This window comes from Nocardia sp. NPDC002869, assembly GCF_046764065.1.
GTDB classification, from domain to species: domain Bacteria; phylum Actinomycetota; class Actinomycetes; order Mycobacteriales; family Mycobacteriaceae; genus Nocardia; species Nocardia rhamnosiphila.
Genome location: NZ_JBKOOL010000033.1, coordinates 1 through 41,416, shown reverse-complemented (window position 1 = coordinate 41,416; position 41,416 = coordinate 1). Strand labels below are relative to the sequence as shown.

General features: G+C 68.3%; 41 protein-coding genes and 3 pseudogenes. 24 read left to right on the top strand and 20 right to left on the bottom strand.

All coding sequences use genetic code 11. The annotated features are described in order from the left end of the window. Positions 1 to 519 precede the first annotated feature (519 nt). The 3 genes from ACLML9_RS09280 to ACLML9_RS09270 all read left to right on the top strand — a co-directional run bounded on the left by ACLML9_RS09280 (position 520) and on the right by ACLML9_RS09270 (position 2,659). Positions 520 to 1,203: a hypothetical protein gene (locus ACLML9_RS09280; RefSeq protein WP_411945119.1), complete on the top strand. Its 684-nt coding sequence runs from the start codon at positions 520 to 522 to the stop codon at positions 1,201 to 1,203. 175 nt (positions 1,204 to 1,378) lie between these two features. After that, positions 1,379 to 2,437 (top strand): hypothetical protein, encoded by a 1,059-nt coding sequence (locus ACLML9_RS09275; RefSeq protein ID WP_411945118.1) that lies wholly within the window; start codon positions 1,379 to 1,381, stop codon positions 2,435 to 2,437. A 63-nt stretch (positions 2,438 to 2,500) separates the two neighbouring features. Next, positions 2,501 to 2,659, top strand: a complete 159-nt coding sequence (locus ACLML9_RS09270; RefSeq protein ID WP_411945117.1) for a hypothetical protein — start codon at positions 2,501 to 2,503, stop codon at positions 2,657 to 2,659. 5 nt (positions 2,660 to 2,664) lie between these two features. Here ACLML9_RS09270 and ACLML9_RS09265 read toward each other — a convergent pair whose 3' ends face one another. Next, positions 2,665 to 4,101, bottom strand: a complete 1,437-nt coding sequence (locus ACLML9_RS09265; RefSeq protein ID WP_411945116.1) for a recombinase family protein — start codon at positions 4,099 to 4,101, stop codon at positions 2,665 to 2,667. A 223-nt stretch (positions 4,102 to 4,324) separates the two neighbouring features. Then, complete coding sequence (locus tag ACLML9_RS09260) at positions 4,325 to 5,206, bottom strand: FAD-dependent monooxygenase (protein WP_411945115.1); 882 nt, start codon at positions 5,204 to 5,206, stop codon at positions 4,325 to 4,327. Positions 5,207 to 5,308: 102 nt separating this feature from the next. Here ACLML9_RS09260 and ACLML9_RS09255 point away from each other — a divergent pair, with 102 nt between their 5' ends. Then, complete coding sequence (locus ACLML9_RS09255) at positions 5,309 to 6,313, top strand: serine/threonine protein phosphatase (protein WP_411945114.1); 1,005 nt, start codon at positions 5,309 to 5,311, stop codon at positions 6,311 to 6,313. 181 nt (positions 6,314 to 6,494) lie between these two features. Here the strand turns inward: ACLML9_RS09255 and ACLML9_RS09250 are convergent, their stop codons facing one another. Next, a complete protein-coding gene (locus ACLML9_RS09250) occupies positions 6,495 to 6,812 on the bottom strand; it encodes a hypothetical protein (RefSeq protein ID WP_063060643.1) in 318 nt (105 codons plus the stop codon). A gap of 276 nt (positions 6,813 to 7,088) precedes the next feature. After that, a complete protein-coding gene (locus ACLML9_RS09245; protein WP_411945113.1) occupies positions 7,089 to 8,075 on the bottom strand; it encodes an aldo/keto reductase in 987 nt (328 codons plus the stop codon). A 102-nt stretch (positions 8,076 to 8,177) separates the two neighbouring features. On the opposite strand from ACLML9_RS09245, the gene ACLML9_RS09240 reads away from it, so the two are divergent. Beyond that, positions 8,178 to 8,657, top strand: a complete 480-nt coding sequence (locus ACLML9_RS09240; RefSeq protein WP_411945112.1) for a GNAT family N-acetyltransferase — start codon at positions 8,178 to 8,180, stop codon at positions 8,655 to 8,657. A 154-nt stretch (positions 8,658 to 8,811) separates the two neighbouring features. On the opposite strand, the gene ACLML9_RS09235 is transcribed toward ACLML9_RS09240, so the two are convergent. Next, on the bottom strand, positions 8,812 to 9,411 hold the full coding sequence (locus ACLML9_RS09235) for a hemerythrin domain-containing protein (RefSeq protein ID WP_411945111.1): 600 nt from the start codon (positions 9,409 to 9,411) through the stop codon (positions 8,812 to 8,814). A gap of 441 nt (positions 9,412 to 9,852) precedes the next feature. On the opposite strand from ACLML9_RS09235, the gene ACLML9_RS09230 reads away from it, so the two are divergent. Then, positions 9,853 to 10,128 (top strand): hypothetical protein, encoded by a 276-nt coding sequence (locus tag ACLML9_RS09230; RefSeq protein ID WP_411945110.1) that lies wholly within the window; start codon positions 9,853 to 9,855, stop codon positions 10,126 to 10,128. A gap of 11 nt (positions 10,129 to 10,139) precedes the next feature. On the opposite strand, the gene ACLML9_RS09225 is transcribed toward ACLML9_RS09230, so the two are convergent. Next, positions 10,140 to 11,414 carry an MFS transporter gene (locus tag ACLML9_RS09225; protein WP_411945109.1) on the bottom strand — a complete coding sequence of 425 codons (1,275 nt, stop codon included), beginning with the start codon at positions 11,412 to 11,414 and terminating at the stop codon, positions 10,140 to 10,142. Between the two features lie 116 nt (positions 11,415 to 11,530). On the opposite strand from ACLML9_RS09225, the gene ACLML9_RS09220 reads away from it, so the two are divergent. Then, on the top strand, positions 11,531 to 12,316 hold the full coding sequence (locus tag ACLML9_RS09220) for an SAM-dependent methyltransferase (RefSeq protein ID WP_411945108.1): 786 nt from the start codon (positions 11,531 to 11,533) through the stop codon (positions 12,314 to 12,316). A gap of 67 nt (positions 12,317 to 12,383) precedes the next feature. On the opposite strand, the gene ACLML9_RS09215 is transcribed toward ACLML9_RS09220, so the two are convergent. Continuing rightward, positions 12,384 to 13,523 (bottom strand): Fic family protein, encoded by a 1,140-nt coding sequence (locus tag ACLML9_RS09215; RefSeq protein ID WP_411945107.1) that lies wholly within the window; start codon positions 13,521 to 13,523, stop codon positions 12,384 to 12,386. 185 nt (positions 13,524 to 13,708) lie between these two features. Here ACLML9_RS09215 and ACLML9_RS09210 point away from each other — a divergent pair. Continuing rightward, positions 13,709 to 13,777 (top strand): annotated as a pseudogene (locus ACLML9_RS09210) (hypothetical protein); the annotation flags it as partial. Between the two features lie 295 nt (positions 13,778 to 14,072). Here ACLML9_RS09210 and ACLML9_RS09205 read toward each other — a convergent pair. After that, positions 14,073 to 15,467 (bottom strand): flavin monoamine oxidase family protein, encoded by a 1,395-nt coding sequence (locus ACLML9_RS09205; RefSeq protein ID WP_411945106.1) that lies wholly within the window; start codon positions 15,465 to 15,467, stop codon positions 14,073 to 14,075. A 331-nt stretch (positions 15,468 to 15,798) separates the two neighbouring features. Between ACLML9_RS09205 and ACLML9_RS09200 the strand changes: the two are divergent. Next, positions 15,799 to 15,978, top strand: a pseudogene (locus tag ACLML9_RS09200) (MFS transporter); the annotation flags it as partial. Between the two features lie 38 nt (positions 15,979 to 16,016). On the opposite strand, the gene ACLML9_RS09195 reads toward ACLML9_RS09200, so the two are convergent. Next, on the bottom strand, positions 16,017 to 16,487 hold the full coding sequence (locus tag ACLML9_RS09195; RefSeq protein WP_411945105.1) for an SRPBCC family protein: 471 nt from the start codon (positions 16,485 to 16,487) through the stop codon (positions 16,017 to 16,019). Positions 16,488 to 16,882: 395 nt separating this feature from the next. Between ACLML9_RS09195 and ACLML9_RS09190 the strand changes: the two genes are divergently transcribed. Next, positions 16,883 to 17,926 carry an NAD(P)H-dependent flavin oxidoreductase gene (locus ACLML9_RS09190; protein WP_411945104.1) on the top strand — a complete coding sequence of 348 codons (1,044 nt, stop codon included), beginning with the start codon at positions 16,883 to 16,885 and terminating at the stop codon, positions 17,924 to 17,926. A 682-nt stretch (positions 17,927 to 18,608) separates the two neighbouring features. Here the strand turns inward: ACLML9_RS09190 and ACLML9_RS09185 are convergent. Next, on the bottom strand, positions 18,609 to 19,100 hold the full coding sequence (locus ACLML9_RS09185; RefSeq protein WP_411945103.1) for a hypothetical protein: 492 nt from the start codon (positions 19,098 to 19,100) through the stop codon (positions 18,609 to 18,611). A 225-nt stretch (positions 19,101 to 19,325) separates the two neighbouring features. Here ACLML9_RS09185 and ACLML9_RS09180 point away from each other — a divergent pair, with 225 nt between their 5' ends. The 4 genes from ACLML9_RS09180 (at position 19,326) to ACLML9_RS09165 (ending at position 23,884) form a co-directional block, all read left to right on the top strand. Continuing rightward, positions 19,326 to 19,964 (top strand): maleylpyruvate isomerase family mycothiol-dependent enzyme, encoded by a 639-nt coding sequence (locus ACLML9_RS09180; protein ID WP_411945102.1) that lies wholly within the window; start codon positions 19,326 to 19,328, stop codon positions 19,962 to 19,964. A 103-nt stretch (positions 19,965 to 20,067) separates the two neighbouring features. Beyond that, a complete protein-coding gene (locus ACLML9_RS09175; RefSeq protein ID WP_411945101.1) occupies positions 20,068 to 21,459 on the top strand; it encodes a sigma 54-interacting transcriptional regulator in 1,392 nt (463 codons plus the stop codon). Positions 21,460 to 21,487: 28 nt separating this feature from the next. Beyond that, a complete protein-coding gene (locus ACLML9_RS09170; protein WP_411945100.1) occupies positions 21,488 to 23,437 on the top strand; it encodes a vWA domain-containing protein in 1,950 nt (649 codons plus the stop codon). A gap of 33 nt (positions 23,438 to 23,470) precedes the next feature. Next, positions 23,471 to 23,884 (top strand): TIGR03668 family PPOX class F420-dependent oxidoreductase, encoded by a 414-nt coding sequence (locus ACLML9_RS09165; protein ID WP_411945099.1) that lies wholly within the window; start codon positions 23,471 to 23,473, stop codon positions 23,882 to 23,884. A 14-nt stretch (positions 23,885 to 23,898) separates the two neighbouring features. On the opposite strand, the gene ACLML9_RS09160 is transcribed toward ACLML9_RS09165, so the two are convergent. Together ACLML9_RS09160 and ACLML9_RS09155 are read right to left on the bottom strand one after the other, a co-directional pair. Continuing rightward, the gene (locus tag ACLML9_RS09160; protein WP_356957241.1) at positions 23,899 to 24,492 is read right to left on the bottom strand and encodes a TerD family protein; all 594 of its coding nucleotides are present in this window, start codon (positions 24,490 to 24,492) and stop codon (positions 23,899 to 23,901) included. Positions 24,493 to 24,544: 52 nt separating this feature from the next. Beyond that, positions 24,545 to 25,066 (bottom strand): MarR family winged helix-turn-helix transcriptional regulator, encoded by a 522-nt coding sequence (locus ACLML9_RS09155; protein WP_411945098.1) that lies wholly within the window; start codon positions 25,064 to 25,066, stop codon positions 24,545 to 24,547. Positions 25,067 to 25,140: 74 nt separating this feature from the next. On the opposite strand from ACLML9_RS09155, the gene ACLML9_RS09150 reads away from it, so the two are divergent. From ACLML9_RS09150 to ACLML9_RS09130, 5 genes are all read left to right on the top strand, one after another. Then, positions 25,141 to 25,269 carry a hypothetical protein gene (locus tag ACLML9_RS09150; RefSeq protein WP_411945097.1) on the top strand — a complete coding sequence of 43 codons (129 nt, stop codon included), beginning with the start codon at positions 25,141 to 25,143 and terminating at the stop codon, positions 25,267 to 25,269. 109 nt (positions 25,270 to 25,378) lie between these two features. Next, positions 25,379 to 25,543: a hypothetical protein gene (locus ACLML9_RS09145; RefSeq protein ID WP_411945096.1), complete on the top strand. Its 165-nt coding sequence runs from the start codon at positions 25,379 to 25,381 to the stop codon at positions 25,541 to 25,543. Positions 25,544 to 25,646: 103 nt separating this feature from the next. Beyond that, the gene (locus tag ACLML9_RS09140; protein ID WP_411945095.1) at positions 25,647 to 26,267 is read left to right on the top strand and encodes a CHAP domain-containing protein; all 621 of its coding nucleotides are present in this window, start codon (positions 25,647 to 25,649) and stop codon (positions 26,265 to 26,267) included. A 60-nt stretch (positions 26,268 to 26,327) separates the two neighbouring features. After that, positions 26,328 to 27,491, top strand: a complete 1,164-nt coding sequence (locus ACLML9_RS09135) for a hypothetical protein (protein ID WP_411945094.1) — start codon at positions 26,328 to 26,330, stop codon at positions 27,489 to 27,491. Positions 27,492 to 27,652: 161 nt separating this feature from the next. Further along, the gene (locus ACLML9_RS09130) at positions 27,653 to 28,369 is read left to right on the top strand and encodes a DUF1906 domain-containing protein (RefSeq protein WP_411945093.1); all 717 of its coding nucleotides are present in this window, start codon (positions 27,653 to 27,655) and stop codon (positions 28,367 to 28,369) included. Positions 28,370 to 28,391: 22 nt separating this feature from the next. On the opposite strand, the gene ACLML9_RS09125 is transcribed toward ACLML9_RS09130, so the two are convergent. The 4 genes from ACLML9_RS09125 to typA form a co-directional block, all read right to left on the bottom strand. Next, positions 28,392 to 28,823 (bottom strand): hypothetical protein, encoded by a 432-nt coding sequence (locus ACLML9_RS09125; RefSeq protein ID WP_411945092.1) that lies wholly within the window; start codon positions 28,821 to 28,823, stop codon positions 28,392 to 28,394. Positions 28,824 to 28,935: 112 nt separating this feature from the next. Then, on the bottom strand, positions 28,936 to 29,832 hold the full coding sequence (gene mshB, locus ACLML9_RS09120) for an N-acetyl-1-D-myo-inositol-2-amino-2-deoxy-alpha-D-glucopyranoside deacetylase (RefSeq protein WP_411945091.1): 897 nt from the start codon (positions 29,830 to 29,832) through the stop codon (positions 28,936 to 28,938). Further along, positions 29,829 to 31,604, bottom strand: a complete 1,776-nt coding sequence (locus ACLML9_RS09115) for an ABC transporter family substrate-binding protein (RefSeq protein WP_411945090.1) — start codon at positions 31,602 to 31,604, stop codon at positions 29,829 to 29,831. The genes mshB and ACLML9_RS09115 overlap by 4 nt, the downstream gene beginning before the upstream one ends. A 41-nt stretch (positions 31,605 to 31,645) precedes the next feature. Further along, complete coding sequence (typA, locus tag ACLML9_RS09110; RefSeq protein WP_411945089.1) at positions 31,646 to 33,544, bottom strand: translational GTPase TypA; 1,899 nt, start codon at positions 33,542 to 33,544, stop codon at positions 31,646 to 31,648. 147 nt (positions 33,545 to 33,691) lie between these two features. Here typA and ACLML9_RS09105 point away from each other — a divergent pair, with 147 nt between their 5' ends. Beyond that, complete coding sequence (locus ACLML9_RS09105) at positions 33,692 to 33,868, top strand: hypothetical protein (RefSeq protein WP_411945088.1); 177 nt, start codon at positions 33,692 to 33,694, stop codon at positions 33,866 to 33,868. Between the two features lie 105 nt (positions 33,869 to 33,973). After that, positions 33,974 to 34,261: a 4a-hydroxytetrahydrobiopterin dehydratase gene (locus ACLML9_RS09100; RefSeq protein WP_411945087.1), complete on the top strand. Its 288-nt coding sequence runs from the start codon at positions 33,974 to 33,976 to the stop codon at positions 34,259 to 34,261. Here ACLML9_RS09100 and ACLML9_RS09095 read toward each other — a convergent pair. Beyond that, positions 34,209 to 35,372, bottom strand: coding sequence for a mannosyltransferase (locus tag ACLML9_RS09095; protein ID WP_411945120.1), 1,164 nt, complete (start codon positions 35,370 to 35,372; stop codon positions 34,209 to 34,211). The two genes, ACLML9_RS09100 and ACLML9_RS09095, sit on opposite strands and share 53 nt — an antisense overlap. 514 nt (positions 35,373 to 35,886) lie before the next feature. On the opposite strand from ACLML9_RS09095, the gene ACLML9_RS09090 reads away from it, so the two are divergent. Further along, positions 35,887 to 36,645, top strand: a complete 759-nt coding sequence (locus ACLML9_RS09090) for a hypothetical protein (protein ID WP_411945086.1) — start codon at positions 35,887 to 35,889, stop codon at positions 36,643 to 36,645. Positions 36,646 to 36,870: 225 nt separating this feature from the next. Next, positions 36,871 to 37,221 carry a hypothetical protein gene (locus tag ACLML9_RS09085; protein WP_411945085.1) on the top strand — a complete coding sequence of 117 codons (351 nt, stop codon included), beginning with the start codon at positions 36,871 to 36,873 and terminating at the stop codon, positions 37,219 to 37,221. Positions 37,222 to 37,257: 36 nt separating this feature from the next. On the opposite strand, the gene ACLML9_RS09080 is transcribed toward ACLML9_RS09085, so the two are convergent. Both ACLML9_RS09080 and tnpA read right to left on the bottom strand, forming a co-directional pair. Next, positions 37,258 to 38,895, bottom strand: coding sequence for a PH domain-containing protein (locus ACLML9_RS09080; protein ID WP_411945084.1), 1,638 nt, complete (start codon positions 38,893 to 38,895; stop codon positions 37,258 to 37,260). Between the two features lie 51 nt (positions 38,896 to 38,946). Continuing rightward, a pseudogene (tnpA, locus tag ACLML9_RS09075) lies at positions 38,947 to 39,345 on the bottom strand (IS200/IS605 family transposase). 10 nt (positions 39,346 to 39,355) lie between these two features. On the opposite strand from tnpA, the gene ACLML9_RS09070 reads away from it, so the two are divergent. Further along, positions 39,356 to 40,549 carry an RNA-guided endonuclease InsQ/TnpB family protein gene (locus ACLML9_RS09070; RefSeq protein WP_411945083.1) on the top strand — a complete coding sequence of 398 codons (1,194 nt, stop codon included), beginning with the start codon at positions 39,356 to 39,358 and terminating at the stop codon, positions 40,547 to 40,549. Here the strand turns inward: ACLML9_RS09070 and ACLML9_RS09065 are convergent. Continuing rightward, complete coding sequence (locus ACLML9_RS09065) at positions 40,546 to 41,058, bottom strand: PH domain-containing protein (protein ID WP_411945082.1); 513 nt, start codon at positions 41,056 to 41,058, stop codon at positions 40,546 to 40,548. The genes ACLML9_RS09070 and ACLML9_RS09065 overlap by 4 nt on opposite strands. Between the last annotated feature and the right edge of the window lie 358 nt (positions 41,059 to 41,416).

The window sequence follows — 41,416 nt, the reverse complement described above, 5'->3', positions numbered from 1 at the left end:
CGGGACTTGCCAAGTCCCGCCCAAGTCCCGCCACCTCGGACTCTTTAACCAGCTGAGCTGGTGTTTTCTGTGTCGCCCCTCCTCGCTCGGCTTCCCAACTCTCTATGGCTTCGCTGTTCATAGAGAGTTGGGAAGCCGAGCGAGGAGGAACAACACAGAAAAGAAGAGAGAGAAAGAGTCCAAGGAGAGAGGAGAGACCACAAAGAGAGGAGGGGAGGACCACAAAGAGAGGGGCGGGCTTGGCAGGATGGTTGCGTTTCGGAGCGCCCGTTACGTTGACGACGTACTTGGCGAAGGGGCTCGGTCGGGAGGGCGGCTACGGTTCGGACGCGCTGGGGACCGGGGTTGAGATCCGAAGGCGGTGCGGTCGGCTGGTTCTTGAGGATGACCACAAGGAGGGGGCGGTCGGCCGGCGGCGTGTTCGCAGCGTTGGCGATTGATAACTAGCCATCAAATCCCAACGCCGACCTGCGATGCTCGGATAAAATTGAGTCCTAGTAATCAATTGAAGGGGTGTGGATGAGTCTCGTATCGGGATCGATGGTCGCGGCGATCGAAGAGGCATGGGCAGGGTTGAGGGCGCGGCATCCCGACGTACCGGACGTGGTGATCACGATCGCGGCGGGATCGGTCGGCCGGCGGGGCGTGCGGCTCGGACAGTTCGGTGCCGACCGCTGGGTGCATGGTGATGCCCGGCTCCCCGAACTGTTCATCGGGGGAGAGGGTTTCGTGCAGGGGGCGCGCGAGGTCATGGCGACCTTGCTGCACGAGGCCGCACACGGGATCGCGCGAACCCGCGGGATCAAGGACACCAGCCGCGCCGGCGCCTACCACAACGGCAAATACCGTGACATCGCTGCCGAACTCGGACTCGACGTCGAGCGCCACAAGGGCAGCGGTTGGTCGATCACCACCCTCACCGACGCCACGGCGCAGAGCTACCAGCAGGAAATCGGCAAGCTCGGCGGCCTGCTGGTCGCGCACCGCCGCATCGAACGCGAGTACCTCGACGAGGAGACCGCTGCTCAGAGCGATACCGCAGAGGGTGACCCCGACTCCAAGCCAGGGCGCCCGCACAACGGACATTCACTCACCTGCTCATGCGAACCGGTGCGCCGGATCCGCGCCTCCCAAAAGTCGCTCGACGCCGGCCCGATCCTGTGCGGCGTATGCCAGCAGCCATTCGCAGCCGTTGATCCCTAGATAACAATCTGCGTGGATCAATATCGGCGAGTCGATCAGGGACTCGAGTTACATTCGGACTCAGCATGATTCGCCGACCATAGGGGGTGCGCACGTCGTGCTGGGAGCGTACGGGCAACCGTGTCCAGGCAACAAGATGACGGGTGCTCGGGGCCCGTACAACACTCTGATCGATGTGCGATCTCCGGGCGCCTACAACGAGTGGCGGGGCCGGAAAGGGCTGTCTTGTCTGCTGTGCCGCAACCCCGTCGAGGTCTACCACATTCAGAGCACACGCAACACCTACGTCCGCCACGGCAAGGACTCGCCCCCGGGGATGATCCGTGCGGGCGGGAAGGTGTCCGAATCTTTCGAGCACGCCCGACTCAAGCAATGGACCCGTGATCGACTCGCCGACCACGGCCTCGCGGACGCGGTGGTGGAGCCCCACATCGGGGACCAGTACCCGGACGTGTACGGAACCAAGGACGGAACCACCTACGCCGTCGAAATCCAGTGGAGCAACTTGGACCACGAAACTGCGCGCCGGCGAACCGATGGGCTCCGTGCTGCCGGATGTGACCACGTTCTGTGGGTGACCCGGCACCGGCACTGGATCGAGAAAATCCCCGCGGTCAGTCTCGGAGAGTTCAGACAGTCCGCAGCCTCCGCCGGCTACCGCATCCGTTCCGGCTTCCTCACCGCACAATCCCCGCCACCTCCGAGGCGGCCCACGATGAGCAGCCAGCACTACCCACTCGACGGCTTCCTCCGGCAGTGGACCAGCCAAGACGCCCTCGCCTGGGCATACATAACACCCACAATCGCAGGATGGGCCACCGTGACCGACTGGGAAACCTTCACCAAAGGCCAGGCCGCCGAGATCGCGAAGAAGAAACGTCAACTCGCCAGCGCACTCGCCGAGCGCGACGACCTCAAGCACCAGGTCGACGAGTCACAGACCGCCATCGCCAGCAACATCGAGACGATCACCCAGCAGGCGAACGCGATCGACCGCGCGGTCGAGGAACAGAAAAACCTCAAACAGCAGATCGACGACCTGAGCACTGACCTCAACGCCGCACAAGAAGGACACGCAGCGGAATATCAGCGCCGGCGTGACGCAGAGCAGAAACTTCCCCAACTCATCGCAGAGGTACGCCGACTACAGGTGGGCATCACGTGGAGGAAGTACGCGATCATCGTCCTACTCGTAGTATGCGGCGTACTTGCGCTGGCCTTGCTACTTGCCTGACAGGTTGATTCCTAGCTATCAACCGCCAAGCGGCCGGTGAACCCAATCAGGAAGGCTCAACACATGCAACGCAACCAGTTCGGCGCACTGTGTATCGAGTGCAACCACGGCGTCGGCAAGAACAGCGGATTTATCTACGACCCCGGCGGGCGGAACCTCGTCGTCTGCGACCAGTGCATCTACCTGAACTACGGACTCAGCAAAGGCTTCCTCACCCTCTGAGCGTCCTACCTCGGCGTGATTCGGACAGACTTCGGGTCAAAGGCTTTTCTTCCTCGCGGTGCCGCGTATAGGCGAACCTCGCAGAGGATATCGATCACTGCACGGCGGGCCGCAAGGTCCGCTTCGTTGAACGCTGCGACCGGAGACGCTGCCAGCAGAATTTCCGATGCGGCTGAGCCGGCGCTGAGGCTGACGCGCTCAGCCTCAAGCTCAGCGATTCGCTGTTCGGCCTCCGCCTTGATTTCCGCGAACAGGCCACCGTCGATCAACTCGGCCTTGTAGTCCGCACGTGCACGTTTGATGCGATCACGCTCGGTTTGTTCTGACCGGATCAGGGTTTCGATTCGGTCGTCATCTTGCTCGCCCAGCAGGTCGGCCAGGTCAGGACTGGCAAGCCGGCGCTCGACGAATTGCAGGACAAGGTCATCAATGCGATCACGTACTCGCATGACGTGTCCAGCACATCGGTATCGGGTGTTGTGTGCCCGCACCTTATTGCCGCATATACCACAACGGTAGAGACCGGAGCCCAGGTGCTTCCGGTCGGTTCCCACGCGATGGGCTTTTCGCTGGGGATCGTCCAACCTGCGCTGTACGTCGAGCCAGGTGCCATCGGACACGATGGGCTCCCAAAGGCCCTTGACTGGTGCACCCGCCTCGTCTCGGACGATCTTCCCGTCGAGCATGCTCCACCCGGCGTAGCGAGGATTCCGGAGGATGGTAGTGACCGTCGTCGGATTCCACGGCCGGCCGCTACGTGTTGGCAGATGCGGCACCGAATCGGGGAGATCCTGGACCATGGTCTTGTCTCCCACCGGCCGGAGGGTTGCTTTTGCACCCGACAGCGCTGCGGATATCGCCCTCAGTGAGGAACCGTTCGCGAACGCCTGGTAGATCGCCCGGACCGCTTCGGCTTCGTGGGGAATCACCTCACCGTCGAGTGTGTATCCGGTTGCACGTATGCCACGGGGCGGTCGTCCCTTTGCTGCTCGCTGCTGATGGGCTCGGCTTTGCCGCGCACCTTTTCGTTCCATCTCGGCTCGTGCGACGGCAGCCTTGATCCGTGCGTACATCCGGCCGCCATCGGTTTGGAGATCGGCCTCACCGTTGGCGGTCACCAGCCGGAGCCCCTGTGTTTCGGAGGCGTCGATCCAGTCCTCCAGTTGTCGCGGCTGGCGGGTCAAGCGGTCCAAGTCCCAAGTGATCAGAGCGTCGAAACGGCCGGCCTTGAAGTCGCTGACCATCCGGTCGTAGTCGGGCCGTTCCTTGGCCTTGTTGTATGCCGAGACGCTGTTGTCGGTGTAGGTTTCGACCACGGTCCATCCTCGGGACCTGGCGATTTTCTCGCAGTCCTCGGCCTGTCGCTCTACTGCGAGGCCTTCGCCGGTTTGGTCGAGGCTCACCCGCAGGTAGATCGCAGCGCGGACTGGAACGAGAGACATAACGTTATTCTATGACGGAACTTGGTCGAGTTCCGCTTCAACGTCTGATCTGCCGACCGAGCTATTTTTACTGAATACCGAACAGCCGTGAGGCATCGAGGTCGCACATAGCTGCCCACAGGACTCCGATCTGGTGAGTTCGGACCACCCTGTCCAGCGTGGGCGGAGGTAGCCCAGCGGTGGACCATCGAAGCGCCCTCCCTTCTGGGACGTTGAGTGATATCTACGGCCTCGCCGACGAGGTGATCGGCGGTCCGGCCGGGGCCCCGGAGTCCGGTACCCCCGCGTAGTCGGGCAGTTCGACGCCGTTGATCGCGCGCTCGACCAGTTCGGTAAACCATTTGCTGCCGAAATCGATGCTCGGCTCGGGGACGTCGCGGCTGCGTACGTGCAACCGGCCGATCTCCTGGTTGGCCTCGACGAACGAACGCATCCGCCGCTCGTAGCCGGCGAAGCCGACTTCCGGGTCCCACCCGGCGGCGGCCAGCTCTCCGGCCAGGAGGTAGGCGCCGACCAAGGCCGGCCCGGTGCCCGCTCCGGACATCGGCGACGAGCTGAACGCCGCGTCCCCGAGCAGCCCCACCCGTCCGATCGACCAGCGGTCCATCACCACCTGGGCGACCTGGTCGAGGTAGAAATCCGGGGTGTCGTCCAGGTGCGCGAGGATGCGTGGGGTCGACCAGCCCAACCCGGCCATCTGCTCGCGCAGCAGGCGTTTCCGGGCGGCGATGTCGCGGTGGTCGACGTCGAGGTCGGCGGCGGGGAAAGAGAGCATGGCCATCGCCCGGGTGGCGTCCGGGAGGGGCCGCAGGCCGGCGGGGCGCCCGGACTCCTGGTAGTCGATCAGCCAGCGGTCCAGCGCGAATTCGTCGGGCACGCTGTAGAAGGCCAGCACATGCCCGAGGTGGCGGATGAACCGCTCGTGCGGCCCGAAGACCATCGCGCGCAGCGCCGAGTGCAGCCCGTCCGCCCCGATCACCAGGTCGAAGCGCCGCCGGCCGCCGCCCTCGAAGGCCACGTCGACGCCGTCGGCGTCCTGGGTGAGTTCGGCGATCCGGTCGCCGAAGACGTACTCGACCCTGCCCCGGGTGTCCTCGTGGAGCACCTTAGGTATCGACCGGGGATCCGTCCGAAATTCATCGGTTCGGCTGCACGTCGATCACCGGACCGACCGAGTGCAACCACCAGCCGGTGGCAGGATTGTGTGATGACAACTGCCAGGAGCGACCGTCACCGGGAACTCTCGGCTTTCCTGGCCTCCCGCAGTGACCTCGAACTCGCCGAGTTCGTGGACAGGGGCCGGCCGAACACCGTGGGAGTGGGCGGCGGTTCGGCCGTCCTCGACATCGACGGTGTGCCGGTGTTCGCCAAACGAATTCCGCTGACCGATCGGGAACTCGCGCACCAAGGCTCCACCGCGAATCTCTTCGACCTGCCGGTGTTCTGCCAATACGGCATCGGTGGCCCGAGTTTCAACGCATGGCGTGAGCTGGCCGCGAACATTCTCGTCACCGACGGGTTGCTGACCGGTGAGACACAATCGTTCCCGATGCTCTACCACTGGCGGGTTCTCCCCGGCCGCTCGCCGGTCGCCGCCGAACACGCGGACATCGACGCTGTGGTCGCTGCATATGGCGGGTGCTCGGCTGTGCGTGCGCGTCTCGAGGCACTGGCCGCCGCACCGTCGAGCCTCATGCTGTTCTGCGAATACATTCCGCACGCATTGCCGGACTGGCTGCGCGAGCACCCGGCGGGCAAGGCCGCCGTGGTCGAACAGCAGTTCTCGGAGATCGTGACCTTTCTGGGCGATCGGCAGCTGCTGCATATGGACGGCCACTTCGGCAACCTCCGCACCGACGGGCGGCGGATCCATCTCACCGACTTCGGGCTCGCCACCTCGCCGCGTTTCGATCTGTCGCCGGCCGAACGCGACTTCGCCGAACGCCATATCTCGCACGACGCCTGCTATGCCGCCATGCGGCTGGTCAACTGGCTGGTGACCGACGTCTGTGGAATACCGGCGCCGATCAGCGGCGGCCCCGTCGCCCGCAACGAGTACGTGCTCCGGTGCGCCGCCGGTCACGTCCCGGAGGACGTATCGCCGGTCGTGGCCTCGATCCTGACCCGCCACGCCTCTGCCGCCGCGCGGATGAACGCCTTCTACTGGAGATTGTTCGGTGGCGATATACACGCGGAATACCCGGGCGGGTAGCGCAGATCGGGTCGGCCTCACCTCGCTCGCACGAGGGTTTGCTGAGCGGGTGCCCGTAGCCGGCGCCGCTACTGATCCCCATCGAGAGACTCGGTGGGGAGCGGTTGTAGGTTCGGAGTGTCCGCTGCGCCGGCGGGAGTCGATGCGTTCGGGACAGTGGGTACCGCAGACCGGCCTACGTTCAGGCCTGGATCACTTCGATCCTCGTCATTGCGTTGAACGAGTCGCAACTGGCCCAGGACTGGTTCTGCCCGTACTGCACCGGGCCGTACTTCCAGTAGGTGAACGGGACCGGCCACGCGACGCAGGTGAGCTTCACCTGATGCCAGGTCGGCAGCTCGCAATTGGCCATCCCGCCGGTATTGAAGACGTTGTAGACGTGACAGTTGGCCTGCCACACCGGTACGTCGGCCTGGGCCACGCCACCACCGGCGAGCACAGTGGCCGCAGTCGCGCCGGCGACGACGGCGCCGGCGGCAAGCCGCTTCGCAGAGAACATTTCGAACCTCCTGATTTGATGTTGTATGAACACATCGCACAGGAATCGCGCTCGTTACTCGAACCGTTCATCACGTTAACTCCCGAATCGCTGGCAAGCCTGAATGCGCCCCGCGCCACCGCTTGTGTCAGCATCCCCACGGCAGTGGTCGTCGAGTCCTCAGCGGATGTATCGCTGCCGGTAGAGACTTTGCGGATCCCATCCGGCGGCGCGCGCGGGTCGCGGTCGGCCGCAGCGTGGTCGGATTCGGTATGCCGGCAGGGACGGTCGAAGGACTCAGCCGTTGACGAAGGCAAGGTTGGTCGGGTCGTAGCGGGTACCCGCGACCTGTTCGGGCGGGGCGGTAGCCGTGATGGCGGCGAGTTCCTCAGCGGACAGTTCGACGCTCAGCGCCGCGATGTTCTCCTCCAGGTTTCGCTGTCGCCGGGTGCCGGGGATCGGCACCACATCCTCGCCTCGATGCTGTACCCACGCCAGGGCGAGCTGGGCGGCGGTGACCTCCTTCGCCGCGGCCAGCTCCTCGAGGTTCGCGACGATCGCCAGGTTGCGGTGCAGGTTGCCGTCGGCGAAACGCGGCTGATTGCGCCGCACATCGTTATCCGCCAGCTCGTCGACCGAGCGGTACCTGCCGGTCAAGAACCCACGTCCCAGCGGTGCGAACGGGACGATGCCGATGCCGAGCTCGCGACAGGCCGGGGCGATATCGGTCTCCAGGTCCCGCGTCCACAGCGACCATTCGCTCTGCAGCGCGGCGATCGGGTGCACCGCGTGCGCCCGGCGGATGGTCGACGCACTCGCTTCGGACAGGCCGAGGTGCCGGACCATACCGGCCCGCACCAATTCGGACATGGCGCCGACTGTTTCTTCGATGGGTATCTGCGGATCGACTCGGTGCAGGTAGTACAGATCGATGTGGTCGACGCCGAGTCTGCGCAGGGACGCCTCGCAGGCCTGCCGCACGTAGGCGGCATCACCGCGGATCCGGGTCGGTTCGCCGAGCCGATTGGCGAAGCCGAACTTCGTCGCGAGCACCACCTCGTCGCGCCGGTCGGCGATGGCTCGGCCGATCAGCTCCTCGTTGTGCCCGGAGCCGTAGAAGTCGGCTGTGTCCAGGAAATTCACCCCGAGGTCGAGGCTGTGGTGCAGTGTCGCGATCGACTGGTCGTCGTCCGTGGTGCCGTAGCCGTGGCTCATGCCCATGCATCCCAGACCCTGCGCGGAGACCGCCAGTTCACCGAGGTAGCGGGTGCGGACGTTGATCATGCTGTTGCCTCCTGGGTTCGGAACCGTCGGACCGACGCTAAGTGCTGGAGAGCACTCCAAGTCAAGTTGGATCGGCCGGCAGCGACGTGATGGAGTTCCGGTATGGATGAAAGTCTGCGGGCCGAGGCGAGCCCGTCGCCGCGATCACACCTGCGTGACTGTCTCGGGGCAGCCGAATACGGCTGCTTGGTCGATGTGTGGCGCAGCGCGGTGACGGCGACCCATCACTTTCTGGCGGAAGCCGACCGCGTGGATATCGAGAGTCGGTTGATCGATGCCTACTTTCCCCAGGTCCGGCTCACGGTCATGGACGTCGGCGGAGAGGTGATCGCCTTTTCGGGGACGGCCGGGGACAGCCTCGAAATGCTGTTCGTCGCGGCCGGTGCCCGGGGTCGCGGTGCCGGGAGCGAGCTGCTCGCGCACGCGGTCCGCGAGCAGGGGGTACGGCGGGTGGACGTGAACGAACAGAACGAGCAGGCGGTGCGCTTCTATGCGCGGCGCGGGTTCGTTGTCACGGGACGGAGCGATCACGACGAAGCGGGGAGGCCGTATCCGCTGCTGCATATGACGCTGCAAGAGTGAAATCGGGGCGATCAGTGCTCGGGTCGCGAAAGCGCGCGATTCGAGGGAGCGCGCCGTGGCCGGGCTCCTCGAGCATCTGATGCCGGAGTGCGGCTCGGATGGACGCCGGGCTCCGCTGCGGCGAGGTCGACGACGGTGTGCCGGAACCGCCGGCCTAGCCGGCAGTGGCGGCGGAGCCACCGGGCCGAGTCCGCTTCAGGGTGCCGACACTCAGCGATCCACTCGCGGTGGTCCGCAGCTCTTTCTCCGCTGTGCGGACGTAGCCGACGGGATCCTTGTCGACCGGGCGGACACCGGCGTAGTTCCGTGCCTCGTACGCGGCGAAGGCGACGGCCAGACGATGGCGGTGCGACAACCCCGCCAGACGGCGGAAATCGGTCAGGCCCTCGCGCTCTTCCTCGGCCATATGATCGCTGTTGGCCGTGTTCGCTGCCGCTACGGCCGTGTACCAGTCATCGCTGCCGACCCGCTGACGTGCCACGTCGGCGACCGCGTCCCTGATCTCGTTGTGGTCGTGGACAGCGTCGATGGTCTCCGCCTCCACCCCGGCCGCGCGCCGGGCCGCGATACCCACCTGGAGCAGTGCGGGATAGAAGATCTCCTCCTCCGCCTGCGCGTGCAGTTCGAGGAAGGCCGCCAGTCTGTCCCAGACCGCGGAGAGTACGGCGGTCTCCCGGCGATCGATCTGCTCCAGGATCGCGAACAGCCGCCGCTGCTCGTGATGGTCGTCGAGGATGAGCTGGGTAATGTCCACAATGCCTCCCTGCTACCGCACTTCGGATCGGTACCGAACGTCAGGGTGCGCTGTCGCTCGGGCAGCCGGTATGTCCATCGGGGTGCCGACGATAACGCACCGCCGGGCCGCCCGGCTGCCAACGCACCGCGTGCCCGCCTCGCGCCCGGCCGACGGTTCGAGCAGGAGAGCGCGGTCGGCGCGGGCCGTCGAGCACGTCGGCGAGCGGAAGCACGGGGTCGCCGGGCACCTCGTCCCGGGGCCGTAGCCCGGGGTTCGGCCGAGTTCATCGTGCGCTCCCGTCCGCCGGCTCGCGGATTGCGGTAGCGAGCGACTTCCACGCGTGTTCGGGCAGGTCGTGCCCCATCGCGGAAAGTATGAGCAGGCGAGAGCCGGGGATGCTGGACGCGATGGTGCGCGCGGCCTCGCGGAATCGAATATCTCGAGTACGTGCTACGAGCCATGGCGGCGGTCGACGCTCCCGGGCAGGTGAAACCGCAGACGGTGGCGGTGCTGAACGCGCTCGCGCAGCAGTTCGCCCGCGCCGAACTCGACGCTCGGACCGCGACCGAATCGCGCCGGATCGCCCAGGCGGCCTACGTGCACAAGATCGCCGAAGCGGGTCACCATCCGTACCTGGCCGACGCGCTCGGCACCCCGAACCGCGACGCGGGCCCCGGGGAACTCTTCGAACTCCTGCCACGCCGAGCCCTCGCGGGTGTGCTGGCGCCGGACTGAGATCGTCCGGATCAGGTTGCGGATCGGCGCGGCGCCGACCTGGGGGCCTTCCACACTGCGTGTACCCCGGCCGGTCCGGCGCCTCGATCGGTCGCGACGATCAATGCCACGCAACCGATTCCCGACAGCACCAGGCTCGACCCGAACAGTGCCGGATACCCGAGCAGCTCGCCGACCGTCCCCGCCGCGAACCCCGCGAGGCCCTGCACCACCACGAGCGCGCAGGCCAGCAGCGTGTAGTCGCTGCCGGCATGGTCGGGGTCGGCGGCGTCCATCATGAGGGTGAACACCGCCACGGTCGCGGCACCGCCGAGAATGTGTTCGGCCAGGCTCGCGGTGACGATCAACTCGAAGCCGCCGGCGCCCAGCGCGGCGAGCAGGTAGAGAGCCAGACCGAGGGTCTGCGTGACACCGCCGATCAGCAGGGCGCGCCGCCGGCCGTGCCGGTAGCACAGCCAGCCACCCAGGGCCGCGCCCGCGAGCGCGCCGGCGGAGGACAGGACCCCTTTGACCAGTGCGATCTGCCCCAGGGTGAGTCCGGTGTCGGACATGAACGGCCCGACCATCGCCGAGCCCATCGAATCGCCGAATTTGAAGCCCCCGATGAGCAGGATGAACGCGAGCATTCCGGGCCGGCGCAGCCGCTGCCACCATCCGAGGGTCAACCGGCTCGGGCTCGACGGCGTCTTCTCCGAGGTGCTGCGGATCGCGGTACGCGGTGACCACCACACCGGAATGGCCGTGAGCAGCAACAGAATCGACATGGCGACGAACAGGACGCGCCACCCCGCGAGCGCGAAGAGCCACAGCAGCGCGCCGCCGCCCACGATCATGCCGATCCGGTACGCGCCGACCTGGATTCCGTTGCCCAGGCCGCGTTGCCGAGGTCCGAGGAGTTGGATGGCGAGCCCGTCGGTGGCGACGTCCTGGGTCGCCGATATCGCGTTGACCACGGCGATACCCACCAGCAGTACGCGCAGTGATGCCGACAGGTCCAGGCAGGCGAGCCCCAGTGTCACCGCCGTCGCGGTGAGTTGCAGGGTCAGCAGCCACTGCCGGCGGGTGCCGTAGTGGTCGACGTAGGGCGCCCACAGGAACTTCAGGGCCCACGGCGCGAAGAGAATTCCGGTGGCGCTGATCTCGATCAGCGAGAAACCGGATTCGCGCAGCACCACCGGCAGCGCCTGGGTGAAGAACCCGTACGGCAGTCCCTGGGCGAAATACAGGGCGGACAGCAGAACCAGAGTCCCGGCGGAGATCGGCCCGGGGCGGGTCATGGTTCTCATGCGGTCATCCTGGCAGATCTTCGGAATCACCGGCTCCGGTGCGCGCGCACCGTCTCGATCCGGTCGTGGGGCGGAGGGCGTACGAAAATGGTTGCCGGTCTTGTATCTTGACCGGTATGGATCGGTCCGGCCTGAAACCGCACGAGCCGCATATCGCCCGCATGTACGACTACTACCTCGGTGGTAAAGACCACTACCCGGCCGATGCGGAAGCCGCGGAGAAGGTACTGCAGGCACTGCCCGACGTGCGGCTGGCCGCGCAGGCGAATCGGGGGTTCATCCATCGCGCGACCCGGTATCTCGCCCGGGAGGCCGGGGTGACCCAGTTCCTCGATATCGGCACGGGAATCCCGACCGAGCCGAACCTGCACCAGGTGGCCCAGGAGGAGGCGCCGGCATCGCGGGTCGTCTATGTGGACAACGATCCGATCGTGCTCGCGCACGCCCGCGCCCTGATGGTCGGCACCCCTGAGGGGCGCACCGATTACATCCAGGCCGACGCGACCCGGCCGCAGGAGATCCTGGCGGCCGCGCGCCGCACCCTGGATTTCGATGAGCCGATCGCGCTGTCGCTGATCGCCCTGCTGAACTTCGCGCCGACCGCCGCGGTGGTGTCCATCGGCACCCTCATGGCCGCGGTGGCTCCGGGTTCGTATCTGGCGATGACCCACCTGACCGCCGACTTCGACCCGAAGGGGATCGCGGCCACGGTGAAGGTGTACGAGGAGCGCGGCATGCACTGCCATCCGCGGAACCGGGCGGAGATCGCGAAGTTCTTCGACGGGATGGAAATCCTGGAACCCGGTGTGGTGCCCATCCACCGGTGGCGGCCGCCGATCGAACCGGCGAAGTCGATGGACACGAAGGTGCCCGGCTACGCCGCGGTCGGCCGCAAGTCCTGATCTGCGTCGCGCGTCGCCGAGCGTGCACGCCGCGGGGCCTCGGCGGGCCGGGTGATCGACGCCGTCGCTACGAATCGCGGGGTGCTGCGCGTAACTGGTCCAGCTGCCTGCGGCAGCCTTCGATGTCCTGGTAGTCGCCGCAGCCGAACGGGGCCGTGGACCGGCCGAGCGCGCGGTAGTGCTCGTAGTCTCCGGCCAGGTCGAACAATTCGATCGGGTCCATCTCGCCCGCACGGCCTTCCAGCCGAAGTGCCCGTTCCGCGAAGTCTTCGCTGCCGGTTCGTACCGCGTCCGCCCAGTCCGGGGCGGTGGAGAAGACGTCTTTGTCGAAATCGTGCAGTGCGGCCGGGGGCAGGCCGTCGCATTCGAGCGACCAGTTCATCAGCAGGCGGGAGAACCGGCCGTTGTAGTCCTGCCAGGGGTGGATGGATACGGCGCGCTGCTGAAGTTCGGCGGCGAGGGCGTAGGGGTCGAAACCGGGCCGGCCACGGACGTCGTTGTACCAGTCGCACAGGGATTCGAGCTCCGACCGCGCGGCTTCCGGTGTCGAGATACGGTATTTCAGGCCTCCGTCGAGCAGGAAACCGCCGGTGCCCGGTGGCAGGTATTCCAGGTGCGGATTCGCCTCGACCTGCGCGATCTCCTCATCGGTGAGCCGCCGGCTCTGGGTGCCCCACCGCTCGCGATCGGCGAAGAGTCCGCCGGCTGCGTCGGGGCAGAAGCGCGCCAGGCGCTGATGGAGTTCGGTCAGGAACGACATGGACAGCTCCCGGGAGCCGTGCCGCCGGGCGTACGCGCGCGCGTCCAGGTAGCCGGCCCATTCGCCGTCGCCGAACAGTAGTTCAGGGTGTGGTTGGTCGCGGATCAATGCCATTCGGTGCAGGGGTTCGTCGATGAGCAGGCTCGATTCCAGCGCGCGCGTTGCCGCCGAACGCAACCCGAGTTCGGTCGACAGCCGCGTGATCACCGCGGTCGTGTCGTCCGGGTCGGCATCGGCCGGGGCGGGGTCGTCGATGCTCGCGTGCCGAACGCGGCGGGCGCCCTCCGCGTCGGCCTCCAGGCTGCGGGGCGCCGCTTCATGGTTGAGTTTGCCGCCCACTCTGCGCATTTCTGTCGCCGCGTAGTCCGCCGCGTCAGCGACCGGCCGGCCGACCTCGGGCAGTACCTGCTTCCGCAAGAGGTCCGCGAGAACAGTACTGGTCTGCACTTTTTTCTCCTCGACCGCCGGAGTGATCGGTTCTGTATCCGAGTATGTAGCCTGCCGCGCCGCGGAGTGTGGCGCCATGGTGCCCATGGGCGGTAATTCCGGTATGCGCCTCCGCGGCCGAATTCGGCGGGAGTTGACCTCGCCTTTTATTGAGGTCATAGCGTCGCGTTCGGAAGGGAGCCGACGTGACGGTATCGGTAACGGGCGCAACCGGGAACACCGGCAAGCACGTGGTGGCGGAGTTGCTGCGCAGGGGCAGGAAGGTGCGGGCGTTGACCCGTGATCCCGGACGGGACCGTGGATGGGATTCTCGGCCGGCCCGCGCGCACGTTCGCCGACTGGTTGCGTGAGCACAAGGACCGGTTCTGAGCGGCGGGACGCGGCGGCGAACCCCGGACGGCACCGCGGCCTCGGCCCGGGGCGATGAGATGCCCGGCGCAGCGCTGATCGAGTAATGCCGAAGTTGACGCGGTGTGCGATCCCGGGCGCGGGTTCCCGTGGGGGCTCCGCGCCCGGGATCGCGCCGAGGACTCGGAAGTGGCGGGGGAATCAGTCCGGCCGGGAGCCGGGGGCGGGGGCCGCGGACGCGGTCACCATCTCGTGTTCCAATACCTCCTCCGCCGCCCGCTCACCCGACCGCACGGCTCCGTCGACCCACCCGCACATCACCGCGGAACTCTCGGTACCGGCCCAGTGGATGCGTCCGCACGGTGCGCGCAGGGCGGGGCCGAACTGGGTGAGGACGCCGGTCGGCGCGTGGCTGAGCATCCCGCCACCGGAATAGCGTTCGGCGCTCCAGTTCTGTTCGATGTAGTCGGCCGGGAGGCGGGCTTTGTCGCCGAAACGTTCGGCGAGGGCGTCGAGGATCGTGTGCCGCCGCTCGGCGGAGTCGAGCCGACCGATCTGCCGTGCGATGGGTCCCTCCACGATGACGCACAGGACGCCGGGACGGCCGGTATCGGTACAGGCGTCGATGGTGATGGTGGCCGGCGAGCCCGGCGCCGCCGACTGTCCCGACAGCCCGTCCGCGCGCCAGAACGGTTCGTCGTACACGAGGGAGATCTTGATGATGGCGCCGCTCGGCATCCGCTGGTGCAGCAGCGACCGGTCGACCGGCAGTATCGGCTCGTAGCGGATCTGGCTCGCGATCGCCAGCGGAACCGTCACGATCACCCGGCGGGCGCGCACCGTCGTCTTGCCGGAGAACACCGTGACGCCGTCGTCGTCCTGCTGGATGCGGCGGACGGGCTGGGCGAGCATGACCGCGTCGCCGAGTTCGGCCGCCATCGGGCAGTAGATGGCGCCCATCCCGCCCACCGGCCGGGAATCCTGGGCGCCGTCCTCGATACCCAGGACGAAACCGGGCCCGCCGCCGGATGCCATCTGATACAGGGCGAACAGCAGCGACACCTCGGACGCGGCGGACGTGTAGGCACCGGCGATCGCGGTTTCGAGCAGTTCGTGCGCGGCCTTGGATACGACGTGGGTGTTCAGCCAATGTGCCAGGGTGAGGCGATCCCAGCGGTCGGCCTGCTCGGCCGTCCACGGTGCGTCGAGCGGTATGGACTTGCACAGATGACCCAGGTCGAGGAGCGCGGCGCCGAGGTTCATCGCCACCCACGGGCTCATCGACCACGGGATCGTGCCGGTGTAGCGATACTGCTTGCCCTCGACCAGCATCATCGCCTCACCGTCGGTGTACTGCTTGTAGCTCGCCACCCCGTAGTCCTGCATCAGGGCGCGGATCCGGTGCTGGCCGGGGCCGATCCAGGCACCGCCGCGATCGATCCACGACCCGTCGGGCCGGGTTTCGGTGAACGTACGCCCGCCGAGCCGGTCGCGGGCTTCCAGCACGGCCACTGTGCGGCCTGCCTGTTTCAACCGCCGGGCGGCGGTCAGGCCGGCGAATCCCCCACCTACTACGCAATAGTCGACGTCTGTCATGAGCGCCGCCTCGGATCGGAGTTTCGGTGCGAAGCCGCCGCGCGGGCGGACGCACTCGTTCGCGCACCACACGGTGACGGTGCGCATCGCGGGAAGGACGGGTGAGCGCTTCGAGTTGTAGGGCAATTCTAGGGCAGGGCGGGGTCCGGGGGCCGTCGCCGCCGCCCACGATCGGACGGTTCGCCGCACCGCGGCCTCCCTGATCGCCGGCGCGGCCACCTCGCCCGCCCTGCTGATCGGCGCCCGCTTTCTCCAGGGTGGGCAGCGCCTTCGCCTCCGCCGTCGCGCTGGGCATTCTGGTCACCCTGTTCACCGACAACCGGCAGCGCAAGTGGCCATCGGGGTCTTCGGTTTCACCGGCGCCGCCGGTGCCGCGATCGGGCAGGTCCTGGGCGGGGTGCTGACCGACGCCTTCGGCCGGCACTGGATCTTCCTGATCAATGTGCCGATCGGGCTGGCCACGGTGGCCCTGGCGGTCGCGAGGACTCCGCCGCGACCGCGCTGCCGTTCCTCGCTTCCGCTACCGTCGCGGCCCGGACCCGCCGGGGTTCAGATGCCGGCCTCGGCCCGACCCTTCAACCGCACGAGGCCTTTCTCGAAGTCCGGACCGATAAAGCGATCCATGGGGAACAGGAAGCCGACCACTTTGAAGAACAGATTCTTGCGGCCGGTCATCCGCCAGGTCACCTCGGTGGTTTCACCGGAGGCCACCAGCAGGAACGTCACCTCGTTCCGGCTCTCGAACGGTTTACGGAAGGCCAGGTCGATCCCGATTCGCCCGGGCTCCGAGGCGGTGATCGTCATCGTCCCGGCGCCCGCCTTCCGGTTGCCCTCCCAGTCGTAGCGGGCGCCCACTCCCGACCCCGGACCGGAGTAGGTGCGCCGCAGATCGGGATCGGCGTCCTCCCAGGGCGACCAATCGCGCCAGTGGTGGAAGTCGTCGATGAGGGCGCGGATCCGGGGCTCGGGCGCGGCGATCCTGGTCGCGCGTTCGACGAGGTACGTGCTCGAATCGGACATACCCTCTTCTCCTGCGGGAAGGGAGGCGCGACGTCGCGGGAATGCGCCACGGTCACCGGGAATTATGCCTCGCGCACACCGCGATGTGCGGCTGCCACGGTTCACCCGTTTCAGGTGATTCCCGGCCGACGGCTCCCGGCCCGGCCTGGCGAACCGGCAGGATTTCGCCGACGCTCGCCGCGGGCTGCTCGCCGAGCTGCCGGGCAATGTGGTGAGAGACGGGGGTTCGGTGGTTTTCGATCCCCTCGTACCCGATCGTCACCCGTGACCGAGGATCCTACGGCGGGGCGGATCTCGTGATGTAGGGAACAGCGGCGCCACCCGGTGGTCGTCCGGTGCCGGCGGGTGAGGAGGCTGGGTACCGTTCGATTCGGTCTCGACCGTGGAGGTGGATCGTGTTCGGATTCGGAGATCTCGCCGTGCCGATCGTGGCGGCGCCGATGGCGGGTGGGCCCTCGACGCCGGAATTGGTGGTGAGCGTCGGGGAAGCGGGCGGATTGGGTTTTCTGGCGGCCGGGTACAAGACCCCCGAGGCGGTGGCCGAGCAGATCCGGCAGGTGCGGGCCGGTACGGACGCGGCGTTCGGGGTGAACCTCTTCGTGCCGCAGCGCACTTCCTACGACGCCGCGGCGGTGGAGCAGTACCGGGACAGGCTGCGGGAGACGGCGCGGCAGTACGGCCTCGAAGTACCCGCCGTGCGGGAATTCGACGACGACCGGTTCGACGAGAAGGTGGATCTGGTCGTCGAACAGCGGGTGCCGGTGGTCTCGCTCACCTTCGGCCTGCCGCCGGTGGACACCGTGCGGCGACTGCGTGCCGTGGGATCGACGGTGGTCGCGACAGTGACCGGCCCGGAGGAGGCCCGGGCCGCGGTGGAGGCGGGCGTCGACGCGCTCTGCCTGCAGGGGCCCGACGGCGGGGGTCATCGGGGCACCTTCCGGGTGGCGGACGAGCCGGGGACGACCTCGCTGATCGACCTGCTCGACGAGGTCACCGCGTGGTGCCCGCTGCCGGTGGTCGCGGCGGGCGGTATCTCCGACGGGGCGCGGATCGTGGAGGTGCTCGCGCACGGGGCGGTCGCGGCCCAAGTGGGTACGGCGTTCCTGCGCAGCGTCGAATCCGGGGCGAAAGCGGCACACAAGAACGCGCTCGCCGATCCGCGGTTCGACCGGACGGTCGTGACGCGCGTGTTCTCCGGGCGCCCCGCCCGCGGGCTGGCCCACGGTTTCATCGCCGAGTACGGCACAGCGCCCGCCGCGTACCCGCAGATCCACCACCTCACCAGCCCCATCCGGGCGGCCGCGGCCGAGCGGGAGGGCGCCGACGATATGGCGCTCTGGGCGGGGACGGGGTTCCGAAAGGCAGTGCCGGACCCGGCGGGGACGATCCTGCGGCGGCTCTGGGACGAGGCACGGGTGTCGGGCGCGGCACACGAGTGACCGCTGACAGGCATGCCGTACCAGAGCGTCGGGGATGGTCCGGGTCGGACGATATATCGGTGCCGATCCGTAGTGTGTGGTTCGTCACCCCCGATCCGGGGGTCGAGCCGATCTTGTCGGCGGAGGCGGAGTATTCGACCTGAGCCTATTCGCAGTAGCCCGTGTCCTGGACCGCGACCGCCGGACCGACTGGACCGGGACACCTCTGCGTCCATGCTCCATCGCGCTCAGGATGCGTGTGACCTCGCCGAGCGTGTGACCTCGCCGAGCGTGTCACCGTTCCCGAATGCGCCGCCACCACCACCCGCGCCCCGCCGTCCACTCGCTCGCCCAGCCTGGGTTCGGAAGGGTGCGACGCTCGAATTCGGTGTCGATCCGCTCCACCAAGCGGCCCAAATCGGTTCGGGCTCCTGCGGGTAGGTGCAATAAGGCCACTTCCAGGTCATCTCGGCCGTCTTCGATCTCGATGCCCGGACTCTCTCCCGGGCCGGTCAGATATCGTCCAGGCCGCCTGAAGGCCCACTCGAACCGGCTGAGAGCGTCGGCAACGGCGTTGGGCCACAGGTACTCGGCCTCAACACGGCGAACCGCCGCCCTGGTTCGCGCGGATACGCCCGGAATTCGGCGGACCGGCACATCTCTGTGTGGTCGCCACCGCTCGGCGCGGACGGCCTTCGGACGCTTACGCGGCATCGCCCTTTCGGATCACAACCATGCCAGGCATTCTGCCACGGCCCAAGAGCAGTAGGCGTACGCCGAGACCTGCCGAAGTGCACGCCTGGATATGCAGTGCTGGAATCAGGGTCGATGAGCGAGGCCCGCCGCAGCCGACCTGCAGTGATGACCTGACCACCGGCGTCACTACTCGGCGACCTGGGACTATTCGGTCGGGATCTGGTTGGTAGTCGCAGAACATCCGGATCGTCACGTGGTAGCCGCGGATCGTGGACGGCGCCAGCCGCCCGCCGGCCTCGGAGGGCGACGAGACCGTGAAGTCCTCCACATCCGCCGGGGTCCACGCCCACGGATACGAACCGGTGAACTCCACGAACCGGCGTATCAGCCGGATCCGGGGATCGATCGTCGTGGCCACCAGCATCCGCGCCGCCTGCTGTCGCCCCCAGCCCGTCAGCATGCCCTCGTACCCGGCCGCGGGCTCGTCGAGATGCCGCACTCCCTCGACCAGAACCAGACCGCAGAACCAGGAATCTTGTGCAGGAAACCGCTCCCGACCGTCAACGGAAGGCGACAATGTCGCCTCAAAGTAGCGGTGGTCCCGGCGAAGTCAAAGACCCCCGGGTCGCCGGAAGCGTGTCGCGAATCCGTGCGAACATAGTCCACCAGCACCGCCCTCGGGCGGTCACTTTCCAGTGAATAGTCCCCAGGTGTCGGAGGAATCGTGCAAGACGTGTGGCCGACGGTCCGGTCCGAGAGACTGGCGCTGATCGCGGATCTCGACGGGCTCACCGCCGAGCAGTGGGCGACGCCCTCGTTGTGTTCCGGATGGACGGTGCACGATGTGCTCGCGCATATCGTGGCGACCGCGAAAACGTCCCGGCTCGGTTTCGTCCGGCAGTTCGCCCGGGCCCGTTTCGATTTCGACCGGTTCACCGCGAACGGTGTCGAACGGGAGCGGGCGGACACCCCCGCCGAAACGCTGGACCGGTTGCGCGCGGCCCTGGACCGGACGGTGACCCCGCCCGCCCCGCTCGACAGCAGACTGGTCGAGATGATCGTGCACGGAGAAGACATCCGGCGGCCGCTGGGCATCACCCGGGAATACCCGGCCGATGCCGTCGCCGACGCCCTGCGGCTGCAGATCCGCACCACGGCCGGGTTCGGTGGCGGGAAGGAACTCGTCGCCGGGCTCACGCTGGTGGCCGACGACGCCGAGTTCACCGCGGGCGCGGGGCCGCAGGTGCGCGGACCACTGCTGTCGCTGCTGCTGATCGCCTCGGCGCGCGGTGTCGCGGCCGCCGACCTGCACGGAGACGGTCTCGACACCCTGCGGCAGCGGCTGGGGTCCGGGCTCGCCTGAGTCCGCCGCACTGCTCTCGAACCCACACCGAGCGGCGGATACGGCGCGCCACCTGTCGACCGATGGGGGAAATCGTCGTAGCGTCGATGAGGTGACTGTGTCTATGTCATCTGAGCTGCCCGCCACCGCGGGCGCGTTGCGGGCGGCCGGATACGCGCCGCGGAGTGTGAAAGCCGAGATCCGGGACAATCTGCTGGCCCGGCTGGGCTCGGGAGAGGATCCGTGGCCCGGGATCGTCGGCTTCGAGCGGACCGTACTGCCGCAATTGGAGCGCGCGCTGCTGGCGGGTCACGATGTGGTGCTGCTCGGCGAGCGGGGGCAGGGCAAGACCAGGCTGCTGCGGACCGTTGTCGAACTGCTCGACGAATGGACCCCGGTGATCGCGGGCGCTGAACTGGGCGAACATCCGCTGGAACCGATCAGCCCGCAGGGTCGGCGGCTGGCGGCCGAACTCGGCGACGACCTGCCCGTGACGTGGCGGCATCGCAGCGAGCGCTACGCCGAGAAACTCGCGACCCCCGACACCTCGGTGGGCGATCTGATCGGCGATGTCGATCCGGTGAAGGTCGCCGAAGGACGCAGCCTCGGCGATCCCGAAACCATCCACTTCGGCCTGGTGCCGCGTGCGCACCGGGGCATCGTGGCCGTCAACGAGTTGCCCGACCTCGCCGAACGTATTCAGGTCGCGCTGCTGAACGTCATGGAGGAGCGCGATATCCAGGTGCGCGGCTACACGCTGCGGCTACCGCTGGATGTGCTGCTGGTGGCGACGGCCAATCCCGAGGACTACACCAATCGCGGCCGGATCATCACCCCGTTGAAGGACCGCTTCGGCGCCGAGATCCGGACACACTATCCGCTGACCGTCGAGGCGGAGATGGCGCTGGTGCGCCAGGAAGCCGAACTGGTCGCCGAGGTGGGTGACCCGCTGATCGAGGTGCTGGCCCGGTTCGTGCGGCGGTTGCGCGAATCCCCGGCCATCGACCAGCGCTCCGGGGTTTCGGCCCGGTTCGCGGTGGCGGCCGCGGAGACCGTGGCCGCGGCGGCGCTGCGGCGTTCCGCGCTCACCGGGGAGAACCCCGCGGTGGCCCGGCCCGTCGATCTGGAATCGGTGCCGGCCGTCCTACGCGGGAAACTGGAGTTCGAATCCGGCGAGGAAGGCCGCGAACAGGAACACCTCACCCATCTGCTGCGGCGGGCCTTCGCCGATACCGCGCGGGAGCGGCTCGGCGGATTGGATCTGCGGCCGCTGGCCGACGCGGTGGACGAGGGACATCTGGTGACCACAGGTGAGCGGGTGCCCGGTGCGCAGGTCCTGTCCGCGCTCCCGGAGCTCCCGGTCCTGCACGAGGTGGCGCTGCGGCTCGATGTCGCCGCGGGCGATCCACCGCAGCGGATCGCCGCGGCCGTCGAATTCGCCCTGGAGTCCCTCTATCTGGCGCGCCAGGTGGCCAAGGACTCCGACGACGAGGGCAGCGCGGTGTACGGCGGATGACCGCGGCAGCCGGTTTCGAAGAGGTGCGATGACAGCGGCGGACCGATACTCCTACGGGCCCTACCACGAGGGGCCCGATCCGCTGGCGCCTCCGCTGGATCTGCGCGAGGCGCTGTCGGAGATCGGGCGCGAGGTGATGGAGGGTTCCTCGCCGCGTTCGGCGCTCGAGGAACTGTTGCGGCGGGGGATGTCCGGTATGCCCGGGCTCGAAGAACTCACGCGCCGCCTGTGGGAGCGGCGGGCCGAGATACCGCGGTCCCACCGCTTGGACGGCACCCTGCAGCAGGTGCGGGAACTGCTGGATCGGGCCCTGGAGGCCGAACGGCGCGCACTGTTCCCGGACCCCTCCGACGACGCGCGGTTCGCCGAAATGCAGTTGGACGCACTCCCGTCGAGCACCGCGAAAGCGGTGAACGAACTGAGCGAATACTCCTGGCGTTCGGAAACCGGCCGGGAGAACTATCAGAAGATCCGTGATCTGCTCGGCGAGGAACTGCTGGAATCCCGTTTCCAGGGCATGAAACAGGCGCTCCAGGACGCGACACCGCAGGATGTGGAGCGGGTCCGGCAGATGATGGCGGACCTCAACGATCTGCTCGCCGCCCACGCCCGCGGCGAGGACACCACCGAGCGGTTCGCCGAGTTCATGGACGACCACGGCGAGTTCTTCCCGGAGAATCCGCGGGACACCGAAGAATTGATCGACGCGCTGGCCGCGCGGGCCGCGGCGGCGCAGCGGATGACGAATTCGATGTCGGCTCAGCAGCGGGCGGAACTGGACGAGCTGATCGGACAGGCCTTCGGGGATCCCCGGATAGCGCAGCAGATCGCCGACCTGGACGCGAATCTGCGTACGCTACGTCCCGGCCAGGACTGGGAGTCGGCGCGGCGTTTCCGCGGCCAGGACCCGCTGGGAATGGGCGAAGCCGTGACAGCCATGCAGGACCTGGGTGAACTCGACGAACTCGCCGCCCAGCTCGCCCAGTCCTATCCCGGTGCGCGGCTGGAGGATATCGACCTGGAGCTGCTGGAGCGTCAGCTCGGCGCCGACGCCCGGGTGGATGCCGCCCGGCTGGCCGAGCTGGAACGAGAACTGCGCCGCCAGGGCCTGTTCGAGCGGGCCCCCGACGGCTCCCTGCGGCTGACCCCGAAGGCGCTGCGGCGGCTCGGGGAGGTCGCGCTCCGGGATATCGTCGGTAAATTGCGCAGTCGCAAGGGGCAGCGGGACACCGCGCTCGCCGGGGCGGCCGGGGAACCGACCGGCGCGAGCCGGCCGTGGCAGTTCGGCGATACCGAGCCGTGGGATGTCTCGCGTACGGTGCGCAACGCGGTGCTCCGCTCGGCGTCCACCGGAAGCCGGACGGTGTCCCTGGATGTGGCGGATGTGGAGATCGCCGAGACCGAACAGCGCTCCCGGGCGGCGGTCGCGTTGTGCGTCGACACCTCGTGGTCGATGGTTCAGGACGGGCGCTGGGTGCCGATGAAGCGAACGGCGCTGGCCCTGCAGCACCTGATCAGCACCCGGTTCCGGTCCGACGCACTGGAACTGATCACCTTCGGCCGCCAGGCCGGCACCGTGGACATCGCGGAACTGACCGGGCTGGAACCGGTCTGGGAGCAGGGCACCAACCTGCACCACGCGCTGCTGCTGGCCGGCCGGCATCTGCGCCGGCATCCCGACGCGGTACCGGTGGTGCTGGTGGTGACCGACGGGGAGCCGACCGCGCACCTGGAGCCGGACGGAACCCCCTACTTCAATTGGCCGCCGGATCGCCGCACCCTGACAGTCACCATGACCCAGGTGGATTCGCTGGCCCGGCTGGGCGCCTCGATCTCGGTGTTCATGCTGGGTGAGGAACCGCGGCTGGCCGCGTTCGTGGATCTGGTGGCCCGGCGCAGCGGCGGCCGGGTGGTGGCGCCCGACCTGGACGGGCTCGGCGCCGCGGTGGTCAGCGATTATCTGCGCGGCCGGCGCTGAGTGCCGGACACCGGACCGGAGCGAGGTGTGCATATGCGGCTGGACCGTGATCGGGCCCGGACGCGCTTCGCCGAAGCCCGGGTCGCCCGGCTCGCGACGGTGACCACCGCGGGCGCACCGCATCTCGTCCCGATCGTGTTCGCGCTCGCCGGCGACACCGTCTATACCGCGGTCGATGCCAAACCGAAGTCGACCACCGCCCTGCGCCGGCTGGCCAATATCGAGGCGAACCCGGAGATCGCCGTACTGGCCGATTTCTACGACGAGGACTGGACCCGCCTGTGGTGGGTGCGCGCCGACGGGCGGGCGCGCATCGTGACGGGCGACGAGGCGCGGCAGGGCCTGACGCACCTGACCGACCGCTATCCCGTCTATGTGACGGAGCCGCCGCCCGGACCGGTCATCGCGCTCGATATCGCGCGCTGGTCCGGCTGGGCGGCGGGCTGATCACGTGCGGCGGATCAGGAAGCGCCACCGCCCATGGCGAACCGCAGCAGCGCCTGCTTGTCACCCTGCTTGATCTTGCCTTTGCGGTTGAGCACCTCGAGCTGCCAGACATCACCGTTGCGGAAGGCGCGGGCCACGGCGTTGGCATTGTCGTTGCCCAGCAGCGATGGCCAGATATCGGCCACCTGCTGGCTGCTGCCGCCGGTCGCGTCGTAGACCTTGAACGAGATGTTGTTCGCCTTCTCGAAGGAGCTGCCCTTCTTGAAGGCCGCCGCGACGAAGACGATGGCGTCGATACCGCCGGGGACCTCGGCGAAGGTGACATGGACGGTTTCGTCGTCACCGGCGGCCGCGCCGGTCTGTTCGTCGCCGGAGTGCTGGACCGAGCCGTTGCCCAGCGGGTCCAGCGAATCCAGTCCGGCGAAACGGACTGGTTCGCTGCCCTGCATGAGGATGGCGATCAGGTCGAGGTCGACGCCTTTCTTGCGGCGCGCCCAGCCCAGCGCGCCACCGCTGGCGCCCGCGGACGGGTCCCAGCTGACACCGACACTCAGCTTGGCGATTCCCGCGAGATCCGCTGCGCCGTCTTCCTTTTTGAGCGTGATCATGGCTCAACGGTACCGGCTGCCGGAGAACACCGGGTGACCACCGAGTTCTCGGTCAGTGGACCGGGGAACCGGTGGTCCGATGGGGGCGCGGCCAGGGATGGCGGGCCAGCCTCTCGACCCCTTCGTTGAACCGCTCCAGGAGGCGGACCAATTGCTCGACCTCCTCGTCCGGCCAATCGGTGAGCACGGAGCCGACACCGCGGCGTTGCAGGGCCAGATCGGCTTCGAACAGCCGGAGCCCTTTCTCGCTGGGCCGGACCTTGCGGGCGACGCCGCCTTCGGGGTCGGGTACCCGCTCCACCAGGTCCTGGTCGAGCATGGCGGCCACCTGGCGGTTCACTGTGGACACGTCCAGACCGAACGCTTCGGCCAGTTCGCGCAGGGACAGCGGATCACCGAGACGCAGCCGGGTGAGGATCAGGTACGCGGATCTGTCCAGCTGGAACGGCGAATTCCGGCGGGCGGCCGGATACTGCCGAGACAGCAGGTTCAGTTCCAGGACAAGCCGCGCCAGGACGGCGGGGTCCCGGCGGTCCGCCGCGGAGGCGGCGAGCGGTGCAGCCGAATCGGACATTCGGACACTATGTCGTCAGTTTCGCCCGAATACAAAATTGTGCACCATACACAGCCTATGTAACGTACATATGTGTGACGGCTGTGGCCGACGACCCTTCCGGATCCGGCGAACGCGATCGGCCCGGCCCCGCACCGACGGTGCTGGTGGCCACCCTGAGCACCATCGGCATCGTCGTCTCGCTCATGCAGACTCGGCCGTGACGAACTCGGCCGCCGGCATCCGCTCGTCGATCTACGGGTCTCGGCGCGGCCGCGGGTGCTGTTCACCAAACCGCCCTCGGTGTGGGCTCGGCGGTGATCGGCGGCGGTGATGAGCGCGGTAATGGCCCATATGACGATCACTCCGGGTACCCGGCAGCTACCGTCCCGGGACGCGTTCCAGACGGCCTTCCTCATCTCGACCACTGCCGCCTGCGTCGCCATCGCGCTCACCGCCCTCATCCCCATGCGAACGGCAGCCGCCGACCCCCGGTGAGCCTGCCGTATGGGGAATCGTTCGCCACCGCCCGCCCGAACAGGCATGCTGGACGGCACCGGTCGACCACCGGAAAGTTCTGCCGAGGCACGGGGGTGCGGGAATGGTCGGATCTTCGGAAGATGTCCGCATACGGCGGAAGCAGGTGCGCGGCACCGCGCTCGTACTGGTCGCCGCCGCGCTGTTTCTCTGTGGCTGTTCATTCTTCTCCGACTCCTCCGACGGGTTGGTCGGTGAGCGGCTGACCTCCTTCCCGGTGATCGACCGGGCCACACTCACCCCGGCCCAGGCGCGGGTCGTCGACGCCGCGGCAATCGAATTCGCCGACCCTCGCGAGGGAGCGGGGTACTCCGAGGGAAACACCGAACCGTGGTGCGCAAACTTCGTGAGCTGGGTGCTGCGTGCGGCCGGGCTGCCGCTGGTCAACCCGAATTCGGGATCGTGGCGGATCCCCGGCGTCTACACCTTGCAGGAGTATTACGAGACTTCGGGCCGCTTCGCCGCCGCCGGGTCGGGATACCGGCCGGTCACCGGTGATGTGATCCTCTACAGCCCGGAGAGCAGATTCGGCCAGCACACCAATATCGTGCTGGCCGAGGACCACGGCACCCTCACCACGATCGGCGGTAACGAGGGCGACGCGGTCGGTATCGAACGCTGGGACCCCGCCGCCGTTCCCGATATCCACATCGTCGGTTACGGGCGGCTGTCGCCCGGGTGGTGACGGGCCTGCCGGATCGATACCTTCATCGCGTACCGTGACGCTTATCCGGTGGAGGTAGAGGTGTCGGAACGACTCATGGAACCGATCGAGGTAGGCGACCCGGGGTGGATCGACTACGCCGAGTTCGGCAGGCGGTTCGTCACCTACGCGGTGACCGAGCGGCGGATCGAGAAGGCGGTCGCCGGCATCACCGGGCGTGGGCTGGCCATCGGCCCGGTCAATCTGGCGCCCGCCGGACTCGCCGGGTTCCTCGCCGAGGGCCGGATCGACCGTCCCGTGGTGGTGCGCCGCGGCTCCGAAGTCGCCTTCGACGTCCGGATACCGGTATCCCTGCGGGCCAAGATCTTGCTCGGCGGCAAACCCCTACGGTCGGAGACGGTGGTATCCATCGGTCTCACCTTCCGCGCCCGCACCGCCGATCCGCTGCTGATCGTGATCGATATCCCGCGCGTCGAGCCCGCGGATGTGAGTGTGCTGGTGCGCCTGTCCGCCGCCGACTCGGTGGCCGAATGGCTCCTCGACCCGATCGCCGGCCTGTTGCAACGCGAGGTCGCCAATCGGGTGAACGGTATGCTGCGCGATCCGGGCGTGATGCGCAGCCGGATCTACGATATCGAGGCCATCGTCGCCCGCGAACGCTCCCCGCACCGCAGCCGCACCCGGTTCGACTGGATCGACTACGCCGAATTCGGGCGGCGGTTCTTCCCGCGCATCGTCACTCGCGATCGGCTCGAACAATTCGTCACCCATCTCGCCGACCGGCAGATCGAGATCGGCCCGCTGCGCGCCGGCCCCCGGGCGGCGGCCGAGGTCACCGTGCGCGGCGAGGTCGGCCGACCCGCACTGACCGACCGGGTACCCGAGACCGCCACGGCCGACGACGATCCGGCGCTGGTCCGCTTCGACCTGATCGTCCCGGTCACTCTCGACATCACGGTCAGCGTGCTCAAGGACAACCACTACCGCGCGGACGTGGAGATTCCCCTGCAACTCACCGCGCACGCGGCCGACCCCCTGCTCATCGTGGTGGAAGTCACCCCGCCGGAACGGGAGAACGTCCGCCTCGACTACGCCGCCCGGGGCATGCGCGCCGCTGTTCTCGGCGTCCTGGCGGGTATCAAGAAACAGATCGTCGCGCAGGTGGTCCGTGTCGTCCGCGCCGAACTCGCCGACCCCGCCATGCGAACCCTCGATGTAGGTGAACGCATGGACCGGCTCTTGTAATTCTGGCGTTGCCCCCGGCGCGCGTGGCCGTCGGTCGTGGCGGTCGTGTTGTGGATGTGGTGGAATACCCACGTTCGAGGCTCCCGGCGCACGCAGTGCTGATGGGGAAGGCGCGCCGGGCACGCCGTTGCTGTCCACCCGGGGTGTGCGAAGGAGTCTCGATGGTTTCTGCACTGTCTCGCCGGGCTCTGCTCGGATACACGGCCGCCGCCGTCGCCGCGGGTGCGGTGGGGTCGGCCTTCGGAACTCCCCGCGCCGGTGCGGCTTCGCTCGGGACGCTGCTCGATTACGCGGGGGGTGTGCCGTCCGCGGCGGCCATCAAGGCGGCCGGGCACACCGGGGTCATCCGGTATGTGTCCGACCGCCGGCCGGGCGCGGAATGGATGGCCGGGAAACCGCTGCTCGCCGGGGAAGTCGAGGATCTGCGGGCCGCCGGGCTGGCCATCGTGTCCTGTTACCAGTTCGGCAAAGGGCCCACCGCCGACTGGCGCGGCGGCTACGACGCCGGTCGCCGGCACGCCGAGCGTGGGCTGGCTCTGCACCGCGCCGCCGGGGGACCGGACAACCGGCCGATCTACGCTTCCATCGACGACAACCCGAACCCTGTGGAATTCGCCACCATGATCCTGCCGTATCTGCTCGGCTGGCAGGCGGTGATCGGTCGGGAGAACACCGGCGTCTACGCGAATGCGCCCACCATCGACCTGGCCCGGACGGCCGGGGTGGGTGGGTGGTTCTGGCAGCACGATTGGGGAACCGCGCCGGGGTACGTGCATCCGGCCGCTCATCTGCACCAGTTCGAGATCGACGACCGCACGGTCGACGGGGTGGGCGTGGATGTGAACGATATCCTCGCCGCGGAGTACGGAGCCTGGTGACCACCGCCGACCGGCGGACCGGTCAGCCCGCCGGGCTTTTCGTCCGATTGGCGGCCACGTACAGGTAGACCAGCGGCGCCACCGCCCCGCACAGGAACAGCAGCAGCGTCGGCAGATCGCTGCGCAGCGGGACATCACCGCCGGGGCCCCGGCTCGCCGCGATCAGGAAGGCACCCAGCCAGGCGGCGATCGGCAGGAACAGCACGGTCGGCCGGGTGGTCACCGTGGCGGCCGCCCACACCAGGGCCACGTTCACCGGCGCGGCGATCAGTGCGGCCAGCGGTACAGCGACGCTGCCGAGATAGGAGGGCAGGTAGAGCACCTCCAGCGCCAAGGTGATCACCGCGTCCACGATCAGGACCGCGATCAGCACCGGGGCGAGTGCCGCGGTCGCCAAGGCGGTCCAGCGAGCGCGGGAATCCGCACCGGCCCGATCGTCCACGGCGGCGGTCATCCGTGCGACCGGATCGCCGAACACCATCGGGCGGTCGCTGTGGGTCCGGTCCCGCTCTCCGATTCCGAGTGCTGCATAGTGACGAGTCTATTGGTGCCCGGGCGCCGCTCGGCTACAGCGAACCGGCGAAGAGATCGTCTTCCCGGCCGTCCGGCCCGCCCGACCAGGCGCGACCGCGGACCAGAATGTAGTGCTCCTCGGGCAGGACCGGCTGGGCGATCATATTGGTCAACGCGAATTCCCGGCCCGACGGCGCGACCGTGAGCTGGGTGGTGTGGGCGCGCAGCGCGGCGCGTTTCCGGGGCAGCGATTCGGTGACATCGATCGCCGTGGTCACCGAATTACTCGGTACGCACGCCAACTCGTCCTCGGCCGGCAGCCGCCAGCCGGGAGGGAGCGCGCCGGGCAGGCCGTCCACCGTGCGGCGGGCCAGCGCCCGCAGATGGTCGCGCAGGATGTCGGCGTCGGTCACGGTCCAGTAGAACTTGGGCGTGTCCCAGCCCTGCCCGGCCGCGGCCTCGACGGCTTCGGTGGTCACCCGGTGGGCACGGATATGGTCCGGGTGGCCGTAGCCGCCGTGCGGGTCGTAGGTCACCACCACGCGGGGCCGCAGGTCGAGGATCACCTCGGTGAGCGCCCGGACCGCCGCCGGACCGGACTCGACGAAGGCCCGTGGATGCTGCGCCGCCGGAGTCCCGGCCATACCGGAATCGCGCCAGCGGCCGGCGCCGCCCAGGAAACACGGCGGTCCGGCACCGAGTTCGGCCAGGGCGCGGGTGAGTTCACCGATCCGGTACCCGCCCAGCTGATCCGCGCGGTCGGCGGTCAGGCCCGCCCATCGGTCGCCCATCACCTCGCCCTCTTCACCGAGAGTGCAGGTCACCACCGTCACCGGGACACCGAGACGCCGGTAGTGGGCGATCGTGCCCCCGGTGGTGATGGTTTCGTCGTCGGGGTGGGCGTGGACCAGCAGCAATCCGCCCGTACGGCCGTCACCGGGACCGGTCACGGGACGCGCCGCCACATTGCCGCGTCACCGAAAATCCCGGCCTGGATCGCTCCGCTCAGCGACGCCCCGTCCACCGAGGGACCCGCCGCGGCCACCACGTTGTCCTGCACGATCGGCAGTACCGTGGACGCACCCCACAGCCGGGGTTCGGCCTCGCCCAGGGTGCGCGGTACTTCCACGCCGTGCAGTGCGCCGTCGATCGACGGCTGGAACTGCGGATCGCAGATACCGGACAGATTGCCCGGCGCCCGGCGCGCCGCCTCCACGGCGGCCGGAACCTCGGTCTGTTCGCCGTCGGCCGTGGGCAGGACGGGCGCCACGGGCGGGCAGCCGTAGCGGGAGGCCAGCGCGGTGGCGGGATCACCGCCGGTCGCCTCCCAGCCCACCACCGCGTCGACGGAGTTCTCCACCAGACTTTTGCCGTACAGTTCGTCGGCCGCCAGATTGAGCACGGACGCGTCGATCCCGGCGCTGCGCAGCTGGTCGGCCGCGGTATTGGCCACCGCCAGAGCGGTATCGTCGCCGGTCACCGCGCCGATCCGCAGTACCAGCGGTTCGCCGTTGCGGGCCAGCGAGCGGGGCCGCGGGGCCGGTGAGGTCGCCGAGACCGGCGGCGGCTCCGGGGCGCGGCCGAAACCGGTCTCGGCCAGCAGGCCGAAGGCCTGGTCGGGGTTGAGGCGCGGTGGTTCGGTCGGCGTGTAGCCGGGATCGGAGGGGGAGAGCACCTGCGCGCGCACCGGCTCCACCCAGTTACCGGTCTGCGCGCCGACCGTGGCCAGCAGCGCGGGATCGAGCAGCGCGAGGACCGCGGTCCGGACCCGGTGGTCGCCGAGCACCCCCTCGCGGCCGTTGAGGGTGAGTCGCAGCTGCCGGGACTGCGGCATGATCGCGGTGCGCACCGACGGGATCGCGGCCAACTGGGCCTGGGTGGCGACCCCGCCGTGCACCAGCGCCATCTGGGTGTCGCCGGTGCGCAGCGAATCCGCCAGCTGGGCGGGAGTGCCACCGCGGCGCAGCAGGATCTGGTCGGGGCGGGCCGGGGTGCCCCAGTAGCGGTCGTTGCGTTCCAGCAGGATCTCGTCGCGCCCGGGATCGGCGGATTCGATGGTGAAGTTCCCGCCGGAGACCGGTATCTGCTCGACCAGCGTCCGCTGGAAGCCGCCCGGCGAATCCTTCATCAGATGCGACGGCAGCAGGTTCGCGAACAATTGCGGCCAGGCCGGATAGGGCTTGTCGAACACCACGGAAACCGCTTTACCGCCGCCCGAGGAACGGACCTCGGAGATGAGGCGGTACCCGGCCGGGTCGATCACACCCGGCTGCGTGATCATCTGCTGCCACAGGTAGTGGAAATCCTCAGCCGCGATGGGGGCGCCGTCGGACCAGTTCGCCTGGTCCTTCAGTGTGTAGGTGACGGTGAACGGGGCCTCGGCGGTCACCGTCGCCGCATCGACGAGCGCCGTATCCGGAACCCACAGCGTGCCGCCCGGCAGGGCCGGGTCGGGCGTGGGCCGGAACGGACTCGGCAGCACCATGGCCGCCACCGCGGCGGTCGCCGGGGACTGGTTCGACCGCAGATGCGGGTTGAAACCGATCCCGATGTCGTCGATGGCGACCACCACCGTGTTCTTGGTCGGCTGCGCCGGCTGGGTCTTCGGGCTGTCCGTACTGGCGATGGGCGGCGGCGGGTCGGCAGTGCATCCGGCAAGCACCGCCACGAGTACCAGCAGCCCGCGCCACACCGCGCGCCTCCCCGAAATCACGTTCGGCACTCTACCCAAACCCGTGCCGGCCCGTCCGGGGGTGAAACCGCTTACAGCGCGGCCCGGTCGCGCGCCTTGCGGCGCGACAGCTCCCGGGCCCGCTCGTTGGCGGCCAGGGTGACCTTGCGCACCCGTACGAACTCCGGTGTGACCTCGACGCATTCGTCGGCGGCGCAGAATTCCATGGCCATTTCCAGATCGAGCTGCAGCGGCTTGGCCAGCGTCTCCATCACATCGGCGGTGGAGGAGCGCATATTGGTGAGCTTCTTCTCCTTCGTCACATTGATATCGAGATCCTCGGCACGCGGATTGATCCCGACGACCATGCCCTCGTAGGTTTCCGCGCCCGGCTCGACGAAGAACTGCCCGCGGTCGGCGAGCTGGATCATGGCGAAGGGGGTCACCGAACCGGCGCGGTCGGACACCAGCGAACCGGTGTGCCGGGCCCGGATCTCACCGGCCCACGGCGCGTAACCGTGGGAGACGGCGTTGGCGATACCGGTGCCGCGGGTCTCGGTCAGGAAGTCGGTACGGAAACCGATCAGACCGCGCGAGGGCACGATGAACTCCATCCGCACCCAGCCCGCGGCGTGATTGTTCATCTGCACCATCTTGCCCTTGCGGGCGGCCAGCAGCTGGGTGATGGCGCCGAGGTACTCGTCGGGGCAGTCGATGGTGAGTTCTTCGTAGGGCTCGTGCACCTTGCCGTCGACCTGCCGGGTCACCACCTGCGGTTTGCCGACGGTCAGCTCGAAACCCTCGCGCCGCATCTGCTCGACCAGGATCGCCAGCGCGAGCTCGCCGCGGCCCTGGACCTCCCAGGCGTCCGGGCGGCCGATATCGAGTACCCGCAGTGAGACATTGCCCACCAGTTCCTGGTCGAGCCGCGACTTCACCATGCGGGCGGTGAGCTTGTGTCCCTGGACGCGGCCGACCAGCGGTGAGGTGTTGGTTCCGATCACCACCGAGATGGCCGGCTCGTCCACTGTGATGCGGGGCAGCGCGACGGGCTCGTCCGGGTCGGCGAGGGTGTCGCCGATCATGATGTCGGGGATACCGGCGACGGCGACGATATCGCCGGCCACCGCGACCTCACCCGGCTGCCGTTCGACGCCGATCGTCTGCAGCAGTTCGGTGATCTTGACGTTCTTCACGCCGTCGGCGTGCATCCACGCCACGTTCTGCCCCTTGCGGAGTTCACCGTTGTGGATGCGGACCAGCGCGAGCCGGCCCAGGAAGGCCGAGGCGTCGAGGTTGGTCACATGGGCCTGCAGCGGCGCGGCCGCGTCGCCCTTGGGGGCGGGGATGTTCTCCAGCAGGACGTCGAACAGCGCGTCCAGGTTCTCCGCGTTCGGTACCTCGCCGTTCTGCGGCTGCTCCTTGGACGCCTTGCCCGCGCGACCGGAGGCGTAGAGCACCGGCAGGTCGAGAGCGAGTTCGGCCGCTTCGGCGGCGTCGTCGTCCAGATCGGAGGCCAGGTCCAGCAGCAGATCGTGGCTTTCCTCGACCACCTCGGCGATCCGCGCGTCGGGCCGGTCGGTCTTGTTGACCACCAGGATCACCGGCAGACAGGCCGCCAGCGCCTTGCGCAGCACGAACCGGGTCTGCGGGAGCGGGCCCTCGGAGGCGTCGACCAGCAGCACCACACCGTCGACCATGGACAGGCCGCGTTCCACCTCGCCACCGAAGTCGGCGTGACCCGGGGTGTCGATGACATTGATGACGGTGACGCTGCCGTCCGGATGGTGCCGGTGCACGGCGGTGTTCTTGGCGAGAATGGTGATGCCCTTCTCGCGTTCCAGATCGCCGGAGTCCATCACCCGGTCGACCGGTTCGGCCCGTTCGGCGAACGCGCCGGACTGCCGCAGCATGGCGTCGACGAGCGTCGTCTTACCGTGGTCGACGTGCGCCACGATGGCGACGTTGCGAAAATCGCGTGCAGACGACACGCCGGTTCCTCCTGCTGTTAACTGTTGCTTGCGGCCGGACCCTGCCACAGCGACATTCGAACTCACCGGGCATCTGGGCCGGTTACACCCTACCGGGAACTCGGTGGCCTGCTGGCGCCGCCCAGGGGTAAGGGTATGCTAACCCGCATGGGCAAGGTCAAGGCGCGCGAGGTTTCGAGCCTCGAGCCGAAGAAGAAGTGCTGTCGTAAGAAGACGCGCTGCGTGAAATGCCCTGTGGTCATCATGCGGATGAAACGCCTGGAGGCCACGGGCGCCTCCGGTAAAGAACTGAAGAAAGGTCTCAAGAAGGCGCGCGCCGCCTGAGGAGGGCGACCTCCGCCTTCGCTCCGGCGTCCGCCACGAATGTTGGACAGTTCGTATGGGGGAGCGTGTGGTTGTAGGACCGTGGTGGCGGGGTATGTCCGCGGTATGACCACAGCACTGCTCTCCGAATCAGAGATCACGGCGGCCCTGGAAACCCTGCCGGAGTGGAGCCGGGCCGGTGACGCGCTGACCCGTACGGTCCGGGCGGCCACCTTTCCCGCCGGCATAGAACTCGTCCGGCAGGTGGCCGATATCGCCGAATCGGCGAATCACCATCCCGATATGGATATCCGGTGGCGCAAGGTCACCTTCACCCTGTCCACGCACTCCGCGGGCGGGCTCACGGCACAGGACGTGGCGCTGGCCCGGGAGATAGATCGGCTGGCGCCGTAGCGGTCCGGGAGGTGGTCCGGCCCGCCCAGGCGATCCAGCCGTAGCAGACCAGCGCACCGAGCACGTACACCGTGCCGAGCCAGGACCACACCCCCCAGCGGGAGATGGTCCAGATCGAATCCTGCAGGAACGAGAGCACCCACGGCGCGCCGATCAGCGTCGTCACCAGCCAGTATCCGGCCAGTATCTTCGCGCCGGGCACCGCCCGGTACGGCCCGTGGAGCAACCAGAGGACGGTCGGCAGCAGCCAGCCCCAGTGGTGCGACCAGGAGATGGGCGAGACCAGCAGTCCGAACAGTTGCACGATCAGCACGGTGCCCAGCAGATCGTCGCGGCGCAGCGCCCGCCACGCGCACCAGCCCAGCGCCGCCGCCACCGCGACCCCGGCAATCCACCACGGCCCGGTCCCCACATCGCTGCCCAGCAGCCGGCTCAGCGCGCCGCGCAGCGACTGGTTCCACACCGAGCCCACCGGCCCGATCCGGTCGGCGTCACCGAGCAGGGTGCCGAAATAGCGCCGGGTCTCCTCGGGATTGATCAGGAAACTGGCCGCCACGGTCAGGCCGAACACCACCGCCGACCAGAGGGCCGCGGCCCAGCGGCGCCGCGCCACGAAATAGAGGCCGCTGATGGCGGGCGTCAGTTTGATCCCCGCGACCGCGCCCACCAGGGTTCCCGACAGCCACCACCGGGAACTGCGGATGGCGACCATCACACCGAGCATCAGGAAGACATTGACCTGGCCGTAGTCGATCGTGGTGCGTACCGGCTCGAACCAGAGGCCCACCGCCGTCCACGCCACCATCGCGGTGCGCCACCGCGCTTCGCGCAGGGCGTCGCGCCCCAGCATCAGCTCGAACGCGATCCGCACCACCCAGTACAACGCCGCGACGATGGCGAACAGCCACAGCATCGCGACCACGGTGAAGGGCAGGAAGTGCAGCGGGAAGAACACCACCGCGGCGAACGGCGGGTAGGTGAAGGGCAGCGGGAAATCCGGTGTCTTCTCGGCGTAGGTGAAATCGTAGAGATGGTCGGTGAGCAGGGCCGCCGACCCGTCGACGTAGACGTGCAGGTCGACCAGGTTCATCCCGTTCGGGGTCAGCAGCATCCACAGCAGCCGCGCCAGTACGGTGATCCCGAGCGCCACCAGGGCCAGGCGAAACGGTACGAACCCCCGAATGTCGGTCCGGGCGCCGCTGGGCTGAGTCAATACACGAGCTTTCGAGTCGGTCCGGGCCGGCGGCCGGACCCGGTGCTGTTGGGCGCGTCGCCGGTTTTTCCGGCCCGGAATACATTAACCCCACCGGTTTCCGGGCGGACGCGAGCCTTGCGCGCGCTCCGCGCGGTGGGCGGCAAACACTGTGCAGCGGCCCCGGTAACCATCGAGCAACCGATGAGTCACAAGTTCACATTAGCCCCATTTTCCACACCGGTCACTCGCGTTACCCGCTACTGTCCGGTAGCACAGCGAATTGGGGCTCGCAATCCCTACCCCGGTGCTGTACAACGCGCGTCAGTGTCCTTAGAGTGACCCCGAAACGACGGCTTTTCAGCGTCGCCCAGATGTACCCGAGGTAAGGACGGCTAGACCAGTGCTTCGCACCCGAGGATCGCGGATCGCAATGTCCGCGCTCGCCATTACGGCGGGCGCCTCCCTCGTGGCGCCCGCGACGGCCGTCGCGGCTCCGGCCACCGAGGCGTCGGTGAGCAGCGTCCCGATGGTCCCCGAAGGGGTTCCCGTCGACGTTCTCGCCGCCCTGGCCCCGGCCATCGTCAACGCACCGGCCCCGGCGGCCAAGGACATCGCCGCGCCGGGCAGCCCGCAGGAGGCCATTCTGTCCCAGGCCCGCGCGCTGCTGGCCGCGGTGAATCTGCCTCCGCAGATCAAATCCACGCTGGAACGGGTCATCACGTTCCTCGACGGCAGTGGCGGCGGTGGCCCCGAGATCCCCGAATCCGGGCCGGCGATCGCCCAGTTCCTCTACCCGACCATCGGCCAGAATTGCATCGCCCCGTCCGGCGATTCGGTCGGTACCGCCCTCGCGGTGCCCGGCCCGGCGCAGCTACCGCCGCCCGGACCCGCCGCCGGCCAGACCGGTTTCGTGTTCACCGCGCTGGGCACCGAACGTCCCACGGCCGAGCAGGCGCAGCCGATGACGGTGCAGTGGCGGAACCTGGACACCGGTGAGGCGGGCTCGCAGCCGCTGACCGATGCGGCCAAGATCAACCCGGACGGCCCGGCCACCCTGTCGGCCATCGCGAACACCGGCACCGGCCGTATCGTCGCGGTGATCGGCGGCGGGCTCACCACCCAGGCCACCGAAACCGAGGCCCGCAGCTGCACCTTCATGCCGACCATCGGATTCTTCACCGTCGGCTGACCACCGGCCCCGCCTCCGGCGGGTGGGCGGACCTCCCGAACCCCAGCCCTCCCGCCATCGGTCGGCCCGGATCTGATCGCGGTCGTCGATCCATGGACGGCTGTTCGCGCATCGCGCGTACGAGCAATGGGCTGACCCGTGGCTTCTTCCGCGGAGGCGGCCCGGCGCCGGAGCGTCGGCTCGTGAGGTGCCGCGCGTGGCGCAAGGCTGTGGTAGACCGGGTTGATGGCGACTGTCCGAAGTTTGCGCAAGTCCGGCATCCGTAGCCGACGCTCGTCACGGTCGATTCTGTCGATCCGCTCCGAAGGGTCGATCCTGTCCATCGGCTCCGCGTATTCGATTCTGTCCATCGGCAGCGTGGGGTCGGTGCTGTCGGTCGGGTCCATCGGATCGTTCGGCTCGGCGATCTCCAGCGGGTCCTTCCTGAGTCTCGGCTCGGCCCTGTCCGGTCTGTCCCGGTGGTCCCTGCTGTCGTGGATGGGTGATCACGCCAGTCCGGACACCCGTCCCGGCCTGCGCGTGGTAGCCGACGAACCCGATCTGCGGGAGTCAGCCACCTGCCACTGCCAGACCTGACATCGGCGTACTACGGCTCCCACGCCCACCATCCGTCTATTCCGGATGGTGGGCATCCGTGGCCGGGCCCCGCCCCGTGACGCCGACGGCGACGCGATCCAATATCGCCCAGGCGCGATCCTGCGGGATGTCCTGGACCAGGTAGAGCTTCTTACCCGCTGCCGTGGCGGCGCCCACCGTGGCCAGGCCGGCTCGGCGTTGCCAGAAGGTCTGCCGCACAGTCCAGCCGACGATGCCGGGCGCTTCGAGGCAGGTGCGTTCGCGGTCGAGGGAGCCGGAACGGACGACCAGCCAGGTGGGAGAGCCGGGCGTGGCGGGGACGACCGCGTGCCCGAGGCCGCGGTAGCGGTCCTCGGCGAGCAGTGCGCAGACCGGCGCCAGGCCGGCGGGCAGCAGCCACCACCACACCGTGACCTGCCAGTCCGCCGCGGTCACGAGGAGCAGGGCCACCGCGGTGAGCGGAACAGGCCAGCAGGCGCGGACGTATCGGCGGCGCCGGGCGGCCGGACCGTGCCGGGTCAACGGGATATCGGCGAGCGCGGCCGATCGTGCCGCTGTCGCGGAGGTGTTCGCGCTCCGGTGTGGACTCGGCAGCCGGGCCAGGGTTCGTTCTATTGCCACGCGGGGGGATTGCGGCAGGATCTTCTGGCGCGGGTTCTCCCCGGTCATCACGGCTTCCAGTTGCGCGGCTCCGGCGAGACGCAGCAAGAGTGGTTCGCGGATGGTGGCGCCGCGCAATCGTGCGGTGTCGAGGGTGATCCGGCGCAGCGTGAACAGTCCGCGGCGGATCTGCAAGGTGCTGCCGTGATCGGTGACGCGGAGTCCGTGATACGTGGCGAGGTAGTGTGCGCACGCCGCTACGCTGACCACGACCACCAGGGCGAGCAGCGCCGCGAGACCGACCAGTAGCAGCGACAGGACCCCGAAACCGCGCACGGTGTCGACGGTGTCGTGACCGATGCTGATCTCGGCGGCACCGAATCCGAACTGGGCGGCCAGGCCGAGGGCCGAGGCGGCGATCGCGAAACCGGTCAGCGACAGCGGCGCGTACCGGACCCAGCCCGGCTGCCAGTGGCCGATCTCCGCGCCTCGCTCGGCCGCGGGGACCTCCGGCCCGGTGTCCGGGCCGATGGCGGCGACACGGGCGGGAGCGGGATCGCCGGCAGTGGTACGCAGGGTATGGGCCAGCAGTTCGGCGCGCAGCGGCCGGACCCGTCCGGCGGCGAGTGCGTCCAATCTGAATCGGTCGCCGGCCTCGGCTTCGTGGCCGGTGCCGATCACCACCACGGCCAGGCCCAGGAGCCGGTGCAGCGGGTCGGCCTCGATATCCACCGACCGGATTCGCGCCCGCGGCACCGCCAGCCGTTTCCGCCGGATCAAACCCGTGCGCAGTTCGACATGGGTCGGTCCGACCCGATAGGTCGTGGTGAACCACAGGGTGAGCGCGTACGGGACCACGAATACCAGGCCCAGCAGGCTGTAGAGCGGGTTACCGGAACTGACGCCCAGGACGACCGCGCCGATCACGGCGGGCAGGAACTTCACGATCTCCTGAATCGGATGGACCAGCAGCATCCGGCGATCCAGGCGTAGCCACGGCTCGTCGTGCCCGGGAACGAAGGTTTCCGGCTCGGCGGCCGGGCCGGGCCCGCCCGCCGGACGCGGTCCCGTCATCGAACAGACTCCGAGGAAACCCCCGCCTTCAAGCGTGGGGAGGAATCGGAGTCAAACGTTCTTCTGATTTTCGGCATAGCGTTTTGCTACCTCCAGGGTCGCCACTGACAGTGGCGACGAAGTACGAATTAAAAGTCCAAAAGTCGGTAGACGGACTGGACCCGCACGCAGCACGCGGGAGGATCGGCCCTTGATCTGGTTGACCAGCCCGTGGATCCCGAACTGTGGGCCGCACGAAACCCGCAGATGCACATGATCGGGAATCGTTTCCGGTTCGATGATCGGTGCGTCCTGTGCGGCATGATCTGGTCGAGGCGCGCCTCGATACGTCCGCCGAGGACCCGCCCGCGATATATTCGGGCACTACACAACGTGGTAGGTGCAGGAGTAGACGACGTCGTTGTCCGGCTCGAGCCCGTCCTGAGAACGCCCTATTGCCTGGTATTGCATAATGTTTCGCGTGCATGAGATCGTGCGCTACACCTACCGCCTGCGCCCCGGCGCGGTCGCGGTGCGCGCGCTCGAATCCGAATGGCATCGCTGCCGATTCCTGTGGAACGAAGCCGTCCACCAACAACGCACCGGGCAGCGACTCACGTTCGGTCAGTTGTCGAAGCAGCTCACCGAGGCCCGTGGGCGTACTGCTTGGTTGCGGGCGGGTTCGCAAGTCGCGCAACAGCAAATGCTGCGCACCTACTCCCAAGCGCTCGGACATTCGTTCACGGTGAAAGGTCGCGGGAAACCCGCTCCGAAACCCCGTAAGAAGACGTTGCCGTCGCTGGAATACACGACCCGCGGGTTCTCCATCAAAGACCGATGCTTGCGCCTGCCGAACAAGGTGTCGATCCCGGTCGTGTGGTCGCGGGAACTCCCCTCCAACCCGACCTCGGTGCGGGTCTACCGCGACAGCCTCTGCCACTGGTATGCGTCGTTCGTCGTCCGCCGCCCCCTCCAGGCCGCGCCCACTGTATCGGGGGGGATCGGGATCGACTGGGGCGTGACCACGACCGCCACCACCACCAGCCCCGCCCATGACCTCCCGTACGGGGGGCATCGACGCCGTTGCGCCGCCGAACTGGCGCGGGCGCAACGGAAGATGGCCCGCCGAAGGCGGCCGAAAGGGCAGGCGCAGAGCAACGGTTACCAGCGGGCGCGGCGTGAGGCTGCCCGTCTGCACAAGAAAGCGGCCCGCCAGAACACGCACGCTGCGCGCGTATGGGCTCGGCGCGTGGTCGACGACCACCACACCATCGCCATCGAGGACTTCGAACCAAGGTTCCTGGCCCGATCCACCATGGCCAGTAAAGCAGCAGATGCCGCGATCGGTACGGCGAAACGCGAGCTGATCGGACGTGCCACGCGGGCGGGGCGGAAGGTGGTGTTGGTTCCGCCCGCGTATACGACGATGACCTGTGCGAGCTGTGGTGCGATAGCCAAGCAGCGGCTCGCGTTGGATGTGCGTGTCTTCGAGTGTGGCTCGTGTGGTCACATCGCAGACCGAGACCGCAACGCCGCCCACGTTATTTTGGCGGCCACGGTAGAACTCGACCGTGCCAGTGTTGACGACGTAAGACATTATCGGCCTCCCTCCAGGGCGGTCGGTGGTGCGGTCCGAGCTGGAAATCCCCCGGCTTCAGCCGTGGGGAAGGGTTAAGTGGCGTCCCCGCGGTGACGCGCCGCGATTTCGGTCAACCGGGTCACCGTCTGCTCGGCCACCGCGCGGTCCAGCAGGCTGATGTGCACCGCACCCGCGGACGAGGCCGTGGTCACCGTCACCGTCGACAGGTCGAGGAGGCGTTCCAGCGGGCCGCGTTCGGTGTCCACGGTCTGCACCCGGGAGATCGGCGCCACCCGGCTCTCCTGGGTCAACCAGCCGGATCGGGAGTAGACGGCGTCATCGGTCACCTCCCAGCGGTGCACCCGGTACCGCCAGCGGGGCACCACGATCGCGGTGAGCGTGGCCGTCGGCACCGCGACCACCGCCACCGCCGTCTGCCACGTCCGGCGATCGGGGTCGAAGACGACCCACCCGAGCAGCACGGCGAATACACCGAGCCACGACAGCATGATCTGCACGGTCCACAGTGCCTTCGCGCGCGGACTGGGCCGCCACGACGGATCGGCCAGAACATCGGGTAGGCGTGGCGGGCTGTCCGGCGACATATATTCATCGTCGCACGGCGTGACATGCGGCCGACCGACCGTAGATGGCGACCATCGAGCACTTGCAGTGACGTGAGCCCAGCCGGGTTTGTCGAGGCATATGCTCGACCGGTCCTTCCGGCCCGGCCGGATAGTCGAGATCTGTGGTCGGGGCCCGCCCTTGGTTCTGGAGCGACTGAGCGCGTGCAGCAGACAGTCCAGAGATCGGTGACGATTGAGCACTGACAGTGATGTGGGCCTACCCAGGTTGGTCGAGGCGCACGCCGGCATGCAACCTTCTGTCTGCTCCGGATGGTTGCCTCAGTGGTCGGGGCCCGCCCCCGATTCTGGACCGACGGAGCGAAGGAGCGCAGCGACT

Coding starts and splice junctions, on each gene's coding strand:
- ACLML9_RS09095 (WP_411945120.1), bottom strand. CDS start 35,372: ATGCTGCTGACCCCGAACGGGATGAACCTGGTCGACCTGCACGTCTAC.
- ACLML9_RS09230 (WP_411945110.1), top strand. CDS start 9,853: ATGGCGGCGGTCGACGCTCCCGGGCAGGTGAAACCGCAGACGGTGGCG.
- ACLML9_RS09160 (WP_356957241.1), bottom strand. CDS start 24,492: ATGATCACGCTCAAAAAGGAAGACGGCGCAGCGGATCTCGCGGGAATC.
- ACLML9_RS09125 (WP_411945092.1), bottom strand. CDS start 28,823: ATGACCGCCGCCGTGGACGATCGGGCCGGTGCGGATTCCCGCGCTCGC.
- ACLML9_RS09155 (WP_411945098.1), bottom strand. CDS start 25,066: ATGTCCGATTCGGCTGCACCGCTCGCCGCCTCCGCGGCGGACCGCCGG.
- ACLML9_RS09130 (WP_411945093.1), top strand. CDS start 27,653: ATGGTTTCTGCACTGTCTCGCCGGGCTCTGCTCGGATACACGGCCGCC.
- ACLML9_RS09250 (WP_063060643.1), bottom strand. CDS start 6,812: ATGTTCTCTGCGAAGCGGCTTGCCGCCGGCGCCGTCGTCGCCGGCGCG.
- ACLML9_RS09165 (WP_411945099.1), top strand. CDS start 23,471: ATGCGGCTGGACCGTGATCGGGCCCGGACGCGCTTCGCCGAAGCCCGG.
- ACLML9_RS09240 (WP_411945112.1), top strand. CDS start 8,178: ATGGATGAAAGTCTGCGGGCCGAGGCGAGCCCGTCGCCGCGATCACAC.
- ACLML9_RS09085 (WP_411945085.1), top strand. CDS start 36,871: ATGGCGACTGTCCGAAGTTTGCGCAAGTCCGGCATCCGTAGCCGACGC.
- ACLML9_RS09175 (WP_411945101.1), top strand. CDS start 20,068: ATGTCATCTGAGCTGCCCGCCACCGCGGGCGCGTTGCGGGCGGCCGGA.
- ACLML9_RS09105 (WP_411945088.1), top strand. CDS start 33,692: ATGGGCAAGGTCAAGGCGCGCGAGGTTTCGAGCCTCGAGCCGAAGAAG.
- ACLML9_RS09195 (WP_411945105.1), bottom strand. CDS start 16,487: ATGTCCGATTCGAGCACGTACCTCGTCGAACGCGCGACCAGGATCGCC.
- ACLML9_RS09140 (WP_411945095.1), top strand. CDS start 25,647: ATGGTCGGATCTTCGGAAGATGTCCGCATACGGCGGAAGCAGGTGCGC.
- ACLML9_RS09080 (WP_411945084.1), bottom strand. CDS start 38,895: ATGACGGGACCGCGTCCGGCGGGCGGGCCCGGCCCGGCCGCCGAGCCG.
- ACLML9_RS09090 (WP_411945086.1), top strand. CDS start 35,887: ATGTCCGCGCTCGCCATTACGGCGGGCGCCTCCCTCGTGGCGCCCGCG.
- ACLML9_RS09145 (WP_411945096.1), top strand. CDS start 25,379: ATGAGCGCGGTAATGGCCCATATGACGATCACTCCGGGTACCCGGCAG.
- ACLML9_RS09270 (WP_411945117.1), top strand. CDS start 2,501: ATGCAACGCAACCAGTTCGGCGCACTGTGTATCGAGTGCAACCACGGC.
- ACLML9_RS09225 (WP_411945109.1), bottom strand. CDS start 11,414: ATGAGAACCATGACCCGCCCCGGGCCGATCTCCGCCGGGACTCTGGTT.
- ACLML9_RS09170 (WP_411945100.1), top strand. CDS start 21,488: ATGACAGCGGCGGACCGATACTCCTACGGGCCCTACCACGAGGGGCCC.
- ACLML9_RS09100 (WP_411945087.1), top strand. CDS start 33,974: ATGACCACAGCACTGCTCTCCGAATCAGAGATCACGGCGGCCCTGGAA.
- ACLML9_RS09255 (WP_411945114.1), top strand. CDS start 5,309: ATGACAACTGCCAGGAGCGACCGTCACCGGGAACTCTCGGCTTTCCTG.
- ACLML9_RS09245 (WP_411945113.1), bottom strand. CDS start 8,075: ATGATCAACGTCCGCACCCGCTACCTCGGTGAACTGGCGGTCTCCGCG.
- ACLML9_RS09280 (WP_411945119.1), top strand. CDS start 520: ATGAGTCTCGTATCGGGATCGATGGTCGCGGCGATCGAAGAGGCATGG.
- ACLML9_RS09220 (WP_411945108.1), top strand. CDS start 11,531: ATGGATCGGTCCGGCCTGAAACCGCACGAGCCGCATATCGCCCGCATG.
- ACLML9_RS09205 (WP_411945106.1), bottom strand. CDS start 15,467: ATGACAGACGTCGACTATTGCGTAGTAGGTGGGGGATTCGCCGGCCTG.
- ACLML9_RS09265 (WP_411945116.1), bottom strand. CDS start 4,101: ATGTCTCTCGTTCCAGTCCGCGCTGCGATCTACCTGCGGGTGAGCCTC.
- ACLML9_RS09065 (WP_411945082.1), bottom strand. CDS start 41,058: ATGTCGCCGGACAGCCCGCCACGCCTACCCGATGTTCTGGCCGATCCG.